This window comes from Brevibacillus sp. MS2.2, assembly GCF_013284345.1.
GTDB classification, from domain to species: domain Bacteria; phylum Bacillota; class Bacilli; order Brevibacillales; family Brevibacillaceae; genus Brevibacillus; species Brevibacillus brevis_C.
This window is the reverse complement of record NZ_JABSUZ010000004.1, coordinates 173,015-230,685: the sequence shown is the minus strand read 5'-3', so window position 1 is coordinate 230,685 and position 57,671 is coordinate 173,015. Positions and strand designations below refer to the sequence as shown.

Below are 57,671 nucleotides of genomic sequence, written 5' to 3'. Positions count from 1 at the left end.
TTAGCGAATCAGCTCATGTCCAAAAACAACATCACGGAAAATGATGACGCCAGCCTTTACTTGCAAGTATCTCGTGGCACCTCTCCGCGTGTACACGATATTCCGTCTGGTATCAAGCCTGTGATCATGGGCTTTGTCCGTCGCAAGGACCGCCCTGTCGCCGATATGAAAAAAGGCTGGTCCGCTCAACTCATCGAAGATATCCGCTGGCTGCGTTGCGATATTAAAACACTCAATCTGCTAGGGGCTGTTCTTGTCAAACAATACGCAAAGGATGCAGGTGCCCAAGAATCGATTTTGCACCGTAACGGCGTTATCACAGAGTGCAGCTCTTCCAATTTGTTCGTCGTGAAAAATGGCAAGCTGTATACGCATCAAGCTGACAATCTGATCCTGCACGGAATTACCCGCCAAGTGGTCATTGATTTGGCTCGGGACAATGGCATCACTGTTCATGAAGAAGCATTCGACATTGCTTTCTTGAAGCAAGCCGATGAAGTATTCCTCACCAGCACGACCGCGGAAATCATGCCGCTCATCTCGGTAGATGGCGTTGCTGTGGGCAACGGAAAGCCGGGACCAGTCGTTCTTACGCTACAAGATTTGTTTGAACAGCATATCAACACAAGTGTACTCGTGTAATGAAAAAAAGCTCTCCCGGTATGCAGCATATACATCCGAGAGAGCTTTTCTTTATGGTTTAACGACGCAGATTCCATTCGTCTGTGGCATAGCGCGTCTTAACGAGTTCTTCTGCCAACGCGAGTTCTTCATCGGTAAGCTTTGAAGGGATCAGCTCCACTTCCAATCCGGATGCAAAGCCTTTCGAGAACGCCTCGATGGATTCTTGGAGACTGATTGGCCGAGGGCTTACTTCGTTGATCGTCACTGCTTTTTGTCGGAAACTATCGATCATCCGTTGTTTTACCCGCTCCGATGGGAAATGCAAGAGCGAGAATAGCAAATCTACGTCCATATCAAGCAGAATAGAGCCGTGCTGAAGAATAACACCCTTTTGTCTGGTCTGAGCGCTGCCCGCTACTTTTTTCCCCTCTACCACGAGCTCATACCAAGAGGGCGAATCGAAGCAGGCGGATGATCCTGGCGAATTGTACTTTTCCTTCTCCTCTTCACTTGCCAAGGAGACCATTTCCGCCGAGAGTCCAAGGTTTTGGAATCCGTGCAGCAGTCCCAGACTGATGATTTTGTAGGCTTCCGTCACACTCGAAGGCATTTTCGGATGGTCTTCGGATACGATGACACTGTATGTCAGCTCCTGATCGTGGAGAACAGCACGCCCTCCTGTCGCTCTGCGAACAAAGCCCAGTCCTCTATTTTGAACTTCCTCCAGGTTGATTTCCTTGATGGCCTTCTGGAAATAACCAATTGACAGTGTCGCCGGGTCCCACGTGTAAAAACGAACGGTCGGGGGAACCTTGCCCTCACTGTGCAACTGCAAAATTGCTTCATCTACTGCCATATTCATCGCGGGTGACATTGCTTCCGTCACGATATAGCGCCACTGTTCCATCTATGTACCTCCTCATTCACAACGCCTTCATTGTACGCTTCTGGCATGAAGGACGGCAAGCTTTTGATGGGCTATTTTGCGCGGGCTGTTTCCTGCAAAATGGCCAAGACCTGCGCCAATGCATCTGTTTTCTTCTCATTCTCTTCGCGCATTCGCCGCAAGAGGGACTCCCTGCTCTTTTGCAAGTCATTCACCGCTTGAAAAAAGCGATCATCCGTTAGCTCTTCTTCCAGCAGAACATGACATAAGCCCTGCCTTTCAAAGGACTGTGCATTTAAAATCTGATCGCCCCGACTTGCTGCACGGGACAACGGTATCAAAAGCATTGGCTTTTGCAGGGCTAAAAACTCATAAATCGCATTGGAGCCTGCTCGTGACACGACAAGATCAGCCATCGCCAACAAATTGGGTAATTCCTCCTGGACATACTCGAATTGCTTGTAGCCTGCCACCTGAATCGTTTCATCTACTTGATTTTTGCCACAAATATGTACAATTGAAAAATGCTCAAGCAAAGCAGTAAGCGAATGGCGTACTGCCTCGTTTATTCTTCGTGCTCCCAAACTTCCACCCATGACAAGCAGGACAGGTTTCTTTGCAGAAAAGGAGCAGGATACCAGGCCCGCTTCTCTTCTCCCCTGCTTCAGCTCATCTCGCACAACTGCACCTACGTGAATCCCTTTGTTTTTCGGCACTTTCGAAAGCGTATCTGGAAATGTTACGCACACCTTGCTGGAAAAAGGGACCGCCAGCTTGTTTGCGAGACCGGGTGTCAGATCGGATTCATGGATAACAACAGGAAGACGGTTTAGCCACCCCCCAAATACGACTGGCACGGAGACGAAGCCCCCTTTGGAAAAAATCACATCCGGCTTCCACTTGCCGAGAAAGCGAGAAGCTTGCCAAATGCCTTTGAGGACTCGCAGCGGGTCACTCATGTTTTTCCAATCAAAGTAACGTCGCAGTTTTCCTGAAGAAATGCCAACATAGCGGACATCCGGATGGCTGGCGACCAGCTCTCGTTCGATCCCTGTCGCAGAACCAATGTAGGCGACTTCCCAACCCAGCTTGATAAAGTGGGGGATGAGTGCAAGATTCACAGTGACATGTCCTGCCGAACCACCACCGGTAAACACAATCCTTTTCTTCATTCGGCTCGAACCCTCCCCTGCCTCTTCTTCCCTCATGATAGCACCAATCCGAAAGAAAAGCCGCCCGTAACAACAGGCGACTTTTCTGGAATCTAGAATTATGCTTGCGGTTGATAACGCAGGATTGGCTTTCTTGCCGCTGTCGCTTCATCCAAACGTTTGACTACAGTAGTATGAGGAGCTTCCTGAACGATTTCTGGTGTTTCCTCGCACTCGCGGGCGATTTGCAGCATCACGTCGATGAACTCATCGAGCGTTTCTTTTGTCTCGGTTTCGGTCGGTTCGATCATGAGGCACTCGTCGACGATCAATGGGAAGTAGATCGTTGGCGGGTGATAGCCGAAGTCGAGCAAGCGTTTTGCAATGTCGAGCGTGCGTACGCCCAGCTTCTTCTGGATTACACCAGACAGGACGAACTCATGCTTGCAGACGCGATCAAATGGCAGATGATAAGCCGTTGCCAGACGACGCATCATGTAGTTGGCGGAGAGCACCGCATTTTGAGAAACTTGCAGCAAGCCTTCTGGACCCATGGTACGGATGTAGCTGTACGCACGAACGAGAATACCGAAGTTTCCGTTGTAGCCTTTTACGCGACCGATGGAAGCCGGACGATTGCTGTCCCAGTAGAAGCTTCCGTCTTCCTTTTTCGCTACGATTGGTGTAGGCAGGAATGGCTCGAGAATTTTTTTCACGCCGACCGGACCTGCACCTGGACCACCACCGCCGTGAGGCCCTGTAAACGTTTTGTGCAAGTTCAGATGCACCACGTCGAAGCCCATGTCTCCCGGACGGGCAATTCCCAAAATCGCGTTCGCATTCGCACCATCGTAATACAAGAGGCCGCCAGCTTCATGAACGATTTTCGCCATTTCCACAATATCTTCTTCAAACAATCCGAGTGTGTTCGGGTTCGTCAGCATCAAAGCAGCCGTGTCAGGTCCTACTGCATCACGCAACGCTTGAATGTCAACCAAACCACGCTCGTCAGATGCGATGGTTACAGTATCCAAACCAGCTACAGCAGCAGATGCCGGATTCGTACCATGTGCGGAGTTCGGCACGATTACTTTGGTACGATGTCCTTCCCCTCGGCTCTCGTGGTAGGCACGGATCATCATCAGACCTGTCCACTCACCCGCAGCACCAGCCGCTGGTTGCAGGGTAACTGCGTCCATGCCTGTAATTTCACCCAGTTCTTCTTGCAGGTTGTACAACAGCTCCAATGCGCCCTGTACGGTTTCTTCCGGTTGGTACGGATGTGTCTGCGCGAAGCCTGCGTAACGAGCAACATCTTCGTTGATTTTTGGGTTGTATTTCATCGTGCAGGAACCAAGCGGATAGAACCCATTGTCTACCCCGTGGTTGCGACGAGACAGTTCGGTATAGTGACGAACCAATTGCAGCTCAGATACTTCTGGCAGCTCAGCCGGCGTTTCGCGTATGAGGTGCTTTGGCAAAAGGCTTGCTACTTCTACTTCTGGAACATCCAATGCCGGCAAATTGTAGCCCACACGGCCTGGTTTGCTCATTTCAAAGATCAGTGCTTTCTCCTGGTCGTTACGCACGTGTGATCGCCTCCAATTCAGCCGCCAATGTGTCGATTTCTTCTTTGGTACGTAGCTCGGTTACTGCAAGCAAGGTATGATTCGCAAACTCTGGATAGTCGAGACCGAGATCATAACCCCCGATCATTCCAGCAGCCAACAGACCTTTGTTCACTTCTGCAACTGGTTTGTTCAGCTTCACGACAAACTCGTTGAAGAATGGAGAAGTGAATACGATCTCCAAGCCTTTTGCTTCCAGGGCATTTTTGGCGTAATGAGCTTTTTGCAGGTTCATCATCGCCATTTCTTGTACACCCTGCTTGCCGAGTGCTGTCATGGCAATGGAAGCAGCCAATGCGAGCAGCGCTTGGTTCGAGCAGATATTGGAAGTCGCTTTTTCACGACGGATATGTTGTTCACGCGCTTGCAACGTCAATACGAAGCCACGTTTGCCATTTTCGTCCTTCGTTTGACCGACGATACGACCTGGCATTTTGCGCATCAGTTTGGTTGTGGTAGCAAAATATCCGCAATGTGGTCCGCCAAAGGATGCTGGAATACCGAATGGCTGCATGTCGCCAACTACGATATCTGCGCCCAATTTGCCCGGCGCCTCCAATACACCCAGAGCAAGCGGATTGGAGGATGTGATCAACAGTGCGCCTTTTCCGTGCGCAATAGGTTCAATCGCTCCCAAGTCCTCTACATTTCCGAAGAAGTTCGGATACTGCACGATGACCGCTGCTGTGTTTTCATCAACAAGCGCTTCCAAAGCCGCTGTATCTGTAACGCCATCGCTGTTGATACCTACTTCAACCAGCTCAACGTTTTGTCCATACGCATATGTTTTCAAAACACCACGCGCTTCCGGATGTACAGCGCGGGAAACGATTACGCGCTTTTTGCCAGTGTGACCTGCAGCCATCATCGCTGCCTCTGCCAAAGAAGTCGCGCCGTCATACATCGAGGAGTTAGCTACCTCCATGCCAGTCAGCTCACATACCATCGTTTGGAACTCAAAAATAGCTTGCAGCTCACCTTGGCTGATTTCTGGCTGATAAGGTGTATAAGCAGTAAAGAATTCCCCGCGGAGCAGCATGTGATTGACTGTGCTCGGCGTGTAATGTTGATAAACACCCGCACCCAGAAAGTTAACATGCGTGCTGAAGTTTACGTTTTTATTTGCGAGGCGTGTAAAATACTTCACCAAATCTGGCTCGGAAAGTGCTTCTGGAATATTCAAAGCACCTTTGAAACGTACTTCTTCCGGAATATCAGCAAACAATTCTTCTATACTCGAAATGCCGAGGGTTTCCAGCATTTCGCGCTTGTCCTGATCAGTTTGGGGCAGGTAGCGGTATTTCACGGACGTTGTCCTCCTCTAAAAGGATGTATGTGGTGTATCGCTTAGTTTTTTGGGCGTTTATAAAATGGAGCGGCAACGACTTCTGCTTTCAGACGTTTTCCGCGAATTTCTACTTCTACTTGTGTACCTAACGCGGCATGCTCGGTTTTTACGAGAGCGAGACCGACGTTCTTCTTCAAGGTTGGAGATTGTGTTCCCGTCGTCACTTCGCCAATGAGCTCTTCCCCCACATAGACGGGGTAATGCGTGCGCGGAATCCCACGGTCGATCATTTCGATCCCTACCAGCTTGCGGGGAGCACCGTTTTCTTTTTGTGCCTTCAGCACTTCTTGACCGATGAACGGCACTTCTTTGTCTACCTTGACAGCAAAGCCAATGCCCGCTTCGATCGGAGTGATGTCTTTGCTGAGCTCTTGTCCGTACAGTGGCAGCTTGGCTTCAAAACGAAGCGTATCGCGCGCACCGAGACCGCACGGCAAAAGACCTTCTTCTTTTCCCGCATCCAGCAAGATGTCCCACAGCTCTGCTGCACGATCGGCATCCAAATAAATCTCGAAGCCATCTTCGCCAGTATAGCCAGTGCGGGAGACCAAACCCGGAATACCGCTCACTTGCACATCACGCTCAAAACGGAAAAAGCCGATTTGAGACAAGTCTGTAGTCGTCAGCTTTTGCAGAATGGATTCTGCCAAAGGACCTTGAATCGCGATTTGTGCTGTTTGTGGCGAAATATTCTCAATCGTTACGCCTGGAATCAGATGTTCTTCTAGCCACGCATAGTCTTTGTCGATATTCCCCGCGTTGATGACGAGCAGGTAATGATCATCTGCATATTTGTAAACAAGCAGATCGTCTACCGTCCCCCCATCTGGGTAGCAAAGCACACTGTACTGCGCCTGCCCGACTGCCAGCTTGGACACGTCATTCGTAGTCACACGCTGGAGATAAGAAAGAGCGTTTTCCCCTTTTACGTCCACTTCTCCCATATGGGAAACATCAAATAGACCAGCTTTTGTCCGAACGGCTTCATGCTCTTGACCAATGCTTGTAAACTGCACTGGCAGATCCCAACCACCGAAGTCGATGGTTTTCGCGCCATACTTTGCATAAGAATCAAATAGTGGCGTACGTTTCAAATTGGACATGTGGCACCTCCTGTGAACAATAAGATCTTAGAAAACTTGGCTTCGCTGAGCCTTTGGCGAGGCCTTAGTTGCACTTATGTCGATAGGAGTCTTATCGACCAAAACAAAACAGAGGGGGAAAAACGGGTACACCAAAATAATGGCGCCCATTTCTCCTCCTCTGTCCTTGGTACCTGAGAGTTACCTTGCGAATCACATGGGAATTACTTTCCCCACTTGCAAGTTTCCCCTTTGGTGGCTCGTGTGAGCTCTCTCCAGAGTTGCGTCCAGTAGAGGTACTTTTGCCTGAGAGATTCACCGTTACCGGCTTGCTCCTTCGGCGCTGCCAAACGTTCAAGCAGTCTCTCCCTACTACCTTCATTCGCGGTTGTTTCATGGTCATACATAAGTTTTTGCTATCATTTCCATACTAATGGATGTACTACCTCTTTATCCTACCATGAGAGACCAAAGTTGAAAATATACAAATTAACAGTCAGATTCAGAAAAACTTAACAAAACACATTGACAATAGATAAACGTTCAGTTTTTTAATGTTAATCATGAAAGTTATGGCAGAGCTATGTAAAGGAGTATCTTATATGCCGAATGTTCCTATTTCATTTGATACGAGTTGGATCAAACCGCTTACAGAACGTATGCAAGAAGATGGACCCTGGGATAAGTGGGAGCTGTTCAAGCTCTCATTGGAAGCCGAGGAAGCGATGGCTGTTAGCGAATTTGACCAGCTGCAATGTCTGAAATATCTTCCACTCTTGTCGCCTTTTCCTCACCAGTTGGAAACAGCGAAACGTGTCCTATTAGAGATGCGCGGCCGAGCCATTCTCGCTGATGAGGTCGGTCTGGGAAAGACGATCGAAGCAGGCTTGATCATGAAGGAATATATGGTTCGCGGCTTGGCTAAAAAAATTCTCGTTCTGGTTCCAGCCTCTCTCGTGATTCAATGGACAAAAGAGCTTCATCAAAAATTCGGCATTGCAGCAGTCGCGCAAAAAAAAGAATATATGTGGCGGCAACACGAAGTCGTGGTCGCATCCATAGACACAGCAAAACGAGATCCTCACAGGCGTCACGTCCTCGACATCGATTACGACATGCTCATCATCGACGAGGCCCATAAACTCAAAAATAAACGGACACGAAACTATCAGTTCGTCAAAGAAATCCGCAAAAAATATTGCTTGCTCCTTACCGCAACTCCTATTCAAAACGAGATGGACGAGCTGTACAACCTCATCAATTTGTTAAAACCAGGTCACCTCGGCCATACTTCCACCTTCTCTACCAATTACGTAGAGGGCAAACGCCAATCCAAAAACAGCGAGAAATTGCGGGAAGAAATTGAAAAGGTCATGATTCGCAACAAACGAAGTGATGGCGGTATTCAATTCACCAGTCGCCGCGTTCAGTCGATTCCGATTGACCTTTCCCCTGAGGAAATGACCTTGTACGAAGGTGTGACCCACTTTGTCCGTGAGCAATACCGAACAGGATTTGGGATGGGCGGCTTCAACTCGCTCGCTCTGATCACCTTGCAGCGTGAGGTCTGCTCCAGTAAGGAAGCTGCGTTCATGACGCTGTATAACATGCACCAGCGGACGGGCGAGGACTCTCCTTTACGCGCACAAATTCTTGAGCTAGTCGAGTTGATCAAACAAATTGAAACGCATTCCAAGGCTGCCAAAACCGTTGAGCTCATTCAACAAATCAACGATAAAGTGATCATTTTTACAGAGTACCGAGCAACTCAAAACTATCTGCAAAAGTATTTGCACGACCACGGCATTACTTCCGTCCCCTTCCGCGGTGGCTTTAAACGCAGCAAAAAGGACTGGATGACTGATCTTTTCCAAAATCGTGCACAAGTCCTGATCGCTACGGAAGCAGGCGGCGAAGGCATCAATTTGCAGTTCTGCAATCAGGTGATCAATTACGACATGCCTTGGAATCCCATGCGAGTGGAGCAACGAATCGGTCGCGTCCATCGTCTCGGACAAAAAAGGGATGTACACATTTACAATTTATCGACAACCGGAACGATCGAAGAGCATATTCTCAAGCTGCTGTATGAAAAAATCGACCTATTTGAAATGGTCATCGGCGAACTCGATGATATTGTGGAACGCCTGAATTTAAGTCACTCCTTGGAAGACAATCTGATTCAAATCATTATGGATTCCCGCTCCTCCAAAGAAATGGCGTTGAAGCTCGATAACATTGGACACGCGATTCGGGCAAGCAAAATAACAAAAGACGCTGTTCCACTTTCTGAGGCGGCTGACCAATAACTCTTGTTGGAAACGAAAAAGAAATGAGGTCTCCTGATGCAGCAACAACAGGTCAGACAATTTGTCGAGCGCTATTTGGCGACTTTTTCTGCCCATATCGTTGAGTCTCACCCGGATTATTTCACCGTCAAACTTCCTGTCGAGGTGGACAAAGATATCGGCAATCGTCCTTTTTACTGGAGCTGGGTGGATAAGATGAATTTGGCTTATCAGCCATTGGTGCTCACCTTTAGTTTTCATCCGGAATGCATGCCTGAAGGTTTGCGATCCGAGCATCTGCATCTAGGAGCTGCACGCATGCAACAAATTTTCGCTTCAGCCAAAAAGCATGGCAGCTTTGTCTGTATGTACGAGCAACAAGGGGGCCTCTTGGGCAATGCCGGCAAACGTCGGTCAACCCCTCTCGTACCTTGGCTCGGGATGAACTTGAAGGTATCTCTGCTTTGTGACAAGCGACGTGACATTTTATTGTACCTGGGGATAAATTTGCATCAGCCACGGATAGTGACGGATTTCACTTCGTTTTTATTTTCACTTTCCTTGACCCCTGCGATCCCCGATTACTATTACACGTTGGATCGAAAGGTAACCATACAGGAAGCCCTCCAAATAGCACAACAGGAAGTCGAGCATACACTGGAACAAGAAGATCAGCAATGGGCAGAGGAAGCGCGTACACGTCTGAGCGAAGAAATGGCCATCTTGGAAGCGTATTATGAAGAGCTGGCACGGCGCGAACCAGAAAATGAGCAGACAAACGCAAACGAAACCGAAGAAGAATCAGAACAGCCGGAAGCCCAGTCGTTACTCGAGCGAGAAGCCCTGCACCCCGAACCTGATTCAGCTGGACCACCTTCTGTCGAACAGCCCCTATCTTTTGACGAATACCGGACTTCTGGCGGACGAATCCTCGACTTTTTGCGTGCAAATGGAATCCAAACAACTCCACGTGAAGAGATTCATCAGGCAGAATGGAAAAAAAGCACGCCAGATGAGGAGAGACAACGCCGAAAAGACGAGCTGGCATGGCAATACGAGCCGCGGATCGAGGTTTCGTTCATCAACGGTGGCTTGTTCTATTTATCTTCCGTTCCTCCACTAATGCGGTCATCGAAAGCAAAAAGCATGCGACATCTCCCCGCATCAGGGCGAATCATGTAAAAGATCAACGAGAAAATGTGAAACAGAAAAGACACGTTGCAACAAATCTTTTTGTCATAGCTGGTTACAATAGGAATAGGTTAAGCCTTTACAAAAGGTGGTGCATAGTTGTGACCAGACGATTTCTTCCTGTAATCGCTGCTCTTTTGTCTCTGATGCTGCTTTCCTTACCAGCTTTTGCGCAAGACGAAGCAAGCTGGGACCAGCAATTCCAAGCACAAATTCGAGAATGGATGGATGCAATCGCAAGCCGAGACCCTCAATTCAAGCAATGGCAGGACGCAAAAACAGACGTGCAAACACTTGGTGCGGGGCAGCATCAATGGCTGGTAAGTATAAAAAAAGCGGACAAGCAAGTAGGGTATTTGGTGATAGGAGAAGCACCTGATTCTACTTCCCATGAGAAATTTGTTCTGCTGGAATACGGTGTCGGGGAGTACATCTTGTTCGATGACGCTTTTGCTCCGAAAGAAATCGCGGCAGAGCCAGTTTATGACGGGTTTGCTTCCTACTGGCTGATCACCCAGAAGTCAGATACCCAAATGGTCAATGCCAAAACGGGAGAAATGTATCCCACTTCCTTTCAAATTAGTGAGCCCGCCATCGGTGCTTTTGCAGGAGAGCAGCTCATACAAAATGGACAACGCCTGACTCAAATGAGAATTTTAAGCGCAGCCGAGGCTGATCCTTTTGATCATATCGGGTGGGTCAGCCAAATGAGTAAAACGAACGCAGATGTGTCCTGGAACCAATTGTGGCAGCAAGATTATACCTCGCCAGTAACATTAGCCGTCCCGATTCATCAGTCACAGGTTTTGGCACCCTTTGTCGTGGGGTCCCTGCATTTATGGAATGACCAAAATGCTTATGTAGGCGTATGGGATGAGGGCCTGCGCTTTGTCCCCTATTCGTATGCCCATCGCGTCGGACGATTTTTCGTAAATGAAACAAGCTCTCCTGCCGAATAACCGGTTGGAGAGCTTGTTTTTTTACGTTTTCTATTCACCGATGTTCTGTAGGAGAGAGACGTTCATGAACGGCATGAAAAATTTCATTGACCGTCATTCCCTCTGCATTAATAACGGGAGCTCCTGTAATCGTTTTGTTTTGATTACCCAGAACGTTGATATCCTGTCCAGTAATGACAATCGCATCTACCACCTGCTGCCAGTTGCCTAAATCAACAACTTCGTAACCATTTTGACGCAGCATCTTGCACACTTCAGACAGGGAATTTTCTACCGCTATTCTCGCCATATGCACCCTCCGTCTTCGTTCATAGGTTTACGAATTTTATTTGCGCCACAACAGTCGAATGGACATGGGAATGGCACCAAACCAGCGTGATGACCAGGACTCGCGTGGAGTCTTACGCAAACGGCGTTCATCTTTTGGGGTATCCATGTACTGGACAAACAGTTTCGTCAGGTACTTTAAATATTCCTGAAAGGACATCGCACTTGACCTCCTTCTTACTCGCGGATTCAACACCGCGGCGCAAGCGCTGTCCCCTCTATTGTTCCCCGTCCTGCGTTCTTTCAACCACTTGGTTCGTAATTTCCATCACAATATCGGAAAGGCTCTTACCTGTCGTATCCACCTGAATCGGAGCAAAATCGTATACACTTGCGCGCTCTGCCATTAAGGTCTTTACCCTTGTCGCTACTCCTCCTGCCAATAAGGGCCGTCCTGTATCCTTTTCCAAACGCTTGATGAGCTCCTCTTCCGTGGCATGCAGCGCGATTACGATGCCTTGCTCCATCATCATCTCTACGTTTTGTTTCCGTAATACAGCTCCTCCCCCAGTTGTTACGACCTGAGATCCTACTGCCAGTAATTGCGCAAGACATTTCGTCTCGACGTCTCGGAAATACACTTCTCCATGATCCGTGAAGATCTCTGGAATGCTGCGGCCTTCCCTTTCCACAATCGCATCATCCAAGTCTGTATGCTTCATTCCCAAACAGGTAGCGAGTGCGGCACCAACCGTGGTTTTTCCTGTTCCCATAAATCCGACTAACACCAGGTTTTTCATTTTGTTTCTGCCGCCTTTCCAATCGTTCGGTATGTATTGATCTTCACCGTTTTTTGCTGTTGATTGTACGCTGTCTCATATCCCAATGCTTTTTCAAAAAAGGATAGTGGAACCATCGTACGTTCTTTGATTTCGATTAACGGGCTGCCTAAATCTATTCGCTTCCCATCTACGTCAGCAAAGCGCTCCCGTTCCTTTATAAATACTTCGCGCCCATTTCCTTTTACGCGGATCATTTGTTTCTTGTCGTCCCAGCTAATCGCCAATCCCATTTTCTCACCGAGCTCACGCAACGGAATATACACCGTATTTTGGGTGACCCGAGCTGGGATCGAAGGATAAAAGCTCATGTTATTAATGATCGTTGTGATATAGGGCTCCAATTGCACTGCACCAAAGCCATTCTTATTTGTACTGTTGGTATACAGGGTGAAATATTTCGCTTCCCCTTGCAAAGTTTGCCCAAGCGCCTGATCGAGATGCTCTGCACCAATGACACTACCATGATAATTTTGCTGGACGCGCTGCAAGAATCGCTTATAGGCATCATCACCGATTTTGCGGCGGAGATTGTCAAACAAGAGTGCTCCCCGGGAATACCAGGTCAGCTTAAACTCTTCTTCGGTGGCGAACTTCTGCAATGGCTTGTCCAGCTTTCCATTTGGATAACGCTCTTGCAAACGTTTGACATCCCGGTTGTACTCATCTAACAAAGTCGTAGCTGATTGGGCACCATAACGCTTCTGCAAGTAATGAGACACGCCGAGCTCCACCAGCCCCTCATCAAGCCACCCATGCGAGGATTCCAATGTAGCCACACTGTTGTACCACCAAAGATGCCCTACCTCATGCGGCAGCCAATGGTCGATCAGATTGTTGTAATGCATGTCTCTTTTGAATACGGCGAGATTCGCGTATTCCATGGCGTACGTCGTTCCTGTACTTGTTTCTGCAATCGCCACGTACGGATACGGCAACGGCCCGTACATATCGATGAAAGTAGGAAATACCGATTGAGCAATGTTCTTGATTCTTTCTATGTTTCCTTTATCAACGGAAGCAATGTCAACCGTTAAATTCGGAGAAAATTGAATCGTTTCAATGTGATAAAGCGGACTTCCCACCAGTCCAAAGTTCAACAGATTTTTTGCTTGATAATGGACTTGCTGCTTACTGCCACCGATTGATTTCGTTTGTCCTCTGCCCCATGAACTGACCCATTTGTAGCCTTTTGGTGAGGTAAACGACACATCGTAATCTCCATAGTGGTAAACGAATGGATCACCAAAATCAACGCGTTGCGGCGGGTCGTACCAAACACCTTTTTGATTTTGGGCCCCGAGCATCGGGTACCATGTCGTCAACGTCCATATATCGTCTTTGACCCCAAAACGTGTGCCCCTACGTGGAACCGGGTTCTCGAATTCAATGGTTAGAGCGCCACGAAGCTCCTTACCGAGAGGATTTGCCATCTTCACCAGCGATTGACCACGTTCAAAAGAAAGCGGCTTGTCCTTGTAGCGAATCGACTTCACCGTCATTTTGTTCCAAAGGTAGTCGTAAATATACAGCCGTACATCTGGAGTTTTCGGGTTGTCGAACTCCAAGGTCATGTTTCCGGTTATTTTTGCTTCGGACGTATGTAATTCAGCTTGAATCTTATATACAGGGTTCAAATCCTTTACATAAGACGGCAGAGGCGGATCATAAGAAAATGGATCGACGAACGTCTGCTCCTCCCCAGGTGATTGATTCATGGCAATGATTTGAGAAATGGCTGGCCAATACGCAACGACCCCAACTGAGCCAAAAAATACGAGGATCGTCACACATACTAGCAAGCTCGTTTTATGTAGTGATTTCATGACAGCCCCCATATAATAAACCGCCCGGCGGCAGGCTTCTAAATGTTTTTGTTTCATTGTAGCAAATATATGTCAAACTGAGTAGAAATTCAGGAGATTCTGTAGAGAAAACGCCTTATTTGACGATGGTCTTCCTGGTGAAATAAAAAAGCCGCCACTCATTGTATCGTAATGATTGGCAGCTTTCTTTAGCCTTTACCAGGTTTCGTACATAATTTTTCCGGTTTGGCTAAGGTCATAGCCCCCGACTGCTTCCAATTCCATTTGAAACGGTCGCGACCCGAGAACATCAAGAACGGTCTGAATGAGTTGTTCGTTGTCCTTATTTTTCAACAAGACGAGGTCATATCGCTCACGCACAGTTGGGACAAACTCGACTCCGACGAGTGAAGCTGCCTTTTCAATACCCACCCCTACGTCTGCCTCGCGCCGTGCTACTACCCCTGCGACTGCCAGGTGATTGGACTCTTCCCGTTCATAGCCAATCACATCACTTCCCGCTATTTTTGCCAGTCGAAACTGTTCTTCAATCAGCGTGCGTGCACCGGACCCTTTTTCCCGATTGACCATTCGAATGCCCGGCTTCGTAAAATCGCTCCATGCCTTGATCTGTTTCGGATTGCCAGCCTGGACGTAGAATCCGGCCCAACGTGACAACATATTGATAACAACAAAACGATGCCCACATAAAATCCGACGAATATATGGGACATTGTATTCGTTGGTATCCCCATCGTACAAGTGCGTGCTGACGATATCAGCCTTACCCGTATACATCGCCACGAGGCTGTTAAGAGAGCCCACATACGAGCGGAGCGGTCGGTATGCCGCATCCTTTTTCTCCAAATGCCCAGCCAATAGGTCCAAGCTCACATCCTGCCCGCTGATAATGATATTGCGGCCTGTACCAGCCTGCTCATGTCGTGACAAGTGCTGAGTTTGTCCTGTCTGCGGGATGCTAACGGCTGATGCTTGTCTGTATTCTCCTTTTGCCTTCGCCTTGTACGCTTCCAGATCGCTTTCGTCGACGCGCATTTGCCGGCCGACGCGATATGCGGGCAGCTCGCCTTTTTTAATCAAATCGTAGACTGTCAGCTTGGAAATGCGTAGAATCTTTGCTATTTCTTCGGTGGTATAAGAATTTTGTTGACTCATGTCCCGCCTCCGTTATATCCTTTGCTCTATTTTCAAACAAGTGTCGTAAAATCGCAATTGATTATTCATTACGAATCCATATAATCTAGTTATGTCCAGTTATAATTAATTATAACTAAATATAATTATGGAGGTCTATTTTTATGAAGAAGCACTGGTTAGCCTTATTGACGGCATTTTGCTTGATGCTCACTGCTTGCTCCACAACGCAAACAGCCCCACAAGCAAGTGAGCCAGCCAAAACCGAGACAGCAAAGGTAGAACTGATGATTTCTGCTGCTGCTAGCTTGACGGATGCTTTGAATGAGTTGAAAACGCAATATGAAACGGAACACCCAGGAACGACCCTCACCTTTAACTTCGGAGGCTCTGGCAAACTCGCCACACAAATTACGCAAGGCGCTCCGTCTGATGTATTTTTGTCGGCTAGTAAAAAAGACATGGACGGTCTAGAGGAACAGCAACTCATCGCCAAAGACACACGCCAAGACTTCACCAAAAACTCGCTTGTTCTCATTGCAGGTAACACAAGCGCTGTCCCTATCTCTTCTTTTGAAGAGCTGAACAACGCTGCGATCAAGCATATTGCCGTCGGTGAGCCTGAGACAGTCCCGGCAGGACGTTATGCAAAAGAAACATTGGATACATTGAAAATGTGGGATTCTCTTTCGGCACAAATGGTATTTGGCAGCGATGTTCGCCAAGTTTTGACCTTCGTTGAATCCGGTAACGCCGAAGTCGGCATTGTCTATTCCAGTGATGCCGCAGCTTCGAAAAATGTAAAGGTATTGGCGACAGCCAAGCCTGAATGGCACAAGCCGATCGTTTATCCTGGTGCGGTCGTCAGCGCATCGAAGAACCAAGATGCAGCAAAAGCTTTCCTATCCTACTTGACAAGCGACAAAGGAAAAGCGATCTTACAGAAGTACGGTTTTCAATAAACCAACCGAATCGAATTGGAGGTGGCAAGCGTGATCGAAACCAATCTTACTCCTCTGATGCTATCCCTTAAAGTAGCTGCGCTCTCCACCTCCTTTGTATTTGTCCTTGGGATGCTTTCTGCAAGGTGGATGACACAAAAGGATTTTTGGGGGAAGAATGTGCTGGAGTCCTTCTTTTTGCTTCCGCTTGTTCTCCCTCCTACTGTTGTTGGCTTCGGCTTGTTGATGCTTTTCGGAAAAAACGGTTTTCTCGGCCAGCTTCTGCATGAATGGTTCAATATTACCGTCGTCTTTACGCTTTCAGGAGCCGTTATTGCCTCGATTGTCGTTTCCTTTCCGTTGATGTATCAGAGTGCAGTCGCTGCCTTCACGGGAGTGGATCGTCGTTTGGAGAATGCGGCACGCACGATGGGCGCTTCCGAATGGCGATTATTCTGGACCGTTACCTTTCCGTTGGCTTGGCCTGGCCTGTTGGCTGGCTTTGTTCTTTCTTTTGCCCGTGGTTTAGGGGAGTTTGGTGCTACGCTGATGCTCGCAGGCTACATCCCTGGGAAAACCGATACAATTCCCGTCGCCATTTATTTTGCTGTTGAGGCTGGTCAAATGGATAAGGCATTGTTTTGGGTCATCATTATTGTTTCCTTGGGTATGGGCACGACTCTCTGGCTGAATTGGTGGAGTCGTCGCAACGTGCGCAGGTACGCCAATCAAAAGTAAGGCAGGTGATTGGTAAATGCTCTTTGTCAACATACAGAAGCGTTTGCCTGATTTTATTTTGGATGTGTCCTTTTCGGTACAGAAGGAAATTGTCGTATTGTTCGGACCATCCGGCTCTGGTAAAACAACGATATTGAACAGTATTGCAGGTCTGGTACATCCTGATACGGGCGTGATCCAATTAAATGAGAACGTTTTTTATCGCGAAGGACAGAAGCCGCTTCCCGTACAAAAACGCAACATCGGGTATTTATTTCAAGATTATGCGCTGTTCCCTCACATGACGGTCGAGCAAAATGTTCGATACGGCTTGAAAAAAGGACATGAGCTCAATTTAGCCCCATTGTTGTCCACAGTGGGCATCGATCATCTACTGCAAAAATATCCTCACCAGTTATCCGGAGGACAAAAACAACGGGTGGCACTCGTACGTGCACTGGCTACTGAACCAGACATCCTGCTACTTGATGAGCCTTTATCGGCGCTGGACGCGGATACGCGTAAACAATGCCAGGATGAGTTGCTGCGCCTTCACGCCATGTGGAACATCCCGTTTCTGCTGGTCACCCATGATCGTGAAGAGGCCGAGAAGCTCGCAGATGTCATTTTGCTGATCGATAACGGCACAATCAAAGAACGGAAACATGAAAAAAGCCATTCAGCAACGTCCATTTCCCGATAATGGGATGGCATTGCTGGATGGCTTTTTACTATCGAGCTGTGATTGGTTCAATTTTCACATCGTTTTGCTTTGCCCACTTATGTACTTCGCCAAGGAATTGCAGTACGTCATGGCTCTCGTGATGGACACAAAGGGTATCGGCCGCCAAGTCAATGTGCTCGCCATTGACCGTCATTACTCTTTGTTTTAAAACGAGCTGTCGTGTCTGCTCCATGCGCTCTTCCTTGCTGATCAGCACGCTACCTTCCAACTCACGCGGGGCCAATCGACCATTCGGCAAATAAGCCCGCTCTGCAAATACTTCCTCTGCCACCTGAAGCCCGTGTTCCAAGCCTGCCTCTACAAGCTTGCTGCCAGACAGTGCATAGAGGATCAGTTCTTCATCAATATCCGCAATGGCTTGGACAACCGCTTCAGCGAGCTCTGGGCGTTCAGCCGCTTCGTTATAAAGTGCGCCATGCAATTTCACATGGTGCAGCTCCCCGCCAAGTGCTTTTGTAGTCCCAGCCAAGGCTGCAATTTGATACAGCACCAGTTCATACACTTCATTGACAGACAAGTTCATCGAACGACGTCCGAAGCCTTGAATATCTGCATAACCAGGATGTGCCCCGATTTTCACGTCATGCTTGAGTGCAGCTTCGATTGTTCTGCAAATAATATGGGGGTCCCCTGCATGCAATCCGCAAGCAATATTAACGGAGGTGATCCATTTCATAATCCCCAAATCCTCTGATTGTCGACCTCTGCTGAAGCCCTCTGCCATATCGCAGTTAATATCCAGATGAATCATGTATGCTCACCTTTCTTTCGCTAATCTATCTTTTGAAAACGCATTCATACGCGTGGCTTCTCGTTTTCTTCCACTTTAGCATACCATGTACGCCAGTTTAACAAAAGCAAAAAAGCTGCCGAAAAATGGCAGCTAATGAACAACTTATGTCGAACCAACGGTTGCTTGACTGCTTTCTTCTGTCTGTAAGGTCTCTGCTAGTGCCATTACCTGGTTCTTCTCTTGTTTATAATCGTATTCCTTTGCCTTATCCGGTCTGGCATTGTTGTACTCTACCGGGATCTCATGGCGATGGGAACGTTCAATTTTTGTTACGAAGTGCAGCTTTTCCATAATGCGAATCGTTTCATCCAACAAATTGGCATCCACATACATCGAAACGTAATTTAAGCGTTTGGAGATGTAATGAATGGTGCCAAATTTGCGTAAATTTTTGGCGGCACGCGTGTTTTTCACCCACACGGCGACCCCCAGACGTCGCTCTCTCATGTTTGGCCGTCGGTCTCCTTCCCAATCGTGGTATACTTACTGGTGAAAGCTAATTACAGAAAGGAATCGTGGTCTATGCTGGCTACGTTTTATCATCAATTCGAGGAAGCGCTTCACCGCGAAAATATCGTGACCCATAGCAGTTGGCGAACATATGCTGGCCAGCTCTTTTTCTATGTATGCAGTACGCTCCCCGCTCCTATGCTGACAAAGCAGCTCATGGAGACAGGAGAGCGTCTGACCACTGATACCAAATTACAGCCAGAATGCATTTACGTGCGTTCTGATGACGCGCAGCATGTGTATCGCTTCCGCTTTCGCGTACCTGACGAAAAGCAATTTTGCTGTGGCAATCTTTGTGAAGACTGCTTTTTGCTGCGCCAAAATGAACCGGGAACAACGTAAATTACGATGGCTTTTTCACACTACAGCCGCAGCTTCCACCTGTCCCGCAACCACTACCCTGCGCCTCTAAAAATGGATTGTTGCTCGGTACCTTGATCGTTTCCGATACAGAATGAGCAATGGTTCTACTCACCTGATACAAGAGCTCATCCAGAGCATCCTCTGCTCGCTTGAATGCCTGTACGGAATCCCTCAGTTCAATGTTGCGCTTCAGTTCCCGTACTTCTTTGGATATATGATTGTAATCCGGGTGATACTTCCCGAACCGTTGCACATCTTCGTACTGTTCCTTCTTAGCCTCGAACACGACGAGCAGACGTTGCACTTCCTCATCTGCTTCCATTTGGCGTTTGGCCTCCAGATACTCCGAGACCTCGCGCGATTGGTTAATCATCGTGGACAGCTCATGAGACTCCATGATCAACTGTGACATATCCACAGCCTCCAATGTTTTCATAAAGCGAGACCTCCTTTCGCCGTAAAGCAAGAAAACTTTACGTCATTCCTGATTGTATCACGATGCACACCCTTAGTACAGATATTCAGGCACTACAATGCGCACTCGCTCAATGTTGTCGAGACGGTAACCCTGTTTGCCGCCTTGTCCGGCAATCGTAACCATCCAGTACCCCATTTCCAGGCGTACTTCTGTCGGTAGCCCTCGCAGCTTTTCTTTTCCGCTTTGCTGGATCTCGACTTCCAGCTTCAGTTCTATTGCGCGCTTAAACAAATCCCGCATGGATTGTGGATGATACGATTGGAAATGCTTCGTCCACATTTTGGGTAGTGCTGCGATTTGCTCATTTTGCTCAGGAAACGTGTTTTCTATAGCATATCCGTCCCAAGGTCGTTCGATGAGAAGCAAGCCTTTATTTCCCGCTTGACTGTTTTGGTGCGGCTGGAGCTCTTTGCTTGCGCTAGCAACATGTGACAGCACTTGCGGCTCATAACCGAAGTGACGAAGTAAACGGATCAGTTCTTTTTCCTGTGAGTACGGAATCAAAAACGAAGTCGGCGATATCACTTGGGTAAGGAATGAGCGAAAGTCAGGAATTTCGCGCCATTCCTCCAGAAATCCAGCATGTGCTGTCCGAACGAGGAAGTACGGCTCCATTTGAATCTGCCTTGCTGTTCTCGCCCATTGGTTGACAACTTCAATCAAGCTCTCAGGCAACGGATGAACACAGGAGGCACGGAGCTTTTCGATGACTTGCTCCTCCGTCCCTCCTTGTGCCAAATACGATTGCAACAGCTTTGCTTGCAATTCACCCCGAATCAATTGCCCATCAAATTGGAGCTGGCAAAATCGGCTGATTTCCCATACATCCAGCAACGGAACAAGTGGAGGGATTGTAAGGGCACCTGTAGGGTCTACAAACCAGCCTTCCTCCGACGATAATCGCGGCAAGCTGCTCCAACGCCAAAAAACCCCTCGCTCCTCGTCCAGCCCAAGCTGAATCCATCCCAAGCCTAACAGCAAATGCATCCATTGCTCCACAATGAGCTCCCCTGCATGCTCGGGCAAAGGGAATCCTGCTTCTTTTAGCATGCGCAATTGCTCATGAATGGAACACCACTGCTCGACAGGAACCTGTCTCATCAATTGAATGAAAAATTCCCACCAGTCGCCATGCGGCAAAAATTGTTCCATGACCAGTTGGTACATCTCTTCCCAACGTACGAGCGGCGGTTGATGCAGCCATTGCTTCGTTCGATTGAGATCAAGCACGAGTTCTCGCTCTTCTCTATGCACCAAGCCCAGTCTGAGCGCAATATCAAGAACAATGGTCAAGGATAAACCCTCTCTTTGTTCCTGATCGAGCGGCGGAATCACGATTCCTTTTACATGCTCGTCTGTAAACGAGAGAAGTGGCAGCATTTTTTGCGACATCCTGCGATGAATACTTCCTCTTTGCGTAATGGGAATTTGGTTGTCTCGAATAAACAACAGAAGCCCAAAAAGATCCAGCTGTATCCCTCTGCCTGCTGATATATAATAAGGGAGCGTTTTTGAAAGAGAAACAAAAGCCAGGGAGGCTTCCGGCAGCATTTGATTTGTCAACTGCTCTCGAACCTCTTGTGGCATCAAATAGCCAATCTCACTCCACATTTTCCGTACAGTCAAGATCAGTCCAAGCCGTCGCAATTTCGTCAAGCCGACTGACAGATGTCTGTGCTCTTTTGCCGTTTCGCGTTCCCAAGTTCGTTTGCTAAAAAAGCCTCTCGTCGCTTTGGTTACGAAAAGCCGGATAACGGTTCGTTCCAGCTCATCTGCCTGTTCCCATACTTGCCCAATAAAAGCGGGGTCCAATAATCTCGCTGTTAAATCTTGCTCTTCGTCAATCTGATATCGTTTGGTCTGTTCATGTAGAATCGCTTGTCGCGTTGATTCGGACAGGTATTCCAGCGAATCCTTCACACGCACGCCTGTCACCTCAGTCTATATGATGTTCGATTCATTACTTTTACCAATTGGAGGGATCTTGATGTTGCATGTATTTCCTAGCTTACTCTTAACAGCAACCTTGGCAGTAACGGGTACACAAGTCTTGTCACCTCAACATCCTACCGTATCTGAGCCTGTGGCGAAAGAGGCTGTACAAGCAGATGCTGCTTACGAGGCCGTTGCTGCTCCCTATCCGCCGGCTGTGCAGGAAGCTTTGAAGAAAGTTCGTAAAAATGGCGGACACACCATTGTTCGTGCCAATGGAAAATCCTATGTAGTCGTGGGTGCAGGACAGCGCCCTACAGGAGGATATCGTTTAGTGGCGGACCAAGTCAAGCGGACAGGTCCTCATGCCTTTGCCGTACACGTTCGGGTACAAGCACCAGCTCCAGGTTCGATGAAAACACAAGTCATCAGCTATCCGACTTTGGTGATTGCCCTGCCAGACCAGCAAGCAAAAGTCAGTGTGCATATGCGCTAGTCTATCTCTATCCATGAAAAAAGCCGACAGTTCGAAAGCCACAAGGCGTATCGAAGTCGGCTTTTTTCCTTTTCCCAACAGTTACCCTTGCTTATCAGGGCTTTACCTCAATGGAAAAGCTCTCTGCAACACCATACGACTCGTGGTTATTATGGGCCAATTCTACCTTGACTTCATGCTTCCCAGCCGAGATATCCTTCATGACATAGCTAGGCTCGAATACTTTGGCGATCTTTTTGCCGTCGAGGTACAGATGAACATGCCCTTCTCCATGCTTGTTTTCCTTCCCCATGTTTTCGAGGGAAAAAGAGAAATTCGTAACGGCCAATTTGAGTTGCAAATCATCCTTCACAAGGGTATGCGTCACAGCGAGTGTCGGCGCCGCATGATGAGCGTGCGACTCGTCAACTACCACTTCGGTTTGCGCTTGTTGGTTCGCGTACACAAACCATTCCACACCAGCCGCAATGGCAATCAATAGAAACAAGCGGAAAAGAAATCGTTTGGTTTTCACCGGAGCTGCTCCCTTCCAAAATGAGTCTTACCCCAGTGTGCCCGACACCTGATTGGTTCATTCATCCATTTTTTCCTCATGATCTAACTAGTTATCATACATACTCAGCTTTCCAATAGGTAAAAGTAACCACAAGAAGCTCTGGGGAGGTCAGTGACTACATATGAATGCACGGAATGAAACTCTTTCTATTTTTGCTTTAGGAGGAGTATATGAAATCGGCAAAAACATGTACGGGATTCAATGCGGGGATGAAATTGTCCTCATTGATTGTGGCTCGAAGTTCCCGGATGAGAGTTATTTAGGAATTGATCTGATCATACCAGACATTAGTTATCTGCTGGAAAATCAGGAAAAAGTCCGAGCCTTGATTGTCACGCATGGGCATGAGGATCACATCGGAGGCATTCCCTATTTTTTACGACAATTAAACGTCCCTGTTTACGGTACCCGCTTAACATTAGGACTTATCGAATTGAAGCTGAAGGAGCATAATTTGCTTCATCAGACCACCCTCATCTCCATCGACCGTCACTCTACTATTTCATTAGGCTCGCTCACGATCAGCTTTTTTCAGACGAACCATAGCATTCCTGATTGCTTGGGTGTCGTGTTTGAGACAAAAGCAGGCTCTATTGTGCATACGGGCGATTTTAAATTTGATTTAACGCCGGTGCATAAGCAATCCCCCGATTTGCACAGAATGGCTGAAATCGGGCAAAAAGGTGTATTGGCCTTGTTGTCGGAGAGTACCAATGCGGAGCGCCCAGGCTTTACTCCATCAGAAAAACACGTGGGCGATCGTCTATTAGAAGCATTCAGTAAGGCACAGCAGAAAATATTTGTCTCGACATTTGCTTCCAATGTATACCGCCTGCAACAAGTCATTGATGCCGTAGAAGCGACGAATCGAAAGCTTGCTTTGTTGGGCCGAAGTATGGTCAATGTGGTCAAAATCGCATCGGAACAAGGCTATTTACATATACCGGATGACATGCTGGTAGAAGTAGAAGAAGTGAACGAGCTCGATCCAGCCCGTGTCGCTGTTCTATGCACGGGAAGCCAAGGCGAACCGATGGCAGCCTTATCCCGGTTGTCGACCTCCGGGTATCGGCACGTGAAAGTAGAACGCGGTGATACCGTCATCCTCTCTTCTTCCCCCATTCCAGGGAACGAACGAAATGTAGCCCGCATCGTCGACAACTTGTTTATTATGGGTGCCAACGTTATATATGGCTCTGGGACAGGCATGCATGTGTCCGGCCATGGCTTCCAAGAAGAGTTGAAGCTCATGCTCACTCTCATGAAGCCACAATACTTTATCCCCATTCACGGTGAGTATCGGATGCTCCATCAACATCGTCTGTTAGCAGAATCCGTCGGCGTTGATATCGAGTCCATTTTCATTGTAAATAACGGAGATGTCGTGGATATTCAGGATGGTGTGGCTGTGCAGGAAAGAAAAATCCCTGCCGGAAATACCTTGGTGGATGGTTTAGGTATCGGTGATGTAGGGAATGGAATATTACGGGATCGCAAACATCTTTCGGAAGATGGCATTCTCGTGATCGTTGTGACGCGCAGTAAAACCGACGGCAAAATTTTGTCAGGTCCTGACCTTATTTCTCGCGGATTCATTCACGCTCCGGAATCAGAGGGCCTGTTGGAAGAAGCGACTCGCATTGCATCCGAGGTGATCACCAATTTGCAGGAAGCGAATGTGAGTCAGTGGAACCGCTTGAAGCAAGGCATGAGGGAATCGATTGGGAAATTCGTATATGCCAAAACAAAGCGCAGACCTATGATCCTGCCGATTATTATGGATGTGTGAGGGAGAAGCCTTCTCATAATAGTCATTCCACCTGCCAATGAACCGCAGCAGCCATAAAAACAAAAAGAGAGCCCTCCAGCTCTCTTTTTTTCCCTCAAAATATCTTCTTCGCATCCCGCTCTTCCTTCAAAATCTCTACAGCCTCGCGAAAACGCATCGAGTGAACGACTTCCCGCTCTCGCAAAAACTTCAAGCTGTCCTGCAAATCAACATCATCGGTCATGTCAATCAGCCATTGATACGTCGCACGGGCTTTTTCTTCGGCCGCGATATCCTCATACAAATCCGCGATCGGATCTCCCTTGGCAGCGATATAGGCTGCCGTCCACGGTACACCACTGGCATTGTTGTAAAAGAGCGCCCGATCATGATTGGCGTAATGCTCACCCAATCCCGCTTCCTTCAACTCTTCGACAGTCGCGTCTTTGGTCAGCTTATACACCATCGTGGCAATCATTTCGAGATGCGCAAACTCTTCGGTAGCGATATCCGTTAATAATCCGACCACTTTATTCGGGATCGTATACCGCTGGTTCATATAGCGCAGTGCGGCTGCCAGCTCACCATCCGCCCCTCCATATTGCTCAATCAAATACTTCGCCATTCTTATATCGCACTTACTGACACGAACCGGATACTGCAATTTTTTTTCATAGATCCACATCGGTGTCGTTATCCCTCTCTTCTAAACTTGCCAAGGCCATGGATCATCATTCCACTGCCACGGATAGCCTGAATAGCTGCGGCCAAGATTTTGCAAAGGCCCGTACAAATTCTCATATTCGTTCGCCAAAACCCAGCGTTGCTCCGTTAAATCATTAAACTGCTGAAGCGCATTCTGATCGGTGGGATGCGTATCTAAATAAAGACTGAGCTCTACCAGTACAAAGTCGATCGCTTGCAGCTGTTCAAGCAATGCGTAATATTGTTCATCGCCAAATCTATTTTCAGCTGTCATGAGTGCCCCCTCCCCAAATGACTCAGTCTGGGATCATAGGGGCTAAAAAGTGCTGGCCATAACGTACCTAATTTCAACGCTTCCATCGGGCTATATTGCGGTAAGTTCTCCGGCTGAAACGTCATAAACAGCTGAGGGGGCACCTGGTACGTCTTTACCCGAATCGGCGGACATGGATCATAGGGACCAACGTACGGAAAGTAGTCGCGTGTTTGCGAATGCAATGCCAATATCCTCCTCCAACTTGCAATGTCTGTTCCTTCATGACTACACTATGCAGCCCACCCAGTAGGCGTGATTAATCCCTCCAAAACGAAGAAACCGCTCTCCTCCAAAAAAGGAAAGCGGTTAACATCTACGATTCCACCTGTCCAGTCCATTTCGCCATGCCACCGTCCAGATTCGCAACATCCATGTAGCCATTTTCAAGCAGAAGATTTCCACTTTCTACTCCCATCCGGCCAGTATGGCAAACGAAAACGACTTTTTTGTCTGTGGGAATGCTTCTGTATTTCTCATTGATCTCTGCAAAAGGAATATTAATGGCATAGGGGACTCTTCTCTCTTCAAACAGCTCAGGCTCGCGCAAATCCACAATCACCATATCTTTTTCATCCGATCCACCTTTTCGTATGTTATCTTGTTGCAGCCTTACCAAAATGCCATAAAATCCGAAATACCGAGCAGGACAAACACGATTCCAGCCAATTTTTGCGTTGCTGTACCCCATTTCCTTGTTTTCTTCATCAGAGAAGAGCTATCACTTGCGACGGCTAACAGCAGTAAAACGATGAGGAGCGGCAGCGCCGTGCCAAGTGCAAATACAGTGGGAATGATCGGACCGAACGAGCTCGTGAACATCAAGGGCATTGTTAGTCCAAAATAGAGCCAAAACATCGTCGGACAAAACCCGAGGGAAAAGGCAACGCCAAGCCAAAAGGATTGTGTCTTTCCCTCAAATCGCTCCGAAAAACGCTTGATTTTTTCTTCAAATGAGTGCGTATGTAGAAATGGCAGTTTAATCCATCCGATTAAGAACAATCCAATCAAAATAAACATCGGTGCTAATAATTTTCTCGCCCACTGAAACAGAGGGATCGCTTGTGTAGAAAGTTGTTCGCCGAACGCAAATACAATTGCTCCCAAAGCGGAATACACGACTGCTTTGCCAAGGATGAACATCCAAACATGACTACGAAAGCCACCTTTAACGACGACATTCTTTCCGAACACAGTAAAAGCAGCCACATTCCCTGATAACTGGCACGGTGCAAACGCCCCGACGATCCCGAGCAACAACGCTCCAATCAACGGTGCTTGTTCGCCCATTCCGTAATACAAATCGGAAAAGGGCTTGCTGATCCATGCTCCATATTGATACAAGTACGAATACCAATCCATGCTTCTCCTCCGAATAGGTCTTTCTTTTCTTTTATTTTACTGACAGGTTGTGAGGAAACTATGAAGAAGAAAAAAAAGGCAAGATTCGCCTCTCCTTTCCTTCATCCCGTCACTTGCAAGCTTCCTATCATGCCGCTTTCTTTATGTCCAGGGATCGTACAATAAAATTCATAAGTTCCTTCCTCCAATGCCTTCCACACGGTTTCAACTGACTCTCCTGGCTTGGCGTGCAAATGAACCACGCCATCAGCCATTGCTCCATGATGATGTTCCATGCTTGATTCTGAAATCGTTACGATTTTTCCATGAGACACCACCTCGATATCGTGCTCTACATTGCCATCATTTTGAAAGACGACTTTGATCTCCGTATTTTTTTTCACGATAAATTGGTTCGGTTTATAGGAAAAGTCTACGGCTGTGAGGTTGATTTCTGTCGCGCGATCATCTGCATAAAGAGCCGGGGATGGAAACGGCAATGATTGAAACCAGAAGAAGACGGCAAGCAACAACACTGCTGGCGTAGCAGGATGATGAAAAAAGGAGGACCGCTTCGTTTCATTTTTATGAAAATCAATCAGCTTGGCTACGAGCAGCATACATACGGTATAGAGCATGACGAAAACAAACAAAAGAGGCTCTACTTTTTCACCGGGAACCATCTCTCCCAACATGGCACCCATCATCCCGCCCATGACGCCCGATAAGATTCCTTCCACAATACTCAGGATCGACAATGGAACTCCTAGGAGAAAACCAGACAGTCCACCTGCCAGCATTCCCCACATGGTGGATACATACAGGTCTCCCCTGTAAACATCGCCAAGGATCAACCCTCCGATCAAGCCAATCATCATACTGACAGACATCGTGCTCATCATGCCTTGCATATGATCGATTCCCTGCTTTCGTCGCCATATAAACCATGTGAAGCAAACGTAAGCGAAACCGACGTAGATCAGGACCTGATACACCGCGCTCAAGATACCACCCCCTAGTATATTCCCCTCATTGTAAAGTATGTCCTACGCCAACAAAATAGGACATAACGAACAAGAAAACCCTCTGACTGCTGTCGAGAGGGCTCGCACATTTTCTAGTTCGCATGCCTATTGGTAGCCTTTGTGCTCTCATATTCCCCCTGTTGATGAATACATGAAACATAGTGGTCGGATGAGATGCGCTCTAGCATTGGTACCGTATTGCGGCAATGTTCAACCTGATGGGGGCAGCGAACAAGAAAAGGACATCCTTTTTGGATTCCTTCATTCTGCACTTCCCCATCTATTATTAGTTCTTGCCTGTGTTTGAGAAAATGATTGAGATCGGAGACTACAGCTACGAGTGCGCGTGTGTAAGGGTGAGAGGGTTGATACAGAATCTCATGGGTGGGTCCGATCTCGACGATATTCCCTTGATACATGACAGCTATCCGATCACACATGTAGGCAGCCGTCGACAGGTCATGGGTAATAAACAGCATCGTCAGACCCATTTCTTCTTTCAATGATTTTAATAGCTGCAAAACGCCCATTCTGACCGACACATCCAACATGGAGGTCGGCTCATCAGCCGCAACGAACTTTGGTTTTAAAATCAGGGCTCGAGCGATTGCAATCCTTTGCCGCTGACCCCCGCTTAGCTGATGCGGATATCGTTGCAAATAGCTTTCGGCAGGTCTAAGCTCGATATGGTTGAGAATTTGAAGCACTTGCTCCCTCTTCTTTTCGAAGGTACTCGCTTTTTGATGAGCATGGAGCGGCTCCATTAAGATTTCAAGAATGGTCATTCCCGGATTCAATGAATCGTACGGGTCTTGAAATATCATTTGCATCTCTTGCCGAATTCCCCTCACTGCCCGTTCCCCTAATCGACACAAATCTTGCCCATCAAAAAGAATTTGACCGGATGATTCTTTTGTAAGCCGCATAATCATTCGAGCCGTTGTTGTTTTCCCGCATCCGCTCTCCCCGATGATCCCGAGAATCTCCCCCTTTTTAATAGAGAAATTCACATTGTTTACTGCATAGACCGTCGTCTTTTTGCTGCGAAAAAACGCCCCCTGCTTCTTTTCAAAACGTTTGACCAGATTTTGCACCGTTACCAACTCATCGTTGGATTGCGACTTTTGCGTGATTGCCATGTCTTACCCTCCTACAAAACAGGATACAAAATGCCCTTCATGCACTTCTCTTAATGGAGGTGACGCTACCTTGCATTTGTCTTGCGCATGCTGACATCTCGTATGAAATCTGCAGCCGTTGGGCGGGTTTATGAGCAGCGGTACTGTCCCCGGAATCGAACGGCATTCTTTCTCGGGGTCATTAATATCGGGAGTGGCAGCGAGCAAACCTTGTGAGTACGGGTGTCTTGGGTTCGTGATCAATTGTTCTGTTGTCCCACATTCCACAATCTTGCCCGCATACATAATGGCAATCCTTTCACAGATGGCTGTCACCATCGGCAGGTCGTGGGAGATAAGAATAATGGACAAGTCCATGGATCTTTGCAAATCTTTCAAAATCGCGATGACCTGCGCTTGGGTCAAAACATCCAGTCCGGTCGTCGATTCATCCGAGATGACGACCTGCGGATTACAGGCTAGTGCCATCGCTATGGCTACACGCTGTTTCATTCCTCCGCTGAATTCATGTGGGAACGACTTACGCCTTTGCTTTGGAATCCCGACCATTTCCAATAGCTGTTCGGTTCGTCGAATCGCTTCCTCCATCGTTATTTTTTCGTGTAACAAAATCGCTTCCATAATTTGTTCCCCGACCGTAAATACAGGATTTAAGGCATTCATCGCGCTTTGGGGAATAACAGAAATTGATTTCCAGCGGAGCTTTTCGATCTGCTCTGCTGGCGCCTGCAACAAGTCGACTCCCCCCAGCATGGCTTTCCCGCTCATGACCTTCCCCGGGTATTCAAGCAATCGCAGAATGGACTGAATCACGGTGGACTTCCCGCAGCCAGACTCTCCGATCAGCCCGAGCATTTCCCCCTTTTCCAGGTGAAAACTAACGTCCTCAACCGCTTCTACTACACCATTTGCCGTAAAAAAGTGTGTGTGCAAATTTTCGACGACGAGAACTTTATTCATGGCGAGTCACCCTTTCCGCAGCCGAGGATTAAAGATTTGTTCCAGCGAGTAGCCAGCAAAAGCAAAGCCGATAACCAGCGCTGTAATTAACACACCCGGTGGCAAGATCCACCATAGCCATGCATCCGTCAAAAAAGCACTTCTCGCCTGTGCATAATACAGGGTTGTTCCCCAGCTTTTATTCAAAGGGTCGCCCAGCCCTAGAAAACTGAGGGAAGCCTCCAACAGGATGGCATTGCTCGCCGCCATGATAAATTGCGATAAAGCAATCGGTACAACTCCCGGCAAAATATGACGGAACATCACGGTAGGAGCGCTGCTGCCAATTGATCGCGCGGCCTCCACGAACCCTTTCATTTTTATCGTAAGGACCTGTGAGCGAACCACCCTAGCAGGAGATGCCCAGGTCAATACGGTAATGACGAAAATGAGATTCCAAAAACTCGGACCAATAAACGCGGCGAGCAAAATCATCAAAGGCAAAAAAGGCACAACGAGTACCAAATCTACCAGTCTCATGAGAGCAGAATCGATTTTTCCCCCGAAGTAACCCGCAACGATCCCCACAAGAGAACCGAGCAAGATAGAAAACAATGCAGCTAAAATACCGATCGTCAACGAAATGCGCGTGCCGTATAAGAGCTCGCTAAAGATGTCTTGTCCAACGTCATTGGTTCCGAGTACATAATCTCCGCCTGGCGGAAGAAATGGCGCGTCTACACGTTCGTCCGGGTCAAAAGGTGCTAGGAATGGTGCCGCTAGCGCAACGATGACAAATAGAAGAAGGATGATGCTACCAATCGCCCCGAGTCGGCTCGATTGAAAAATGGTCCAGTATTGTAGCCATTTTCCTTTATCCATTATTCCTTCCCACCTTTGGATCGAGAATCGGGTATAAGATGTCTGCTAGGAAGTTGGCGATGACTACGCTCAACGTAATGATAAGAAAAGCAGCCTGTATTACCGGATAGTCCCTGCTTAAAACGGCCTCAAACATCAGCCTGCCGATACCTGGGTAGGCAAACACGGTTTCGATCACCGTTGCCCCTCCAAAAATATTACCGAGACTGAGCATAAAAACCGTAGCTACCGGGAGTAACGCATTCCGCATCGCGTGACGATATTTGATCATTTTTTCTTTTACGCCTTTGGCTCTGGCCATCATAATGTAGTCCTCGCCCAGCACGTTCAGCATCGAATAGCGCATCGTCATATAGGTTGTCGTAACGGTGATCAATACGAGTGTCACCAGAGGTAAAACGAGATGATGGGCGATGTCGGTAACGTGATCTAAGCCTGTGAGATTGCTCCATGCCGTCTGCGCGCCAAAAATGGGAAACAGCCCCCATTGTGCGGCAAAAATCGCTACCAGAATCATGCCCAGCCAGAAGGATGGCATCGCGCTTAAAAACATAAAAATCGTCAAGAGACTAACATCGCTTCTTTTCCCCCATTTCCAGGCAGATATCGTCCCAAAAATGACGCCTAACAAGGTAGATATTACTAAGTTCAGTCCAGTTAACAGCAGTGTCCACGGCAACCGCTCCGAAATCAACTGCGTTATTGGCATCTTTTGTTGGTAGGAATAGCCGAAATCCATCGTCGCCATATTCCCCAAATAGATAACGTATTGTTCCAAGAGTGATTTATTCAATCCGTGTGCCTCTAATATGGCCTCCTTCTCTTCTGTCGTCATGAGCATGATGTCTTCTCCAGCTATATACGCGAGGGGACTGCCTGGCATCAAACGTGGGAGGAGAAAGTTCAGTGTCAGCATAATAAAAATAACGAAAATATATTGAGTGACCTTGCCTGTTAGAAATCGGGTCATGAGTACACCTCTTCTTTCGATGATCAACAGGAACAAATGGTTCCCCCGCAATAACAGTGAGGAGCATTACTGCTGGGGAAGCTGTCAACATGCTTAGCGTTCGCTCTTCGTTTTTCTTCTGCTGAGCAAATACCATCCACCCGCTACAATGACGATCATGATGAGAATGGTCACGATCGAGGTCGTACCTTTTCCTGTATTCGCATTTTGGGTAGGTGCAGATGTAGCACTTTCTGTAGCAGCGGCAGGCGTTGTACTTGCAGGTGTTGCTGCTGGCTGTCCTGCTGTCACAGCAGCTTTTTCGCCATTTTTAACAAAGGAGAGCTTGTTGATGATGCCTTTCCCATCCTGGAATACCCACCCGTTGTATTTAGCGGGATTGTACGCACTAATTTCCTCTGCATAGTACAAAGGTACGATCGGATAATCTTTGGCTACCTGCCCTTGCATCTGATTGATAATCTGTTGGCGTTTTTCCGGTTTCAATGTAGCATCGAGCTGCTCAGCCAGCTTGTCAAACGCTGCACTTTTGAAACCGCCTATATTGGTTCCCCCCATACCAGCGAGATCAGAGTGGAACAAGTCAATTAATCTGGCAGGGAACAGTTGCATCGTAGTCGACCAGCCAAACATCGTCATGTCATAATTCCGGCCTTTGGTGACATCATATTCGGGCCAGACAAGACTAATCACGGTATCGGGGTCCATCGGTCGAACTTTCATATCAATCCCGATCGTTTTCATCCATCCGGCAATGATTTCGGCAGCGCGTATGCTAGAGGGATTGTTTGATTGGACCAGATTGACGAGTTCGAGCTTTTTGCCATCTGGCGCCTCTCGCAGGCCGTCATTGTCCGTGTCTTTATAGCCTGCTTGTTCAAGAATCGATTTGGCTTGTTCGACATCAGTTTTATGTACGACCGCCTTGTTGTAAGAAGAAGTAGCTGGATGAATAAAGCCGGGACTTCCTTTTGTGCCAAAACCGAGCAAAACCGTATCTACCAAGTATTGCGGATCGATAGCAAGACTTATCGCTTGGCGAAATTTTTGATCGGACATCGGGAACTTTTCGGCGTTGAATTGGAGAAACGTAGTAGCAAAACCGGGGCCTCTTTCCACTTTAATAGAAGGATTGCTTTCAAACTCTTTGACGAGTTCCGGCTGGACTCTACGACTGATAACATCTAGCTGCCCTGCCTTTAATGCTGTAAACATGGCGTTAGCTTCTGCGATGATGGGGATGACTAACGTATCGATTTCCGGTTTTCCTTTAAAGTACTGCGGGTTCGCTTTCAGCTTATAAAATTGATCCTTTTTGTAATCCTCTAAAATGAAAGGACCGCTTCCCAAGGAATTGTTGAAGTTATCAGGATCAGTCACAGAGCTCCAAATATGTTTCGGAAGAATCGGCAAATCTGCGAGAGGTTGAATGAAGAAATCTGGCTCAGGCTTCTCAAGCTCCATGATTACGGTGGTTGGGTCGGGTGTTTGAATGGTTTTCACGAGTGCTGCCGGGGTTGTAAAGCGGGATTTTTTATATTTCAACAAGTATTCATAGGTGAACTTCACATCCTCAGAGGTCAAAGGCTTTCCGTCCTGCCACAAGATTTGGTCATGCAAAATCATTTTGTATTGCTTGCCGTCTTCGGATACCGTGAATTCTTTGACCAGCCAAGGAATGGGTTTGTTGCTTTTATCGAGGATAAATAGCGGGTCGTAAAGAAGATTGACCAGCTCCAGTCCAGGAAAGCCGGTATTGTATGTGTACAGATTCAAGGAGCGTTCATCCTGTGTGATCCCTAGCTTCACCTCCCTGTGATTCTCGGCACCTGCCGGAATAGCGAACAACGTGGAAAACAGAGCGATGAGCAGCCATATCATCCCGATTCGATAATGCTTCATCCGATATCTCTCTCCTATTCGTTGATCAGTTCTTTCAAATGGAAGTTCCCATCACGTTTATATGCTTCAGCTAATGCAAAATGACCATGTGTTGCCAAACTGTGATAAACGTGAATGGCTTCATCGAGTACCTTGTGTACTGCTCTTCCCTTTTCGTAGTCAGAGGGTAACGCGGAAAACCCGGGAACGATAGCCTCCATTGCCTTCGCATCGACTGCTTCTTCAAAATGTCGGCCACTGAACTCCATCTGACTGTGCAAGACATCCATCGCTCGATTTTTTTGTTCCCAGACCGACGAAATATCAACGACACAGTTGGGATGATGCGGAGTCATGTAATAGATCGTCGGGATCGGGTGAGCTTCCAAGCCAGGCATTTCATCTAAGGCAAACTCCCGGCTTGCCAATGCGATACTTTCCAGAATCAAAATCATGGCCTGTCTACGGTCTGGGTCCAAGTCGTGAAAGGAATGCTCCGGGTCCTGTGTAACGATAATATCTGGCTTCACTTCCCGGATAATCCGTACGAGCTTTTTCTTGGATTCCGGACTGACATCTACATAACCGGATTGAAAGCCGGGAAAATACATCTGAACCCCCAATACCGCTGCCGCCTCTGTAACCTGCGGGCGTGATTTTTCGCTAGACAGCATGATCGAGGCGTACGATTCCCCTCCATTGTTCACGTTAATGGCAAGAGCACCGCCACTCTCCACCACTTCCATGCCGTATACACCTAACAGCAACATTTTCTTGCCCATTTTTTCATCTCCCTTGTCATCCCGTATGATTGATATTTTCTGTATTATGAAAATATTCTGACTTGAAAATACTATACCCCACTAACCTATATTTCGCAATAATAAAAAAGCTTCATTTCTGAAGCTTTTTATTTCATCAGCTTATTCATTGTGGTTAACAGCTCGTCAATTACTGCGCTGTCCCCTTCTTGGATGCGTTCAATCACACAGGATTTCATATGACCTTCCAAAAGGATACGTCCCACTGAATTTAAGGCAGATTGTACCGCAGCAATTTGATTCAAGACATCATCACAATAAGCATCCTTCTCCACCATGCCTTTAATCCCGCGAATCTGTCCCTCAATCCGATTGAGGCGCGCCTGCAAGTTTTGCTTGGTTTTTTCTGAATGATGACTGTTTCGATCCGATGTATGACAAGACTGGACAACGTTCAATTCTGCACTTGACAATGAGATTCCTCCTCTAATCATCCTCGCAAACATACGCTTCGATTATAATCCAAATTTTCAAAACGTAGCAAGTTCCATATTCACCTATCGATCAGGAGGACAGCCCCAATTCTTTTCGGACATTTTCCAATCCATATCGCTCGACGAACTTGAAAAACTTCTCTCTCTTTTTCCCCTGCGTCTGATACAACGTTATGATGCTTTGGACGATGGAGGATAATTGTTCTTCTTTCACCTGCTCGACCAGGAGCTCAGCAGTTTTGGCCTCCATTGTTTTCGATTGGCCTCCGACGTATATTTCAAAGGTTTCTTTTCGCTTGACGATCCCGATATCTTTTACCAACGGCTCTCCACAGGCATTTGGGCAGCCCGTATAACCGACTCTCATCGTAAAGGGAACGACCATCCCTGCGATCGTATCATTCAAATTTCTCGCTGCCTCTAGCCCTTCAATCTCTGCTCCTTTGCAAAAAGAACAGACAGACAAATTCTTCACGACAGAGCCCGTTTCGTACACGCATAAGCCTTTTTCACGCAGCGCTTGTTTGGCATCCTCCGCCTTCTCTTCATTCATTTCGACAATAAGCTGCTGAAAGGTTGAAAGTTCAATCTGTGCATCCTCGCCAACGATTTGACCGATCGTCACCATATCTGCTGGAGTAAACACAGAACCACCGACACGAATTTCTGGACTTACGGCAAACTGTACACGCTTCAAAAAGCATTCCTCCTACACATTTAAATTCGCAATTTTCGGTCAACTGTCAGGTTAAGAAAGGCTGCAATTCTACAATCACAGCCTTTCCCGCAACCTTACTTAAACGACATCGTATCCTTGATCTTCAATGGTCTCCTTCACATTGTCCAGCGAAACAACGGATTCATCAAAAGTCACGCTTACCTGATTGTCAGCAAGGCTTACCGTTGCTTTGCTAACCCCGTCTAGTTTTTGAAGAGCACCTTCTATAGAGATGACGCAGTGATTGCAGGACATTCCTTGTACGTTCAAGGTGACATTCATTTTACATCCTCCTTTGTTTTTGGGAAGTTTATCTTGAATACATTTTACGATACCCCTGTAGGGTATGCAATACCCAATTTTATATTTTCCTGCTGTGTACATACAAGAAAAGCTCCCCATCTATAAAAGACAGGGAGTTTTCCTTACGCTTCTTGGCTGAGATGATTTCTGATGGGAGCAAAAAACGCTTGCTCCACCTCATTCGCGGATAATGGGCGACTGTAATAGTACCCTTGAATTTCCTTGCAATGATTTTCTGTCAAAATATCTAACTGATCCTTCGTTTCAATTCCTTCTGCAATCACATCCAATTTCAGGTGCTTCGCCATCGAAATAATGGTGGCCACAATGGCTTTATCGTTATCATTTCGAGACAGATCTGTTATGAAGGAGCGGTCAATCTTTAATTTGTGGATCGGGAACTTTTTCAAATAGCTCAATGAGCTGTAACCGGTTCCAAAATCATCCAGACTGATTCTCGTTCCGATTTTGTTTAACTCGTGCAGGATACTGATCGATACGGCCGGGTCCATCATCATGCTCTCCGTGATTTCCAGTTCCAAAAAATGTGGGGAAAGCTTGGTTTCCTCGAGGATATTTTTGATGTACTGGACGAGGTTCCCTTGGTGGAATTGATGGGAGGACAAGTTGACGGAGACGGGTATCAACGGTCCCCCTCCATCATGCCACTGCTTCATTTGCCTGCACGCTTCGCGAAGTACCCATGTACCGATCTCATAGATCAACCCTGTCTCTTCAGCGATAGGGATAAACACTCCTGGTGAAAGCATTCCTTTGGTCGGATGATTCCACCTGACAAGCGCCTCCACTCCGATCATGCGATTACTTTCGGCATGAAATTGAGGTTGGTAGTATACTACCAGCTCATTACGTTCAATAGCTTTTCTGAGATCACTTTCTATCTCAATATTCTCCAGCAATTGAACATCAAATTCGGGCGTATAGAACAGGTGACCATTTTTCCCCTGTTTTTTCACCTCGTACATGGCCGTATCCGCTTTTTTGAGCAACACGACAGCATCCGTTCCGTGGTCTGGGAATATCGCTGTTCCAATACTTGCTGATATGTAAAACTCACTGTCTTTTAGCGAGAATGGCTGTTTCAACGCTTCAATGATCTTATCCGCTAAACTCGCCGCTTCCCTGCGGTCCGCTCCTGTTTCGCACAGGATGGTAAATTCATCTCCACCCATCCGGGCAATTGTTGCGTGGTACCCTTCCGCACTCTTTACGATTCTGTCGCTGACCCCCTGCAAAAAGATATCGCCGTAGGAGTGTCCCAAGGAATCATTGATCATTTTGAACCGATCGATGTCGATAACCATGACGGCAAAGCTCGATGAATCTTGGCTACTTTTTTCAATGGATTGATGAAGGACTTGATTAAACTTTCTTCGGTTCGGTAGATCGGTCAACTCATCGTGATAAGCCAAATACCTGATTTTTTCTTTCACGCGATTCTCTTCGGTAATATCCTTCACAATGATGTGATTCCCCACCACTTCTCCCTCAATCTCAACCGGGACATTGAGGACACTCAGCTCTACACGCTTTCCATTCGGATGAAAGATGGTCGTCTCAAAGTTATTTCGATTGGGCTGAAAAGACTGGGCGAAAGAATCTTTCGTAAGTTCCCTTTGCTCCTCAACAATATGCATGCCAATTTTGGATACGTGTTGATTGATGAATTCTTCCTCCCGCAGTCCACCAATCTTTGTGACAGCCGGGTTCATTTTGATAATACAGCCACCTGTATCTAAGGAAATAATGCCGTACTCATTATTTTTATAAAGGGAACGATACCAGCTTTCATTTTCCTGAATGACCGTATCTTTTTGCGAGAGTCGTTTATTAATAAACAAGCCGAACAATGTAATGCCGATCAGTAAAAAGGTGGCCAAGACAATGATATAGGCCAAGGTCTCCGATTCGATCTGCGTTTCTACCTCGGTTGTCGGCAGTTCCGTTACGTAGAAATGCGCTGCAACCATCCCGGTGTAATGCATACCCGCGATTGCTGCTCCCATAATAAGTGAGCTGCCCAATTTGTATAGATACGCATATTTCGACTGATCACGGCGAAAGTAAAACAAGAGCCAAAGTGCCGCTGCTGAAGCAGTAGCTGCAATAATAATGGATAAAATAACGATCCACATATCGTATGTAATTTCGATAATCATCGCGGCCATTCCAACGTAGTGCATCCCAGATATTCCAGCAGCCATCAAAATTCCCGCGATACCTAGCTGTCTCGCATTGAGATTGCTTTTCGTGACAGTAAACAAGGCTATGCTTGAGACAAAAATGGCAAGAATGACAGATAGGATGACATACTCCATGTCATACAGAACCTTAATGGGGAGGGTAAGTGCCAGCATTCCGACAAAATGCATGGACCATATCCCGAGCCCCATCGTTGTGGCACCAAAAATCAACCAGAGTAGCTGATGCTTCCCCTTACTTATACTCACTCTGGCTGCCAGGTTGAGAGCAGAAAAAGAAGCTGCAACCGCGATTAAATAAGATAGTATCACTAGGAAACTGTCGTACGTCCCATGTATCTGGTGATCCAAGCTCCTTCACCGCTTTCCTTTTGTAAAATCTCGATGGTCTCATTTAAACCATGCTGCCTGATTCCCTATAACGATTTGCCTGCAAGAACGAATCGATTTCTTTTCCGGGCAGCGGTTTACTGTAGAAGTACCCTTGGACTTCATTACACATTTGTTCCTTTAGAAAATCAACATGTTCGTGTGTTTCTACACCCTCTGCAATAACAGCAATTTTCATGTTGTGTGCCATATGGATAATCGTTTTAATAATCGCTTGATTCCGTGGATTCAAATTCCGGACAAAGGATTGGTCAATTTTGAGCCGATCGATCGGAAATTGACTTAGATAGCTCAAAGAACTGTAGCCCGTCCCGAAATCATCGATACTGATGCTTACCCCGAGACCTTTTAAGCGATTTAAAATCCGAATCGTATAGTCTACATTTAGCGCCATGCTTTCCGTGATTTCCAGCTCTAAGTATTGTGGAGATAAGCCTGTTTCTTCAAGGATCGAGGTAATCATCTCGATGAGATTGTTTTGCATAAATTGGCGTAAGGATATATTCACCGCAACCGCGAGCTGTGTAAAGCCTGCTTCCTGCCACACTTTTGTCTGTTGGCAAGCCGTTCGCATTACCCATTCCCCAAGAGGTACGATTAAGCCTGTCTCTTCTGCAATCGGAATAAATTGAATAGGCGGGATGAGGCCTAGGTCTGGATGTTCCCAACGAATCAACGCCTCCATGCCGATGATCTGCCCCGTCTGCAACTGAATCTTCGGTTGGTAGTGCAGCGTAAATTGTTTCTCATCCAAAGCTTTCCGCAGTTCTCTTTCAAGCTGTAGCTTTTTGGCTAAAACCTGATGTAGCTCCTCCGAGAAAAATTGATAATTATTTTTCCCTTGCTCTTTTGCCAAATACATGGCAGCGTCTGCATGCTTTAACAGCGCTTCAATATCGTCTCCATCATCCGGATACATGCTGATGCCGATACTTGGTGTGATAAAAATTTCGATATGGTCTAACGTAATCGATTCGGACATGCTCGTGATGATTCGTTGCGCAATTTCACCAACCTCTTTGTGTGTGACACCTGTGAGAAAGATGGCGAACTCGTCTCCGCCTAGTCGAGAAACAGAATCTTCTTTTCGCAAACAACCGATGAGACGATTTGCTACTGCTTGTAAAAGGATATCTCCTATGGAGTGACCTAGCGTATCATTTATGTTTTTAAATCGATCCAAATCGATGAACATGACCCCGATTTTCTGATCTTTTTGTTTTGCTTTGAGCATTGCCTCTGCCAGTTTTTCATGAAAAAGCGTTCGATTAGGCAGGTTGGTTAAGGAATCGTAATGGGCCATGTAGCGGATCGTTTCTTCCGCCTTTTTTCTCTCGGTGATGTCAATCATGGAGCCTACCATTTCCACGATTTCTCCATTTTCCTCGATAGGTGACAACGTAATGTAATAATCTTTTCCGGATAGTTTCAGTTCGAAGGTAACGGGCTCGCCAGCGAAAGCTCTGCGAAAATAGCTTTCCATTTGCTCTGCGACCTCATAAGGAAAGATTTCATACGACGTTTTTCTCAACATCCTCTCAGACGTTAGCCCGAGCTCTTCCGCAATTTTCCCTTCACACAAGGTGTAGGTGATGTTCCCTCTCGGATCTGTCACGATCTTGAATACACAGTTTTGCAAGTTTTGGACCGTCCTGCGAAAATCGTTCTGCAATGCTTCTGCCAAAGCTGCCTCTGCTTCAATGCGGTCGGTAATATCCGTCCGGATCGAAACATATTGATACGGAACGCCCCGGTCGTCTAAAAATGGAACGATAGTCGTATTCATCCAGTATTCATTACCGTTTTTGGCGCGATTCTTCACTTCGCCCTTCCAGACTCGTCCTTGCTTGATCGTTTCCCACATCAATTTAAAAAAAGACTTGGAATGATAGCGAGAGTTAATGACCCGATGTGTATTTCCAACCAATTCATCCACTTCGTATCTGGAGATTTCACAAAACTTGTCATTTACATAAGTAATGACGCCTTTGTCGTCTGTAATCGCTACAATTGAAGATTCATCCAGTGCGTTTTTGATATCGTGCAAGTCCTTCATCGTCTTTGAAAGAGAATCTTCCATCTGCTTTCGTTTCGTGATGTCCGTCCCGATTGCCACGTACTGATAAAGGAATCCACTGTCGTTCATGAACGGTACCAACGTCATGCTCAGCCAATATTCCGTACCGTCTTTTGCCCGATTTTTCATCTCGCCCTTCCATACTTTTCCTCGGCTGATCGTATCCCATAGCGATTTAAAATAGTTTCGCGGATGGAAACCGGAATCGACGATGTTATGATTCTTTCCGATTAATTCCTCTCTACTAAACTTGGATATTTGACAGAAGTTGTGATTGACGTAGGTGATGATTCCTTTTTCATCTGTTATCGAAATGACAGATGACTCTTCCAATGCAGATAATGCATACTTTACATCTCTGATTTGATTAAACACATGACACCCCCGCCTGTTCTCGCACTACAATTGAAACTTACGGATGGAATACTGCAGCTCTTCTGCCATTTCAGCGAGTGTACTGGAAGCGGTCGTAATCTGTTCCATAGAAGCTGTTTGTTCTTGTACAGAAGCAACTACGCTTTGCGTATTTTCCGCTGCCATTCTTGAAACATGCGCAATTCCCTCTATAAATTCCACTACGGAAACCGTTCCGTTATTGGCTTGATTGATTTGTCCCGACATTTCTTGTGTTCTTTTCGAGAATTCGTCTACTACCCCCAAAATTTTATAGAAGGCAACCCCAGCTTGTTCGATCATGATGACTCCTTCTTTAACAGCTACGTCCCCTTGACTCATGACGTGAATCGCCTTTTCCGTATCTCTTTGAATATCCCCGATGATGAAAGCGATCTGCGAAGCTGCTTGCGCGGATTGTTCTGCTAATTTGCGGACCTCATCTGCTACAACTGCGAATCCTCTTCCCTGTTCTCCCGCTCTCGCCGCTTCAATCGCTGCGTTTAACGCCAATAAATTCGTTTGACTCGCAATTTCCGTGATAATCGAAACGATTGTGCCAACTTCTTTTGATTTTTCGCCGAGTATATTGACCACTTCGGTAGAAGAGCTCACTCTTTGATTAATCTCATTCATTTGTTCGATGGATTTGGCAATCACTTCATTGCCTTCGGTTGCCGTTTTATTCGCTTCAACGGATGAGCTGATCGCATGATCCATGCTCATTGATACTTGCTGCATAACTTGCGAGATGCTCACAGCAATCTGTGTGGCGTTCTCTGCATCATGTACTTGCTGCTCAGCACCTGCTGCTATACCTTGGATCGAATGGGAAACGTGCTCTGCTGTCTGTCGTGTTAATTCGGAGCTGGCTGTCAATTCCTCGGAGGAAGCGGCTACTTGTTGTGAATGGAAGGAGACTCGTTCTAATAAATCTTGCAGATTGTGCTTCATTTGGGAAAAATGGCGGGCAAGTTCCCCGATTTCGTCGCGATTCTTGATTTGAATATCTGCTTGGGCCAAGTTCCCTGCGGCAATTTGTTCGGCTGCATGCGTGATCAGTAAAACCGGATGAGAAATGGCTCGTCCAATCATGAAGGCGATACCTGCTCCTGTGAGAAGAGCAAGTAAGCTAAGCAGGACAACCAGGAGCTTCGTAGATTGAATACCGCTATCCAGCTCGGCAATATCTTGTTCCAATAGCTTCTGTTCGAGAGCAACAAATTCTTGGGCTTTTTGAATAAACCGTTCACCGACTGGCGTACATTCATCTCTGACCAAGCGCGTGTACTCTTCTACCTTGTTTTGTTGTTTTAACGCTACAACCCGATCAATAATTTCCTCGTGTTTGGCATGCAGCTCGTTCATCTCTGTGACGAGCTTTTGCCCTTCAGAAGTCATGCCCAAACGGAACAATTCTGCTGTAAGCTGTATATAACGGTCATTTGCTTTTGTATACCCCGTCAAGTAGCTGTCATCGCCTACAATGACATATCCACGTGCATACTTTTGTCGTTCACTGACACTTGCAATAATGTCCTTGGACAACATCTCCTTATTGACTCGATCTTCAATCATCCTCCCATAGCGGGAATCGATGGAAGAAATCTGAGAAAATCCAATCCCTGCTACTGCTACTAAAAGTAATAACACTGCCAAAAATCCTAAAAAAAGCTTTTTCCTTACCGTCAACTTCATAATAGTTGTTTCCCCCATCGTAATTCTACGAATTATTCCTTCATTCTGTGAAATATGTAAGTTATTTTATAATCCCTTCCTCTTATGTAACGGTATTTTCTATAGGTCTTTTGACCTTTTTATCATACAACATCGTTCTGTAACATTTTTGGAATTCTTTTCGACAATGAAAAAGCCCCGTCTGCCAAAGCGGACGAGGCTTACCTATCCATTTATGCTGCTACTTTTTTCTTACATGTCTTATCGTTTTGGCGCCCGAAAGCCTGCTTGCTGCGCTTCTTCTTCCGTCGCAAACCACATTTCTGCTTTTGTTTGCTCGTAGCTAGCGGAGCCAGGAACGTGATAGATTTTCTCACCTTTGCTGTTGATATTGCCCTTGATGGTCTTCCCTTCTGATGGTGCGGGGTCTGCGGCGGTAGTATTATTGGACTGTTTTTTGGGCTTGGCATTTTCCTTAGGAACCTCTGTTTGCTGCCCTTCTAAAGCCCACAGTCCGCGATTCTGCTCCCGTGCCTCCCGCTCTGCTGCCAGGAACAGCTCTGCTTGGGCTACATTCGGTGGGATCGTCATGATTCGTGCGTATCCGTCACGAACGAGCTTTTCATTGACAAAGGTGCCGTCCTCCAAATATACGTAAGCAAGCAAACGCTTGTATTTGTCATAGGGCTCGACATCGAACTTCAGCTTGACCTTTTTGCCAGTTAAAAGTTCCTTGGAGTAATTGCTCGCTTCTTTCCCATACGGTTCGACTGGATGGTTAGGTTTTACTGTCTCTGGTGTATCTACGCCTATCATACGGACTTTTTCCCCGCTGTCCAGCTCGAATGTATCGCCATCCACTACTCGTTTGATCACAGCATCCATCTCGCCGTTTGCTTCTGGCTGGCCGGACGATCCACATGCCGAAAGCAAAAGAACCAGTGCGAGCAGATATATAGGTAATCGTTTCATAGACTTCCTTCTCCTCTTCTACGTTGCATTGTTTTCCAGCGTAGTGGATTTGCCAGCACAGGTCAATAGGAGATGAAAAAGTACAAACGTTCAAGCTTTTTGGTTCCTAACGAAAAAAACGACCTTCACCCAAGGTCGTTTTGTCTATACGTCCAGATTTTAGTCACGATCGGCGCTAAACAAGAACAACAGGACGACCACGACAATAATAATCCATATAAATTCCTCGTTTTCGCGATCAAAAAAACCGTCGAACAGACCCATGGCGGAGTCCTCCTTTCCTTCTCGCTACAGCCTATGCAAAAGGCTAGACACGTGCCAGTAGGTGGAAGAGCCCAAAAGTGAAATGCGTGTTCAAAAGACAACTTTTAAAACCTCTCCGGGAATGTACTACTTACAAGTAGACAAGATCAAATGCGTATAAGTACCTAGCTGTCTTACTTCATTCGTAAAACCAAGGTTGGCAAGCTCCTGTAGTAATCGAGAGCGATCTGCATAACAGCGGTCCTGAATATCTGCTATCACGCTCGTTTGACCTGTCTCCTCTAGGCTATCCAGATGAGCTTGTCTATGCGTCTGATCCTCAAACATCAAATCGGCAATGATCAACCGTCCTCCTGGTTTTAACACGCGGCGACATTCTGCCAAGGCAAGCTGCTTCTGATCATCCGTCAAATGGTGCAAGGCGTAACTCGTAGCCACAAAGTCAAACCGATTTTCTAAAAACGGAAATGCGAAAAAGGTTCCTAGCTTCGTCTCGACCTCTGGGTGTTTCGCTCTGCATTGCTTCAGCATTTGCGGAGATTGGTCAAACCCGCTCATCCTGGCTCCTTTTTTCACGAGACGCCCTGCGAGGTTTCCAGTACCCGTTCCGGCATCCAGACCACACTCTCCCGGTCTGACTGCAACTGTCGCAACAACCTCATCTAGTACTCTTTCGTATGATTCATGACCATTCCCGCCATGTGCCCATTCATCGTAGCGGTCCGCCCATTCATTAAAATTCCAACGATCCACCCAGTTATCCCGTGTCTGCTTCAATCGCTTGTTCGCTTCTGCCAGTGTAAACAGCTCTCCTGGATCAATCGCTTCTCTACCCTTTATCCGCTCAATCATCGCTTCAGTCGTTTGGATGACCTTGCTCATTTCTACCCACCTTGTATACATAAACGAACGCTGTAGCTCTAAATAATGGAGAAGACTGCCTTCCTGATCTTTCATTTGAATCAGGAGCTCCCGAATGTCTTCTACCGCCATCCCGACCTCGCGCAGTGTAATGATGGTTTGCAGCCTCCAGACATCTTCCTCTGTGAACTGCCGATATCCGGACGCATCTGCTTTCGATGGCTTGATCAATCCTTTTTCTTCATAATATCGAATCGCACGCGGGGTTATTTGCAAGCGATGGGCCATATCTTTGATTTGCATGGAACTCTCTCCCTGTATCATTCTTTCCCTATCATAAACCTTGACGCAGCGTGAATGTACAGAACGAAAGAAAAAAAGCTGCCGGATTCCCTTCCGACAGCTCGTTTCTATCTGATTAATGTGTTGTCGGCTCAGAAATTTGTTGGAGAGCGTCACTCGCCTCATCATGATGAACTTGGCGAACAGCCATATCTGCCAACGCCACAATTCCGACCAGCTTGCCCTTCTCAACAACAGGCAAACGACGAATTTGATGCTGAGCCATCACCTTTGCCGCTTCATCAACTGTCATCCCCGGTTGACCGAGAATAATGTCCCGTGTCATGACCACCTCGGTGGCAGTCGATCCTTCATGCTTTTCAGCCAAACCGCGAATCACAATATCGCGGTCTGTAATGACACCGATCACATCTTCTTTTTCATCCACAACCGGAATGACTCCTACATTCCAATCGCGCATTTTGCAAGCCACTTCATACACATTATCCTTAATCGTCACAGTAGCGACATCTTTTGTCATAATTTCGCGCAGTGTGCGATTTTCCAGCTTCGCCATTTCATTCTCCTCCTTTTGCTAATCAACGATTGTAGTTTGTCCTCTCCCCTATCGTTTCATGCGCAAGAAAGAGTATGATATATTGCGCTTCTTCCAAAAACAGACTATGATTAATAAGTGAATATCTCACCCATTTTTAGGAGGAAAAAGAATGGTCATTAAGGACACGGGGATTGGCACGAAAGAAGTCTTTTTCGCCGATCTGGAACACTACATGAGCGAACTTGGCTTTGATCGCGGCGCCTGGGATTACAAGCATGCTACATACGATTATAAAATCCAAGATAAAGGCACTGTCTTCTACCTGCGCATCGAAGCGAACGTGACAGAAGGCAAACTTGAGGATACGCACGCCGTCTTGAAGCTCGAAGATCCTTATATGGGCAAACATCTTTTCCCACACGGTCTGGATTACGATTACCCAATGCCAGACTCCGTTGTAAAAACAGCGAAATTGAAGCTGCAAATGCTGGGCGAAAAGCTGTCCTCACACTAAAAAATGAACTGGCACGGTGTACAGAGAGGAATCCCCTCTCTGTTTCACGTAGAGGGGGGTTATTTTTATGAAGACGAGGGGCGTACCTGACTTCTTGCTCCTGTTTTTGACCGCCCTACTTGTTGGGTTTGGGATAACCATGGTGCTAAGCTCCAGCTCCATTTTCGCGTTGACAAGCTTTACAGGCGGCGGCTGTAAATATTGTGGCGGGGATGAGCTCTATTTCGTGAAGCGACAATCCATTTTCTTACTGGCGGGTGTCGTTGGAATGCTTGTCGCCATGAACATTCCCTTCTCCTTTTATAAAAGGAATTTCTTATTGATTGCGCTGGTTAGCTTCTTTTCCTTGTTTCTGGTGCTCATACCAGGGATCGGCTATGAGAATAACGGGGCTCGATCCTGGTTTCGATTGGGTTCAATCACCATACAGCCTGCCGAGTTTGCCAAGCTTGGCCTTATTCTGTACTTGGCAGCGATCATCTCCAAAAAAGGGAACGGGATACAGAAGCTCAAATCTGGTTTGATGCCTCCACTGATGGTAACGGGGATGTTTTTTATGCTGATTGTAGTCCAACCCGACCTCGGTTCTGCTGCCATCTTGCTCGGATGCGCTTTGATCGTCATGATCTGTGGCGGTGCCAAAATCCGTCACCTGTTTGGACTTGGCGCCCCCGTTGTGACTGTTGCCTTGTTAGCATACATCGCAGCGAAGCCACATGCCTTGAATCGGATCTACTCCTTTCTCAACCCGTGGAATGATATGGATGGTACAGGCTACCACATTATTCAATCCTGGATTGCCATTGCACATGGCGGTTTGACGGGGACAGGCTTTGGAAAAAGCATCCAAAAGTATTTGTATTTGCCAGAGATGCATACCGATTTTATTTTCTCGATCATGACAGAAGAGCTAGGCTTTATCGGCGCCTCTGTGTTCCTTTTGATCTATTTGCTTTTCTTGCTGCGCGGCATCCATATTTGTCTGCGGGTAAAAGACACTTTTGCCAGTCTGGCAGGAATCGGTGTCGTCAGCATGTTCGCCATTCAGGCCCTCTTAAACATTGGCGGAGTAACGGGTTTGATTCCATTGACAGGTGTACCTTTGCCGTTTATCAGTTATGGTGGTTCTTCCTTACTCGTTTGTCTGCTCGCCACTGGCTTTTTGCTCAGTATTTCGCGGGAAGTCAGTCGCCAGAAGGTAGAAGAGCAATTACAAAAACAGCCATATGCCATGTAAGAAACAGACATAAGGGATACCGGATGCGTCCAGTATCCCTTTTTTCTTACTCATTTCGAAGGAATTCGATTGTTTCCACCCGTACATTCACGGCTTCCACATAAAGACCTGTCAATGTTTCCACCGCTTCTTTTACTTTTTCCTGCAGGGCGTGACAGACGTGATGGATCTGCGCCCCATAACGGACGGACACACGCATGTCAATGATGACTCTGTCGTCTATTACAGATACGGTAATGCCTTTCGCGCCGCCATTCAGCTTTTTCGCCAAATCTTGATAAATTCCGCCTGAACGAACTGTGACTTCCAACACTTCTTCTACAGCAACAGCAGCAATGATCGCGATCACCTGATCTGCTACTCTGATTTCGCCAAGTCTGTCAGCCATCAGGACGCCCTCCTCTTCGCCCGTTTCGTACTTCCCCCACTGGTTTCATTTGCCTTTTCTTTCATTATAAACAATTCATGCTTGGGCTTGGAAGGAAATTTGTTTTTTTCTCTCGGTTAGTGTCGGAGACGTGCAATGAATGTCAACGAGTGTCAACTGATTTGCATGAAGCGCCTCCCGCAATACTGGCTCTAGAGCATGTACCTCTTTGACGACCCTCCCACTGATTCCGCATGCATTCGCCAATTGTTGAAAATCTGGATTTTGCAATTTCACTCCAAAAGGGATCAAGCCCGCCTGACTCATTTTGACCTCTTCCAATCCTAATGTCCCATTGTTCATCAAGAGAATTACAATCGGAAGTTGGAGCTGGGCCACTGTCATAAGTTCTGCCAGATTCATTTGCAATCCCCCATCCCCAGCGACGCAGACGACCTGCTTCTCCGGATAGGTTAGCTTTGCAGCCACAGCCGCAGGCAATCCAAATCCCATCGTTCGCCACTTCCCGGAAAAGAGTGGGGTCTGTTTTTTCCCACGAAACGCACGATTAAACCAGATCGTGTGCTCCCCCGTATCCAGGACGATAATCGCATCTTCATTGACCACGGTCCCAAGCGTATGCATCAAGGTTTGTGGTTTTACTTGCTCACTCGCTTGTTGAATGACCGCTTGTTCTGTCTCCTCGCCAAACTCTCCATGCCACCGCTTGATCTGATCCTGCCACGCATCGTTCTGTCTGCGCGATTGCAAGCGTCTCATCCAGATTGGCAGGACATCATCCAATTCAGCCGTGACAGACTGAAGGTAGGGATGTGCATGTATCGATCCAGGCTGATGATCTACTTGAATGACGGACAGTTTCTTTGGTAAAAAAGCGCGAGGGAACCAGCTCGCTCCCAAAATCAGCAACAGATCGGCTTCCGCTAAGGCATGTAAAGCTGTTTCGCTGCCCCCCTCTCCCCATCCGCCGATCACAAGTGGATGAGATTCATCTACCGCCCCTTTTGCTCCGAGCGAAAGCAACACGCCTGCCCCTAGCTGTTCCGCTAGCTTTACACACGAATCCGCCGACTTGCGGGCACCGATACCAAGCAGTATGAGAGGCTTTTGCGCTTTCGCAACCTGTTCGCAAGCGAGCTCGATCTCCATCCGATCAGGGTAATAGGCATGTGGAATGCGTGGAAGTCCTGGAAGGACAGCATCTGAAGTCGTTTGGGTAAAGACGTCCTTGCATATGGAGAGATGTGTCACTCCTTTTTGCTGCATAGCCGTCACAAATGCTTTGTGCAAAACACTTTGGATGGCATCTGGATGTGTAATCGTCGTCGAATAAAAACTGATGGGACGTATCATGTCTTCTTGTGAGATAAACTGCTTGTACGCGCCACCCAGCTTGTATGTCTCCACTTGACCTGTAATCGCAATGACAGGTACGCGATCCGTATGCGCATCTGCCAGTCCATTCAGCAGATTGACGAAACCCGGCCCCATCGTCGCGGTACAAACAGCCGGGTTTCCCGTCAGTTTTGCTTCTGCACTTGCCATCATGGCCGCAGCAGATTCATGCTTGCACGCAATGTATTGAATGTCGGATTGCTTGGCAATCTGATCCAGCCAGGCAAAGATTCCGTCACCTGCCACTCCATATATTCGTTTTACTCCCCATCTGATTAATTGTTCCGTCAAATATTGCGCGACCTGCATGAAAACATCTTCCCCTTCCAGAACTAGAGTGCAAATGCGTTACTCGTAGTCTGCACAATCTCCAATATTTTACTAAGACCAAAATGACGGAAGTTGGAGAACCTAACAATAATCAACTGATATTCAAATCCATACCCGAAGGAGGGTAAGAAATGAAACAGCCTGTCAAATGGCTGCTAGCTGTAGTAGTATTCGCACTTCTGGTTACGACTGCGGTTATGGTATCTCCGCTGCGCTCAGATGCATTCAGTAAGCAGATCGTCAAAGTAGGGGCAGAAGGCTCAGACGTGCGTGAGATGCAGTATCGTTTGAAGCACCTTGGTTTTTATACGGGAAAAGTAGACGGCGTATTCGGGTGGCGTTCTTATTGGGCGTTGCGTAACTTTCAGTATGAGTTCGGCTTACCCATAGACGGTGTCCTCGGAGCGAAGACGAAAGTAAAGCTGTACAATGCAACGAAAAATTATAAGCCCACTGCTTCTGATCTCGGGGTGCCACAAACCGCAACACCTGCACCATCGAAGCCTTCTACACCTTCTACGCCTTCAAAGCCTACGTATCACGCAGCCGGAATATCGGAGAATGACCTGCGTCTAATGGCGAATGCCGTTTACGGAGAAGCCCGTGGAGAGCCTTACATTGGTCAAGTGGCAGTAGCCGCTGTCATTCTAAACCGGACAAAGAACGCGTCCTTTCCTAATACACCCGCGGGTGTTATCTTCGAACCTCGTGCCTTTACAGCTGTGGCGGATGGTCAGATTTGGCTGACACCGAACGAGCAGGCAAAAAAAGCAGTGAATGACGCTCTCAAAGGTTGGGACCCATCAGACGGAGCCATTTATTATTTCAACCCGGATACAGCTACTTCCGGTTGGATTTGGAGCCGCCCTCAAATCAAAAAGATCGGCAGACACATTTTTTGCCGCTAGCATTCCATAAAAAACAGGCACGACAGCCGTAAACTGTGTGCCTGTTTTCCTTTTCGAGTTTCATTTCGAACGTTGTGATTGCATATGCTGGGCCATTTTGACGAATCGCTCTTCCGGTTCTGTGGTCCCGCAAACTCCACATTGTATCATGTAGCTCTCGCCTTTATAAGGCTGGTGAAACATATCGAGCTGTTCTTGATGGAGTTCTGCTACGACTTCGCCTGACTGTGGGTCCAGTCTTATATAGCGAGGGGTCTGCTCGATGACAGTGAACCTCATCCGATTCGATTTACATGTCGGGCACAACAAAGGCTGGGTCATAAAAAACACCTCACTTTTCTTGTTCATGGTTAGTTTTGTCCAGAACAGGAACTCTATACCTATGAGGTTTTTAGGGACGAGTAAAAACTACTGAGGTGATGATATGAACTTGAAACTCTTTTTCTCACTAGTAGGCGGGAGCATGCTGTTAGCTCTTTACGCCCACTATTTTTCTGGAAATGAAATGCTCCAATTCGTTACGTCTTCACTTGCCATCATTTTTTTGGCGGCTTGGCTAGGAAAATCGACAGAGAGCGTCGCCCATTATGCTGGGGACCGAGTCGGCGGCTTTCTTAACGCTACCTTCGGAAATGCCGCAGAACTCATTATTGCTTTTTTTCTTGTGAAAGAAGGCTTGTTCGATATGGTCAAAGCCTCTATTACGGGTGCGATCATCGGAAATATGCTGTTGGTTCTTGGCTTGAGTACATTTCTGGGCGGTCTCAAGTACAAGGAACAAACCTTCAATAGCAGGCTGGCAAGTCACAATGCTTCGCTAATGACACTCGCGATCGTCGCATTGTTCATACCAGCAGTCTTCATGTTCGATCTGCCAATGATCAAGGTGGAGATCATCAGCATCGTCATCGCCAGCCTGCTCATCATTGCCTACATTTTGTGGCTCATCTTTTCAATGATTACCCACAGCGATTTTTTATCGGATATCGAGCCACAAGAAAGTGACGCGGTATGGTCAAAGGGTGTCTCTCTCTTGATGCTTGCTGTCTCCACCTTTTTCGTGGCCGTTGTCTCGGAATGGCTGGTAGAGGGTGTACAGCATGTCTCCGAATCGTTAGGATGGTCGGAGTTATTCGTCGGTGCTTTTGTCATTGCGATCATCGGGAATGCCGCAGAGCACAGCGCTGCCTTGCTTTTGGCACTAAAAGGACGCATCGGTGCAGCAGTAGAGATCGCGATCGGCTCCAGCTTGCAGATTGCCTTATTCGTAGCCCCTACTCTCGTCATCCTCAGTCTTTTGCTAGGCAATCCTATGGACATCGTGTTCACTACCTTTGAATTGGCTGCAATCGGAGTTGCTACCTTTATTACCATTTCCATCACGCGGGATGGCGCCACGAACTGGTTTGAAGGCGTACTTCTGCTGACGGTGTATGTTATTTTGGGTACAGTCTTTTTCTTCGCGTAGGGTTCAGTAACAAAACAAAGGCTCCGCCATCCTCAGTGGCGAAGCCTTTCGTTGTTTTACCAGATACCCAGCATTTGCAGGAAAACGGCGAGAATCGCAATAGGTGCTACATATTTAATCAGGAGAAGCCAAATGAAAAACATGCGTTTGCCCAAAGAAGTATGTGCCCCCAGCTCGTTGATCAATGTCTCACGCTTCATTTTCAACGGAACGAAGATCGCAATGAGCAGCGCTCCCATCGGCATCAAGATATTGCTGACCAAAAAGTCCATGGCATCAAAGATAGATTTGCCGAACAACGTAATCTCGCTCCATACGCCGAATGACAAAGCCGACGGAACACCAACGATAAAAATGAACAGACCAATCACCCAAGCGAGACGCTTGCGCTTCGTTTCGTCCCCCTTTGCAAAAGAAGCAACGATAATTTCCAGCATCGAAAAAGCCGAAGTCAATGTAGCAAAAAGGAAAAGAGCCAAAAAGATTAACAGAAAAATACTACCGAAGGCAATTTGTTCAAACACAGAAGGCAGTACGATAAACAGTAATCCCGGTCCTGCTGTTGGCTCTACTCCAAGGGAGAAGACGGCAGGGAAAATCGCCAGACCAGCAAACAGCGAGACGAGCAGATTCAAACTGACAATCGAACCAGCAGAACGAACCAGACTTTCGTTTTTGGCAAGGTACGAGCTGTACGTGACCATGACGGATACCCCTACGCTTAGCGCGAAAAAGGATTGACCCAATGCGTACAGGATCGATTCAGCAGTCAGCCTGGAAAAATCAGGACGCAGAAAGAAAGAAACGCCCTCCATCGCCCCATCCAACGTCAAGGAACGAACCATTAATACCATAAATAAAAGGAACAAACCAGGCATCATGTACTTGTTAGCGGACTCAATTCCACCCTGTACGCCTCTTGCGACTACCCATGCGGTAATGAGCATGAAAACCAACTGGGCAACTACCGCACCAACAGGATCACCGATAACGTCTCCAAACACCTTATCATAAGCTGGCCCTTGCAATTGACCAGTAAACCCGCGAAGAAGATAACTAAGAATCCAGCCTCCCACCACACTGTAAAAGGACAGGAGCAAGAAACAAGTGAGCACCCCAAGGCGGCCGATCCAATGCCAGAGTGAACCTGGCGCAATTGTTTTATAGGCACTGATCGCCTCTTTTTGTGTACTGCGTCCGATTGTGAATTCTCCTAGCAACAGCGGAAGACCAATTGCTAGCGTAAAGATGATGAATAGCAGAAAGAATGCTCCACCACCGCTCGTTCCAACCATATAAGGAAATTTCCAAATGGCCCCCAGTCCGATCGCTGAGCCTGCTGCTGCCAAGATGAAGCCGAGCCTGCTCGTCCATTGTTCGGCTTGTTTCATAGTTTTCACCCTCCAAAGATATTCTTTTTATGCTCATAAATGGATACAAAAAAACCCGCCCCAAAAAGGGACGAGTTATTCATTTCTCGCGGTACCACCCTACTTAGACATCCACAATTGGCAATGCCTCGCTTCGTCATTGATAACGGGAATGACCCGGACTCTCCTACTGGCGGCGCCTGCGTTCAGAGGTCAGCTCAAGAGTGAATTCAACGGGGCTTACATCAGGCTGCTCTCAGTCTATGGCAGCCTTCCCTGTCATGCAGCAGGTCCGTTTACTAGTCTCTTTCCTTGCTTGTTTTTATGATTCGATTGTCGGGCATCTCCCGAAAATAAGAAAACCTCTACCGAGGCCTCTTCAAGGAGAGCGACCGCGCTTTTACGGAAAGTTTTCATGCGTTCCGGAATTCATAAGCATACGCTTATAAATTCCTATACGTAAAAAAAACCCGTCCAAAAAAGGGACGAGTTATTCGCGGTACCACCCTGATTAAGTGCACGGGATACAAATTCCCTACGCACTTCTCTCCATCATTGATAACGGGAATGACCCGATTCCTCCTACTAGGCAAAAAACCATTAAGAGGGCTGCTCAGGAGGGAATTCTACGGGGCGCGCTTCAAAGCTGCTTTCAGTCTAAGGCAGCTTCTCCCTGACAAGCGGTGATTCCGCATACTAGTCTCCGTCATTGCATTTCAAAATTAATCAAAAATTCTAGAGTTTAATTTAATATAAATATACGAAATAGGCAAGTGTTTTTTCTTTCAACAAAATGAAAAGCGAGGATAATCGCCGCTCTCCTCGCCTTACTTTTGATTAAACAGTTCATGAAGATGGGCCAATTTACGTTCCAATGAACCCATAATTTCTCGACCAATGTCTTCACTAATCAGTCCTAAGCGGACCGCGTACTCTACTTCACGAGAAAGCCCGAACATTTGGGTATCCAGCACTTCTTCATACAGTGGGCACTGCGGCATGGTCAGGTTTTCCATCTGTACGTCGATCAGCTTGTAAATTTTGTCGGCGTCTGCTTGAAGCAACGCTAGCGCTTTTTGTTCCAGATCGGGAACCTTAATTTCTGTCAAAACCTATCCCTCCGTTTGCCTCCATCCTTATCATACATAGTACGCGATTCTGGGCCATTTGAAAAGGGGAGAAGACAGATCAACTGCAAGAAGCTAAAAGATACCAAGCTTCCACTCTTTTGAGAGCTGCTCCAACAGCTTGACACCGGCTACCGAATTTCCTTTATCATCCAAAGATGGACCGAATACACCAATCCCCATACGATGTGGAACTGTTGCCATAATACCGCCGGCAACTCCACTTTTCGCGGGAATTCCTACATCAATCGCGAACTCACCAGAGGCATTGTACATCCCACAAGTCACCATGAAGGTCTTGCAGATTCGCGCTACTTCTTCTGGAATCACTCGCTCACCCGTATTCACGAGAATTCCGTCTGCTGCAAGCACCATCCCTAGTGTAGCTACTTCCTTCGCTGTCACTTCTATCGAGCAATGGCGAAAATACAGATCAAGCGTTTCTTCTACATCCGTTTCCAGTATGCCGCTGTCCTTTAGAAACCAAGCCAGGGCACGATTGCGATCAGCCGTTTTCTTTTCCGAACAATAAACCGCTTGATTGATAGAAAGATGAGGATTCCCCGTCATTTTTCGCATCAAAGCCAGCACAGCATCTAGCCGTTCGTCCACGTTGGAACCGCGAATCATGCCCGCAACCGCAATAGCTCCTGCATTAATCATCGGATTCAGTGGTTTATGGGATTCGGTCGTCTCGAGTTTAATAATCGAATTAAACGGGTCTCCCGTTGGTTCTTTTCCCACATGCCGAAACACGTGGTCCTTCCCGTTCTGGCATAAGGCGACGATGAGAGAGAATATCTTGGAGATACTTTGCATCGAGAAAGGTACATCTGCATCACCAGCAGAAAAAATCGTCCCATCGGGCAAGCATACAGCCACTCCCAATTGATGCGGATCGACTTTTGCCAATTCAGGGATGTAGGAAGCTACACTCCCCTTGTTTGTATACTGAAGTGACTGGTTGCGTACTTGCTCCAGTTGTTCGGACGCTTGTGTCAAATCCATCGAAAAACCCCTCAGTCTATTACGTCGATGTATATAGATTCGATTGTAGATTTCTATATGAGACATGTCAAATTACCCCTACTTATGCACGGCCTGCTCCAATCGTTCCATCGCTTCGACTAAAATCGATCTCGGGCAAGCAAAATTGATTCGCATGAACCCAGCACCATCGGGCCCAAACGTCGTGCCATCGTGTAAGCCGAGCTTTGCTTCCTCGCGAATGAGCTTGTTCAGCTCCGCCTGACTACGTCCTAGCTGCCTAAAATCCATCCACCCCAAGTATGTCGCTTCCGGAATCGCCATGGATACCCCAGGAATACGAGCCGATAAAAACTCATGCACATAGGCAGCATTCCTATGTAAGTAGATCAACAGTTCTTCCAGCCATGCTTCTCCATGTTGGTAGGCAGCAATCGTTGCTTCCATCCCAAACAGATTCAGATTCTCATAGCCCATTTTGGATGCTGTGATGGAGAAGTTCCGCAATAACTGCTGATTTTCTGTCATCAGATAGGAAGTATACAGACCTGCCAAGTTAAACGTTTTGGCGGCTGATAGGAAGGTTACACTCTGATTGGCTATTTCCGGTGCCAGCGAATAGAAAGGCGTATGAACATTTGGCTCATAGACCAAATCCGAATGAATCTCGTCGGCAACCACAAGCACGCCATTTTCTACACACAATCTTCCCAAGCGCTCCAGCTCTTCTCTCGTCCATACCCGCCCGAGCGGATTATGCGGTGTGCAGAGCAGCATGAGCTTCACCCGCGGGTCGCTCAGCTTTTGTTCTAGATCATCCCAATTCATTTCATAACGGCCGTCACGCTCCAAGAGTGGGCTGGTCACGACATGACGTCCGCGATTTTCGACTGCATGGTAAAAAGGATGGTACACAGGCGTCTGGATCAAGACACCCTCTCCTGGTGCTGTATAAGCCTCTACCGCTACGTGTACGCCAGGAACAACTCCAGGTATCCCCGTCATCCAGCTCACTTCTACCACTACACCAAATCGCTTGTGTATCCACTCTTTCAAGCTCTGATAAAGGGCATTTGACTTCAACGTGTATCCGTATATCGGGTGACTTGCTCGTTTGATCAGTGCTTCCGTGATTTCAGGAGCGCAAGCAAAATCCATATCCGCCACCCACAGCGGAAGCATTCCTTCACCGTTCACTTTTGGATTCTGAATCTCCCATTTGACACTATCTGTCCCTCTGCGTTCGATGCGCTGATCAAAATCGTACACTTTCGTTCCCTCCCTTAATTCCCTTCACATACATACACACAGCATAAACCGTCTTTTTCCAATTGTCCAAGCTTCTGGTGTAGGAAAAAAAGAGCCGCCCAATGAGCGACTCTCTTCTTACGAAAGAACAGATTAGCGAGCGTATACACCAGGACCAAATGGGAGATCCAGGAAGTACCATGCTGTCAATTGCAAGATCCATATGACCAGGAAAACGATTGCATACGGAGTCATGGTAGAGAAAATCGTTCCCATTCCTGCATTCTTATTATACTTCTGATAGAAAGCCAGGAAGAGCGGAATGTACGGATTCACAGGTGAGATCGTATTGGTTGCAGAGTCCGCAATCCGATAAGCGACCTGGATAAACGCCGGATTGTAATCCAGCAGCATCAGCATTGGCATGAATACAGGTGCCAGGATCGCCCACAGCGCTGAACCACTTGTAATAAACAAGCTACAGATACCTGTGAAAAGTGTAAAGGCAATAATGATCGGCAAGCCAGTCAAGCCCATGTTTGTCATGAATTCTGCGCCATTGACAGCCATCAAGATACCAATATTGCTCCAGTTAAAGAACGCGATGAACTGCGCTGCTGTAAACGCTAACACAATAAAGCCGGACATATCCTTGATTGCTTCGGACATGTAATGCGGAATGTCCTTCGATGTTTTAATCAGTCCCATTGCTCTACCGTACACAAACGATACGGTCACGAAGAACAACAAGATGATGGGAATGATCCCTTTCAAAAACGGTGATGTCAAGAAGTCGCCTGTCTTTGGATCACGCAACAGTGATCCTTCTGGAACGACCAGCAATCCTACAATGACTACGAAAATCAACGCTGCGATACCCGTTTTGCGCAGTGCTTTGTTTTCTTGAGGCGTTACTTCCTCGAATTGTACGTTTCGATCGCCGTGATACGTGCCAAGGCGTGGTTCGATAATTTTATCGGTAATCCATCCACCAATGAAAGCGAGGATG

At 47.1% G+C, this 57,671-nt stretch carries 58 protein-coding genes, 2 riboswitches and 2 other annotated features (2 of these 62 running past the window's edge); of the genes, 14 read left to right on the top strand and 44 right to left on the bottom strand.

What is annotated here, in order from left to right; translation table 11 throughout:
* On the top strand, positions 1–642 hold the 3' portion of the coding sequence (dat, locus tag HP568_RS05445; RefSeq protein WP_173628545.1) for a D-amino-acid transaminase. 210 nt of this gene lie to the left of the window's left edge; only the last 642 of its 852 coding nucleotides appear in the window; its start codon lies off the left edge, out of view; the stop codon is at positions 640–642.
* A gap of 58 nt (positions 643–700) precedes the next feature.
* Here dat and HP568_RS05440 read toward each other — a convergent pair whose 3' ends face one another.
* The 5 genes from HP568_RS05440 to gcvT form a co-directional block, all read right to left on the bottom strand.
* On the bottom strand, positions 701–1,531 hold the full coding sequence (locus HP568_RS05440; protein WP_048032512.1) for a lipoate--protein ligase family protein: 831 nt from the start codon (positions 1,529–1,531) through the stop codon (positions 701–703).
* Between the two features lie 71 nt (positions 1,532–1,602).
* On the bottom strand, positions 1,603–2,682 hold the full coding sequence (locus HP568_RS05435; protein WP_173628544.1) for an undecaprenyldiphospho-muramoylpentapeptide beta-N-acetylglucosaminyltransferase: 1,080 nt from the start codon (positions 2,680–2,682) through the stop codon (positions 1,603–1,605).
* A 98-nt stretch (positions 2,683–2,780) separates the two neighbouring features.
* Entirely contained in the window at positions 2,781–4,250 is a 1,470-nt protein-coding gene (gene gcvPB / locus HP568_RS05430; RefSeq protein ID WP_048032510.1) for an aminomethyl-transferring glycine dehydrogenase subunit GcvPB, read from the bottom strand.
* On the bottom strand, positions 4,243–5,595 hold the full coding sequence (gene gcvPA, locus HP568_RS05425; RefSeq protein WP_048032509.1) for an aminomethyl-transferring glycine dehydrogenase subunit GcvPA: 1,353 nt from the start codon (positions 5,593–5,595) through the stop codon (positions 4,243–4,245). The genes gcvPB and gcvPA overlap by 8 nt, the downstream gene beginning before the upstream one ends.
* 41 nt (positions 5,596–5,636) lie before the next feature.
* On the bottom strand, positions 5,637–6,740 hold the full coding sequence (gene gcvT, locus HP568_RS05420; RefSeq protein WP_173628543.1) for a glycine cleavage system aminomethyltransferase GcvT: 1,104 nt from the start codon (positions 6,738–6,740) through the stop codon (positions 5,637–5,639).
* A 150-nt stretch (positions 6,741–6,890) separates the two neighbouring features.
* A riboswitch (glycine riboswitch) is annotated at positions 6,891–7,003 on the bottom strand.
* A gap of 1 nt (position 7,004) precedes the next feature.
* Positions 7,005–7,100, bottom strand: a riboswitch (glycine riboswitch).
* A gap of 221 nt (positions 7,101–7,321) precedes the next feature.
* On the opposite strand from gcvT, the gene HP568_RS05415 reads away from it, so the two are divergent.
* The 3 genes from HP568_RS05415 to HP568_RS05405 all read left to right on the top strand — a co-directional run bounded on the left by HP568_RS05415 (position 7,322) and on the right by HP568_RS05405 (position 11,157).
* Positions 7,322–9,028, top strand: a complete 1,707-nt coding sequence (locus HP568_RS05415) for a DEAD/DEAH box helicase (protein WP_173628542.1) — start codon at positions 7,322–7,324, stop codon at positions 9,026–9,028.
* A gap of 36 nt (positions 9,029–9,064) precedes the next feature.
* The gene (locus tag HP568_RS05410) at positions 9,065–10,189 is read left to right on the top strand and encodes a YqhG family protein (protein ID WP_173628541.1); all 1,125 of its coding nucleotides are present in this window, start codon (positions 9,065–9,067) and stop codon (positions 10,187–10,189) included.
* Positions 10,190–10,299: 110 nt separating this feature from the next.
* Positions 10,300–11,157, top strand: coding sequence for a hypothetical protein (locus HP568_RS05405; protein WP_173628540.1), 858 nt, complete (start codon positions 10,300–10,302; stop codon positions 11,155–11,157).
* Between the two features lie 34 nt (positions 11,158–11,191).
* Here HP568_RS05405 and HP568_RS05400 read toward each other — a convergent pair whose 3' ends face one another.
* The 5 genes from HP568_RS05400 to HP568_RS05380 form a co-directional block, all read right to left on the bottom strand.
* Positions 11,192–11,446, bottom strand: coding sequence for a YkuS family protein (locus tag HP568_RS05400; protein ID WP_173628539.1), 255 nt, complete (start codon positions 11,444–11,446; stop codon positions 11,192–11,194).
* A 36-nt stretch (positions 11,447–11,482) separates the two neighbouring features.
* Complete coding sequence (locus tag HP568_RS05395) at positions 11,483–11,644, bottom strand: YqzE family protein (protein WP_007725773.1); 162 nt, start codon at positions 11,642–11,644, stop codon at positions 11,483–11,485.
* A gap of 58 nt (positions 11,645–11,702) precedes the next feature.
* Complete coding sequence (locus tag HP568_RS05390) at positions 11,703–12,224, bottom strand: shikimate kinase (protein WP_048032502.1); 522 nt, start codon at positions 12,222–12,224, stop codon at positions 11,703–11,705.
* Positions 12,221–14,089: a stalk domain-containing protein gene (locus tag HP568_RS05385; RefSeq protein ID WP_173628538.1), complete on the bottom strand. Its 1,869-nt coding sequence runs from the start codon at positions 14,087–14,089 to the stop codon at positions 12,221–12,223. Before HP568_RS05385 ends, HP568_RS05390 begins: the two co-directional genes overlap by 4 nt.
* A 195-nt stretch (positions 14,090–14,284) precedes the next feature.
* Positions 14,285–15,244 carry a helix-turn-helix transcriptional regulator gene (locus HP568_RS05380; RefSeq protein ID WP_173628537.1) on the bottom strand — a complete coding sequence of 320 codons (960 nt, stop codon included), beginning with the start codon at positions 15,242–15,244 and terminating at the stop codon, positions 14,285–14,287.
* A 143-nt stretch (positions 15,245–15,387) separates the two neighbouring features.
* On the opposite strand from HP568_RS05380, the gene modA reads away from it, so the two are divergent.
* Genes modA through HP568_RS05365 form a run of 3 tightly spaced genes read left to right on the top strand, consistent with a single transcriptional unit; the run spans position 15,388 to position 17,584 of the window.
* On the top strand, positions 15,388–16,185 hold the full coding sequence (gene modA, locus HP568_RS05375) for a molybdate ABC transporter substrate-binding protein (protein ID WP_048032499.1): 798 nt from the start codon (positions 15,388–15,390) through the stop codon (positions 16,183–16,185).
* A gap of 30 nt (positions 16,186–16,215) precedes the next feature.
* The gene (gene modB / locus HP568_RS05370) at positions 16,216–16,902 is read left to right on the top strand and encodes a molybdate ABC transporter permease subunit (RefSeq protein WP_048032498.1); all 687 of its coding nucleotides are present in this window, start codon (positions 16,216–16,218) and stop codon (positions 16,900–16,902) included.
* Positions 16,903–16,918: 16 nt separating this feature from the next.
* Positions 16,919–17,584: an ABC transporter ATP-binding protein gene (locus tag HP568_RS05365; RefSeq protein ID WP_048032497.1), complete on the top strand. Its 666-nt coding sequence runs from the start codon at positions 16,919–16,921 to the stop codon at positions 17,582–17,584.
* Between the two features lie 28 nt (positions 17,585–17,612).
* Here the strand turns inward: HP568_RS05365 and HP568_RS05360 are convergent, their stop codons facing one another.
* Both HP568_RS05360 and HP568_RS05355 read right to left on the bottom strand, forming a co-directional pair.
* A complete protein-coding gene (locus tag HP568_RS05360; RefSeq protein WP_047068803.1) occupies positions 17,613–18,377 on the bottom strand; it encodes a LamB/YcsF family protein in 765 nt (254 codons plus the stop codon).
* A 144-nt stretch (positions 18,378–18,521) separates the two neighbouring features.
* The gene (locus HP568_RS05355) at positions 18,522–18,866 is read right to left on the bottom strand and encodes a YlbG family protein (protein WP_007725782.1); all 345 of its coding nucleotides are present in this window, start codon (positions 18,864–18,866) and stop codon (positions 18,522–18,524) included.
* Between the two features lie 75 nt (positions 18,867–18,941).
* On the opposite strand from HP568_RS05355, the gene HP568_RS05350 reads away from it, so the two are divergent.
* Positions 18,942–19,271 carry a hypothetical protein gene (locus tag HP568_RS05350; RefSeq protein ID WP_173628536.1) on the top strand — a complete coding sequence of 110 codons (330 nt, stop codon included), beginning with the start codon at positions 18,942–18,944 and terminating at the stop codon, positions 19,269–19,271.
* A gap of 1 nt (position 19,272) precedes the next feature.
* Here the strand turns inward: HP568_RS05350 and HP568_RS05345 are convergent, their stop codons facing one another.
* Both HP568_RS05345 and HP568_RS05340 read right to left on the bottom strand, forming a co-directional pair.
* Positions 19,273–19,728 carry a YlbF/YmcA family competence regulator gene (locus HP568_RS05345; RefSeq protein WP_048032495.1) on the bottom strand — a complete coding sequence of 152 codons (456 nt, stop codon included), beginning with the start codon at positions 19,726–19,728 and terminating at the stop codon, positions 19,273–19,275.
* 72 nt (positions 19,729–19,800) lie between these two features.
* The gene (locus HP568_RS05340) at positions 19,801–21,696 is read right to left on the bottom strand and encodes a hypothetical protein (protein WP_173628535.1); all 1,896 of its coding nucleotides are present in this window, start codon (positions 21,694–21,696) and stop codon (positions 19,801–19,803) included.
* A 61-nt stretch (positions 21,697–21,757) separates the two neighbouring features.
* On the opposite strand from HP568_RS05340, the gene HP568_RS05335 reads away from it, so the two are divergent.
* A complete protein-coding gene (locus tag HP568_RS05335) occupies positions 21,758–22,198 on the top strand; it encodes a protease complex subunit PrcB family protein (protein WP_017247956.1) in 441 nt (146 codons plus the stop codon).
* A gap of 94 nt (positions 22,199–22,292) precedes the next feature.
* Here HP568_RS05335 and HP568_RS05330 read toward each other — a convergent pair whose 3' ends face one another.
* Positions 22,293–22,712 carry a hypothetical protein gene (locus HP568_RS05330; RefSeq protein WP_173628534.1) on the bottom strand — a complete coding sequence of 140 codons (420 nt, stop codon included), beginning with the start codon at positions 22,710–22,712 and terminating at the stop codon, positions 22,293–22,295.
* A 163-nt stretch (positions 22,713–22,875) separates the two neighbouring features.
* Here HP568_RS05330 and HP568_RS05325 point away from each other — a divergent pair, with 163 nt between their 5' ends.
* Complete coding sequence (locus HP568_RS05325) at positions 22,876–24,543, top strand: ribonuclease J (protein ID WP_173628533.1); 1,668 nt, start codon at positions 22,876–22,878, stop codon at positions 24,541–24,543.
* Between the two features lie 94 nt (positions 24,544–24,637).
* Here HP568_RS05325 and HP568_RS05320 read toward each other — a convergent pair whose 3' ends face one another.
* The 21 genes from HP568_RS05320 to HP568_RS05220 form a co-directional block, all read right to left on the bottom strand.
* A complete protein-coding gene (locus tag HP568_RS05320) occupies positions 24,638–25,207 on the bottom strand; it encodes a manganese catalase family protein (protein WP_048032490.1) in 570 nt (189 codons plus the stop codon).
* A gap of 21 nt (positions 25,208–25,228) precedes the next feature.
* Positions 25,229–25,501, bottom strand: a complete 273-nt coding sequence (locus tag HP568_RS05315; RefSeq protein WP_173628532.1) for a spore coat protein CotJB — start codon at positions 25,499–25,501, stop codon at positions 25,229–25,231.
* The gene (locus HP568_RS05310) at positions 25,498–25,725 is read right to left on the bottom strand and encodes a spore coat associated protein CotJA (RefSeq protein WP_082195911.1); all 228 of its coding nucleotides are present in this window, start codon (positions 25,723–25,725) and stop codon (positions 25,498–25,500) included. Before HP568_RS05310 ends, HP568_RS05315 begins: the two co-directional genes overlap by 4 nt.
* 131 nt (positions 25,726–25,856) lie before the next feature.
* The gene (locus tag HP568_RS05305) at positions 25,857–26,231 is read right to left on the bottom strand and encodes a rhodanese-like domain-containing protein (protein WP_173628531.1); all 375 of its coding nucleotides are present in this window, start codon (positions 26,229–26,231) and stop codon (positions 25,857–25,859) included.
* Positions 26,153–26,902, bottom strand: coding sequence for a cytochrome c biogenesis CcdA family protein (locus HP568_RS05300; RefSeq protein WP_173628530.1), 750 nt, complete (start codon positions 26,900–26,902; stop codon positions 26,153–26,155). Before HP568_RS05300 ends, HP568_RS05305 begins: the two co-directional genes overlap by 79 nt.
* A gap of 101 nt (positions 26,903–27,003) precedes the next feature.
* Positions 27,004–27,876, bottom strand: a complete 873-nt coding sequence (locus tag HP568_RS05295) for a cupredoxin domain-containing protein (protein ID WP_048035780.1) — start codon at positions 27,874–27,876, stop codon at positions 27,004–27,006.
* A 122-nt stretch (positions 27,877–27,998) separates the two neighbouring features.
* Positions 27,999–29,045: an ABC transporter ATP-binding protein gene (locus HP568_RS05290; protein WP_173628529.1), complete on the bottom strand. Its 1,047-nt coding sequence runs from the start codon at positions 29,043–29,045 to the stop codon at positions 27,999–28,001.
* A 3-nt stretch (positions 29,046–29,048) separates the two neighbouring features.
* On the bottom strand, positions 29,049–30,005 hold the full coding sequence (locus HP568_RS05285) for an ABC transporter ATP-binding protein (protein WP_173628528.1): 957 nt from the start codon (positions 30,003–30,005) through the stop codon (positions 29,049–29,051).
* A 6-nt stretch (positions 30,006–30,011) separates the two neighbouring features.
* Positions 30,012–30,866, bottom strand: coding sequence for an ABC transporter permease (locus HP568_RS05280; protein ID WP_173628527.1), 855 nt, complete (start codon positions 30,864–30,866; stop codon positions 30,012–30,014).
* A complete protein-coding gene (locus HP568_RS05275) occupies positions 30,859–31,836 on the bottom strand; it encodes an ABC transporter permease (RefSeq protein ID WP_173628526.1) in 978 nt (325 codons plus the stop codon). Before HP568_RS05275 ends, HP568_RS05280 begins: the two co-directional genes overlap by 8 nt.
* Positions 31,837–31,929: 93 nt before the next feature.
* The gene (locus HP568_RS05270) at positions 31,930–33,738 is read right to left on the bottom strand and encodes an ABC transporter substrate-binding protein (RefSeq protein WP_173628525.1); all 1,809 of its coding nucleotides are present in this window, start codon (positions 33,736–33,738) and stop codon (positions 31,930–31,932) included.
* 14 nt (positions 33,739–33,752) lie between these two features.
* Positions 33,753–34,499, bottom strand: a complete 747-nt coding sequence (locus HP568_RS05265; RefSeq protein WP_173628524.1) for a PIG-L deacetylase family protein — start codon at positions 34,497–34,499, stop codon at positions 33,753–33,755.
* A gap of 128 nt (positions 34,500–34,627) precedes the next feature.
* Positions 34,628–34,951 carry a metal-sensitive transcriptional regulator gene (locus HP568_RS05260; RefSeq protein WP_016739861.1) on the bottom strand — a complete coding sequence of 108 codons (324 nt, stop codon included), beginning with the start codon at positions 34,949–34,951 and terminating at the stop codon, positions 34,628–34,630.
* A gap of 91 nt (positions 34,952–35,042) precedes the next feature.
* Positions 35,043–35,669: an NAD(P)/FAD-dependent oxidoreductase gene (locus HP568_RS05255; protein ID WP_048032482.1), complete on the bottom strand. Its 627-nt coding sequence runs from the start codon at positions 35,667–35,669 to the stop codon at positions 35,043–35,045.
* A gap of 99 nt (positions 35,670–35,768) precedes the next feature.
* The gene (gene copZ / locus HP568_RS05250; protein WP_007725825.1) at positions 35,769–35,972 is read right to left on the bottom strand and encodes a copper chaperone CopZ; all 204 of its coding nucleotides are present in this window, start codon (positions 35,970–35,972) and stop codon (positions 35,769–35,771) included.
* Between the two features lie 143 nt (positions 35,973–36,115).
* Complete coding sequence (locus HP568_RS05245; protein WP_173628523.1) at positions 36,116–38,566, bottom strand: bifunctional diguanylate cyclase/phosphodiesterase; 2,451 nt, start codon at positions 38,564–38,566, stop codon at positions 36,116–36,118.
* Positions 38,567–38,609: 43 nt separating this feature from the next.
* On the bottom strand, positions 38,610–41,057 hold the full coding sequence (locus HP568_RS05240) for a bifunctional diguanylate cyclase/phosphodiesterase (protein ID WP_173628522.1): 2,448 nt from the start codon (positions 41,055–41,057) through the stop codon (positions 38,610–38,612).
* A gap of 24 nt (positions 41,058–41,081) precedes the next feature.
* Entirely contained in the window at positions 41,082–42,773 is a 1,692-nt protein-coding gene (locus HP568_RS05235) for a methyl-accepting chemotaxis protein (protein ID WP_173628521.1), read from the bottom strand.
* 240 nt (positions 42,774–43,013) lie between these two features.
* Positions 43,014–43,724, bottom strand: coding sequence for a thermonuclease family protein (locus HP568_RS05230; protein ID WP_173628520.1), 711 nt, complete (start codon positions 43,722–43,724; stop codon positions 43,014–43,016).
* 390 nt (positions 43,725–44,114) lie between these two features.
* Entirely contained in the window at positions 44,115–45,152 is a 1,038-nt protein-coding gene (locus HP568_RS05225) for a MerR family transcriptional regulator (RefSeq protein ID WP_173628519.1), read from the bottom strand.
* A gap of 115 nt (positions 45,153–45,267) precedes the next feature.
* Positions 45,268–45,708 (bottom strand): CBS domain-containing protein, encoded by a 441-nt coding sequence (locus HP568_RS05220; RefSeq protein ID WP_173628518.1) that lies wholly within the window; start codon positions 45,706–45,708, stop codon positions 45,268–45,270.
* Positions 45,709–45,859: 151 nt separating this feature from the next.
* Between HP568_RS05220 and HP568_RS05215 the strand changes: the two genes are divergently transcribed.
* Positions 45,860–46,204, top strand: a complete 345-nt coding sequence (locus HP568_RS05215) for a YugN family protein (RefSeq protein WP_048032475.1) — start codon at positions 45,860–45,862, stop codon at positions 46,202–46,204.
* Positions 46,205–46,271: 67 nt separating this feature from the next.
* Positions 46,272–47,441: a putative lipid II flippase FtsW gene (gene ftsW, locus HP568_RS05210; protein WP_048032474.1), complete on the top strand. Its 1,170-nt coding sequence runs from the start codon at positions 46,272–46,274 to the stop codon at positions 47,439–47,441.
* A gap of 46 nt (positions 47,442–47,487) precedes the next feature.
* Here ftsW and HP568_RS05205 read toward each other — a convergent pair whose 3' ends face one another.
* Positions 47,488–47,829 (bottom strand): Asp23/Gls24 family envelope stress response protein, encoded by a 342-nt coding sequence (locus HP568_RS05205; RefSeq protein WP_048032473.1) that lies wholly within the window; start codon positions 47,827–47,829, stop codon positions 47,488–47,490.
* 75 nt (positions 47,830–47,904) lie between these two features.
* A complete protein-coding gene (locus HP568_RS05200) occupies positions 47,905–49,533 on the bottom strand; it encodes a thiamine pyrophosphate-binding protein (RefSeq protein WP_173628517.1) in 1,629 nt (542 codons plus the stop codon).
* Positions 49,534–49,751: 218 nt separating this feature from the next.
* Between HP568_RS05200 and sleB the strand changes: the two genes are divergently transcribed.
* Positions 49,752–50,462: a spore cortex-lytic enzyme gene (gene sleB, locus HP568_RS05195; RefSeq protein ID WP_375154923.1), complete on the top strand. Its 711-nt coding sequence runs from the start codon at positions 49,752–49,754 to the stop codon at positions 50,460–50,462.
* A 60-nt stretch (positions 50,463–50,522) separates the two neighbouring features.
* On the opposite strand, the gene HP568_RS05190 is transcribed toward sleB, so the two are convergent.
* Entirely contained in the window at positions 50,523–50,783 is a 261-nt protein-coding gene (locus tag HP568_RS05190; RefSeq protein WP_048032470.1) for a hypothetical protein, read from the bottom strand.
* Positions 50,784–50,886: 103 nt separating this feature from the next.
* On the opposite strand from HP568_RS05190, the gene cax reads away from it, so the two are divergent.
* On the top strand, positions 50,887–51,930 hold the full coding sequence (gene cax / locus HP568_RS05185; RefSeq protein ID WP_048032469.1) for a calcium/proton exchanger: 1,044 nt from the start codon (positions 50,887–50,889) through the stop codon (positions 51,928–51,930).
* Between the two features lie 56 nt (positions 51,931–51,986).
* Here cax and HP568_RS05180 read toward each other — a convergent pair whose 3' ends face one another.
* The 5 genes from HP568_RS05180 to HP568_RS05160 form a co-directional block, all read right to left on the bottom strand.
* A complete protein-coding gene (locus HP568_RS05180; RefSeq protein ID WP_048032468.1) occupies positions 51,987–53,321 on the bottom strand; it encodes a sodium-dependent transporter in 1,335 nt (444 codons plus the stop codon).
* Between the two features lie 63 nt (positions 53,322–53,384).
* Positions 53,385–53,622, bottom strand: a binding site (T-box leader).
* Between the two features lie 156 nt (positions 53,623–53,778).
* Positions 53,779–54,019: a binding site (T-box leader), on the bottom strand.
* A 108-nt stretch (positions 54,020–54,127) separates the two neighbouring features.
* On the bottom strand, positions 54,128–54,409 hold the full coding sequence (locus tag HP568_RS05175; protein ID WP_007725848.1) for an Fpa/YlaN family protein: 282 nt from the start codon (positions 54,407–54,409) through the stop codon (positions 54,128–54,130).
* 93 nt (positions 54,410–54,502) lie between these two features.
* The gene (gene glsA / locus HP568_RS05170) at positions 54,503–55,435 is read right to left on the bottom strand and encodes a glutaminase A (RefSeq protein WP_173628516.1); all 933 of its coding nucleotides are present in this window, start codon (positions 55,433–55,435) and stop codon (positions 54,503–54,505) included.
* 78 nt (positions 55,436–55,513) lie between these two features.
* Entirely contained in the window at positions 55,514–56,683 is a 1,170-nt protein-coding gene (locus HP568_RS05165; RefSeq protein ID WP_173628515.1) for a MalY/PatB family protein, read from the bottom strand.
* Positions 56,684–56,815: 132 nt separating this feature from the next.
* Positions 56,816–57,671, bottom strand: partial view of an AbgT family transporter gene (locus tag HP568_RS05160; protein WP_048032465.1) — the 3' portion only. Its footprint extends 671 nt past the window's final position; 856 of the gene's 1,527 nt are visible here — the last part of the coding sequence; its start codon lies off the right edge, out of view — the gene reads right to left on this strand; its stop codon occupies positions 56,816–56,818.

Bases quoted from the DNA above. Each gene is read 5' to 3' on its own strand.
- HP568_RS05230 (WP_173628520.1), bottom strand. From the start codon at position 43,724: ATGAAACGATTACCTATATATCTGCTCGCACTGGTTCTTTTGCTTTCG.
- HP568_RS05400 (WP_173628539.1), bottom strand. From the start codon at position 11,446: ATGGCGAGAATAGCGGTAGAAAATTCCCTGTCTGAAGTGTGCAAGATG.
- HP568_RS05315 (WP_173628532.1), bottom strand. From the start codon at position 25,501: ATGACAGCTGAAAATAGATTTGGCGATGAACAATATTACGCATTGCTT.
- HP568_RS05290 (WP_173628529.1), bottom strand. From the start codon at position 29,045: ATGGCAATCACGCAAAAGTCGCAATCCAACGATGAGTTGGTAACGGTG.
- HP568_RS05220 (WP_173628518.1), bottom strand. From the start codon at position 45,708: ATGGCGAAGCTGGAAAATCGCACACTGCGCGAAATTATGACAAAAGAT.
- HP568_RS05345 (WP_048032495.1), bottom strand. From the start codon at position 19,728: ATGAAAACATTGGAGGCTGTGGATATGTCACAGTTGATCATGGAGTCT.
- HP568_RS05190 (WP_048032470.1), bottom strand. From the start codon at position 50,783: ATGACCCAGCCTTTGTTGTGCCCGACATGTAAATCGAATCGGATGAGG.
- glsA (WP_173628516.1), bottom strand. From the start codon at position 55,435: ATGGATTTGACACAAGCGTCCGAACAACTGGAGCAAGTACGCAACCAG.
- modA (WP_048032499.1), top strand. From the start codon at position 15,388: ATGAAGAAGCACTGGTTAGCCTTATTGACGGCATTTTGCTTGATGCTC.
- HP568_RS05435 (WP_173628544.1), bottom strand. From the start codon at position 2,682: ATGAAGAAAAGGATTGTGTTTACCGGTGGTGGTTCGGCAGGACATGTC.
- HP568_RS05205 (WP_048032473.1), bottom strand. From the start codon at position 47,829: ATGGCTGACAGACTTGGCGAAATCAGAGTAGCAGATCAGGTGATCGCG.
- HP568_RS05350 (WP_173628536.1), top strand. From the start codon at position 18,942: ATGCTGGCTACGTTTTATCATCAATTCGAGGAAGCGCTTCACCGCGAA.
- HP568_RS05415 (WP_173628542.1), top strand. From the start codon at position 7,322: ATGCCGAATGTTCCTATTTCATTTGATACGAGTTGGATCAAACCGCTT.
- HP568_RS05320 (WP_048032490.1), bottom strand. From the start codon at position 25,207: ATGTGGATCTATGAAAAAAAATTGCAGTATCCGGTTCGTGTCAGTAAG.
- copZ (WP_007725825.1), bottom strand. From the start codon at position 35,972: ATGAATGTCACCTTGAACGTACAAGGAATGTCCTGCAATCACTGCGTC.
- cax (WP_048032469.1), top strand. From the start codon at position 50,887: ATGAACTTGAAACTCTTTTTCTCACTAGTAGGCGGGAGCATGCTGTTA.
- HP568_RS05275 (WP_173628526.1), bottom strand. From the start codon at position 31,836: ATGACCCGATTTCTAACAGGCAAGGTCACTCAATATATTTTCGTTATT.
- HP568_RS05270 (WP_173628525.1), bottom strand. From the start codon at position 33,738: ATGAAGCATTATCGAATCGGGATGATATGGCTGCTCATCGCTCTGTTT.
- HP568_RS05265 (WP_173628524.1), bottom strand. From the start codon at position 34,499: ATGGGCAAGAAAATGTTGCTGTTAGGTGTATACGGCATGGAAGTGGTG.
- HP568_RS05285 (WP_173628528.1), bottom strand. From the start codon at position 30,005: ATGAATAAAGTTCTCGTCGTCGAAAATTTGCACACACACTTTTTTACG.
- HP568_RS05280 (WP_173628527.1), bottom strand. From the start codon at position 30,866: ATGGATAAAGGAAAATGGCTACAATACTGGACCATTTTTCAATCGAGC.
- HP568_RS05215 (WP_048032475.1), top strand. From the start codon at position 45,860: ATGGTCATTAAGGACACGGGGATTGGCACGAAAGAAGTCTTTTTCGCC.
- HP568_RS05235 (WP_173628521.1), bottom strand. From the start codon at position 42,773: ATGAAGTTGACGGTAAGGAAAAAGCTTTTTTTAGGATTTTTGGCAGTG.
- HP568_RS05300 (WP_173628530.1), bottom strand. From the start codon at position 26,902: ATGGATTGGTATTCGTACTTGTATCAATATGGAGCATGGATCAGCAAG.
- HP568_RS05365 (WP_048032497.1), top strand. From the start codon at position 16,919: ATGCTCTTTGTCAACATACAGAAGCGTTTGCCTGATTTTATTTTGGAT.
- HP568_RS05410 (WP_173628541.1), top strand. From the start codon at position 9,065: ATGCAGCAACAACAGGTCAGACAATTTGTCGAGCGCTATTTGGCGACT.
- HP568_RS05380 (WP_173628537.1), bottom strand. From the start codon at position 15,244: ATGAGTCAACAAAATTCTTATACCACCGAAGAAATAGCAAAGATTCTA.
- HP568_RS05325 (WP_173628533.1), top strand. From the start codon at position 22,876: ATGAATGCACGGAATGAAACTCTTTCTATTTTTGCTTTAGGAGGAGTA.
- gcvT (WP_173628543.1), bottom strand. From the start codon at position 6,740: ATGTCCAATTTGAAACGTACGCCACTATTTGATTCTTATGCAAAGTAT.
- ftsW (WP_048032474.1), top strand. From the start codon at position 46,272: ATGAAGACGAGGGGCGTACCTGACTTCTTGCTCCTGTTTTTGACCGCC.
- HP568_RS05360 (WP_047068803.1), bottom strand. From the start codon at position 18,377: ATGATTCATCTGGATATTAACTGCGATATGGCAGAGGGCTTCAGCAGA.
- HP568_RS05180 (WP_048032468.1), bottom strand. From the start codon at position 53,321: ATGAAACAAGCCGAACAATGGACGAGCAGGCTCGGCTTCATCTTGGCA.
- HP568_RS05395 (WP_007725773.1), bottom strand. From the start codon at position 11,644: ATGTCCTTTCAGGAATATTTAAAGTACCTGACGAAACTGTTTGTCCAG.
- HP568_RS05335 (WP_017247956.1), top strand. From the start codon at position 21,758: ATGTTGCATGTATTTCCTAGCTTACTCTTAACAGCAACCTTGGCAGTA.
- HP568_RS05200 (WP_173628517.1), bottom strand. From the start codon at position 49,533: ATGCAGGTCGCGCAATATTTGACGGAACAATTAATCAGATGGGGAGTA.
- HP568_RS05225 (WP_173628519.1), bottom strand. From the start codon at position 45,152: ATGCAAATCAAAGATATGGCCCATCGCTTGCAAATAACCCCGCGTGCG.
- HP568_RS05355 (WP_007725782.1), bottom strand. From the start codon at position 18,866: ATGAGAGAGCGACGTCTGGGGGTCGCCGTGTGGGTGAAAAACACGCGT.
- sleB (WP_375154923.1), top strand. From the start codon at position 49,752: ATGGTATCTCCGCTGCGCTCAGATGCATTCAGTAAGCAGATCGTCAAA.
- HP568_RS05390 (WP_048032502.1), bottom strand. From the start codon at position 12,224: ATGAAAAACCTGGTGTTAGTCGGATTTATGGGAACAGGAAAAACCACG.
- HP568_RS05385 (WP_173628538.1), bottom strand. From the start codon at position 14,089: ATGAAATCACTACATAAAACGAGCTTGCTAGTATGTGTGACGATCCTC.
- HP568_RS05440 (WP_048032512.1), bottom strand. From the start codon at position 1,531: ATGGAACAGTGGCGCTATATCGTGACGGAAGCAATGTCACCCGCGATG.
- HP568_RS05305 (WP_173628531.1), bottom strand. From the start codon at position 26,231: ATGGGGTACAGCAACGCAAAAATTGGCTGGAATCGTGTTTGTCCTGCT.